Genomic DNA, 41,374 nt, shown 5'->3' with positions numbered 1-41,374 from the left:
GCACCGGCTGCACCACATCCACCCGGCCCCAGGACGGGGTGCCCTCCTCCTGGCGCACGACCGCCGGCAGCGACCAGTCCACGTGCGCGGTCAGTGCTTCGGCGCACTCCTCCATCCGCGCGCGGAACACCTCGGACGACTCCAGCAACTCGGCCGCCATGCCGACCCACTGCGACCCCTGGCCCGGGAACACGAACACGACGCCACCATCGGCGGCCCGGCCGGTCACCGCGCCCGCCACCGAGACGCCCTCGGCCACCGACCGCAGCCCGGCGACCAGCTCCTCCCGGTCCCCGCCCAGCACCACCGCCCGCTGCTCGAACGCCGACCGCGTCCCCGCCAACGAGAAACCCACATCCAACGGGCTCAACCCGGGAGTGCGCACCACGTGCTCGGCCAGTCGTGCTGCCTGTTCACGCAACGCCGCCTCACCGCGGGCCGACACCAGCCACGGCACCGGCCCCTCCAACACGGGACGCCCCGCCCCGGCCGGCTCCACGGGCTCCGGCTCCGGAGCCTGCTCAAGGATGACGTGCGCGTTGGTGCCGCTGATCCCGAACGACGACACACCCGCACGCCGCGGACGACCCGTCTGCGGCCACTCCCTGGCCTCGGTCAGCAGCTCCACCGCGCCCGCCGACCAGTCCACCTCTGGCGTCGGCTCGTCCACGTGCAGCGTCTTCGGCAACACCCCTTGCTGGAGCGCCAGTACGGCCTTGATCACTCCGGAGATACCGGCCGCGGCCTGGGTGTGGCCGATGTTCGACTTCAGGGTGCCGAGCCAGAGGGGCCGGCCGTCGTGTCGCTCCTGACCGTAGGTGGCCAGCAGCGCCTCGGCCTCGATGGGGTCGCCGAGCGTGGTGCCGGTGCCGTGCGCCTCGATCATGTCGATGTCCGCGAGGGTCAGTCCGGCGTTCGCGACCGCCTGCCGGATGACACGCTGCTGCGACGGACCGTTCGGAGCACTGAGACCGTTCGACGCACCGTCCTGGTTCACCGCCGAGCCGCGGATCACGGCCAGCACGGGGTTGCCGTCCCGTCGGGCGTCGGACAGGCGCTGGAGCGCGAGGACGCCCGCGCCCTCGCCCCAGCCGGTGCCGTCCGCGGACGCCGCGAAGGCCTTGCAGCGGCCGTCACCGGCCGATCCTCCGGTCGCCGAGAACTCGGCGAAGATCGACGGGGTGATGAGCACGAGCACGCCGCCGGCCAGGGCCAGGTCGCATTCGCCGGTGCGCAGTGACTTGATCGCGAGGTGCAGGGCGACGAGCGAGGACGAGCAGGCCGTGTCCACGGTGACCGCGGGGCCCTCCAGGCCCAGCACGTAGGAGATACGGCCGGACAGGACGCTGCCGGGGGCGCCGGTCAGGGCGTAACCTCCCGCGCCCTCGGCCGAGTTCATCACCAGGGCGCCGTACTCCTGCGGGGCTCCGCCGACGAACACTCCGGTACGGCTGCCCTTGAGCGAGGCCGGGTCGATGCCGGCGCGCTCCAGGGCTTCCCAGGACGTCTCAAGGAGCAGGCGCTGCTGCGGGTCCATCGCCATCGCCTCGCGCGGCGAGATGCGGAAGAAGGCGGGGTCGAAGTCGCCGGCGTCGTGGAGGAAGGCGCCGGTGCGGGCGGCGGGGACGTCCCAGCTCTCCCATCCGCGGTCGGTGGGGAAGCCCGACATGGCGTCGCGGCCCTCGGCGATGAGCTGCCACAGGCCGTCGGTGTCGCGCACGCCGCCGGGGTAGCGGCAGCCGATGCCCACGATGGCGAGGGGCTCCGACGAGGCCGCACTGAGCCGCTGGTTCTGCTTGCGCAGCCGCTCGTTCTCCAGCAGCGAGGTCCTCAGCGCGTCGACGACCTCCGACATGGAACTGCTCATGCTCAACTCCCACTCACGTGTTTCGTCAATGCGCAAGGACAGGCCTGTTTGCAGGCTATGGGGCGGGGACGGGGGTCCCCGCCCCAGTTCAGCGCCGCGAACACCCCTAACTTCTGGGCCGGTGGCGCAGGTAGGGGCCGGTGCTCAGGAGAGGCCGAACTCGTCGCCGAGCAGGGTGACGAGTTCCTCGGCGCTCACCGCGTCGAGGTCCGTCTCGCCGTCGGTGTCCTCGTCGCCGGTGCGGTCCGCCGTCTCCTCCAGCGCCGCCAGCAGCACCCGCAGCCGGGTCGCCAGCACCCCGCGGTCGTCGGCGCCGGGCTCCGCCGAGCGGACCGCGTTCTCCAGTTCGCGCAGGGCGAGGAGGGCCGGGTCGGTGGTGGTGGCGGTGTCCAGTTCCATGCCGGTCAGCAGACGGGCGGCCAGGGACCGGGTGTTGGGGTGGTCGAACACCAGGGTCGCGGAGAGCCGTACGCCGGTGACGGCGCTGAGGCGGTTGCGGAGGTCGACCGCCATCAGGGAGTCGAAGCCGAGACTCTTGAACGCCTTGGTGACCGGTACGGCGTCCGCCGACGGCAGAGCGAGCACCGAGGCGACCTCGGTGCGGACGAGGTTCTCCAGGGCGCCGATCCGGTCGTCGTGGGACAGGGGGCGCAGCCGGTCGCGGAGCCCGGAGAGGCCGGTGCCGGGCTCGCCGGCGCGGCGTCGGGGCCGGGGCACCAGGGTGCGCAGGGCGGCGGGCAGGGCGGCGCAGTCGGTGGGTGACATGCCTCCGGGTTCGAAGCGGAAGGGCAACAGCACCGGATCGCCGGTGGCGTGGGCCGCGTCGAAGAGGGCCAGCCCGTCGTCGGGGGTGAGCGGCAGCATGCCCGCGCGGGCGATGCGCCGCAGGTCGGCGGCGGCCAGCTGGGCGGTCATGCCGGCGCTGCTCTCCCAGGGTCCCCAGGCGAGCGAGAGCGCGGGCAGGCCGTCGGCCCGCCGTCGCCGGCACAGGGCGTCCAGGTAGGCGTTGGCCGCGGCGTAGGCGGACTGTCCGCCGCCGCCGAGGGTTCCGGCGAGGGAGGAGCAGACGACGAAGGCGCGCAGGCCGAGGGGTGCGGTGAGCTCGTGCAGGTTCACCACGGCGTCGGTTTTCGGCCGCAGCACCCGGTCGACCTGTTCGTCGGTGAGCGAGGCGAGGAGCCCGTCGTCGACGACGCCCGCCGCATGGACGACGGCGGTCAGGGGTGCCGTCGACGGGATCCGGTCGAGCACGGCGGACAGGGCGTCCCGGTCGGCCGTGTCACAGGCGGCGACCTGGACGTCGGCGCCCGACTCGGTCAGTTCCCGGCGGAGTTCGGCCATGCCGGGGGCCTCCTCGCCGCGGCGGCCGAGGAGCAGGAGGTGGCGTACGCCGTGCTCGCGGACGAGGTGCCGGGCGAGCAGTCCGCCGATCATTCCGCCGGCGCCGGTGACGAGGGTGGTGCCGTCGGCCGGCCATGCGCGGTCCGGGGCCGGGTCCTGGACGGTGTGGCGGGCCAGTGCCGGTACGAGGGTGAGGTCGCCGCGGATCGCGAACTGGTCGGCGTCGGCGGTCTCGGTGCGAGCCAGGATCTGGGACCGGGTGAGGTCGTCGGTGGTGGTGTCGGCGTCGAGGTCGACCAGGATCAGCCGGTCGGGGTGTTCGAGCTGCGCGCTGCGGGCCAGGCCCCACACCGCGCTGTGCGCCAGGTCTTCCACCCCTTCTCCCGGTCGCGTCTCGACGGCGCCGCGGGTGCACAGCACGAGGCGGCTCTTGACGAAGTGTTCGTCCTCCACCCAGGTGCGCAGGGTGTCGAGGGCCGTGTGCACGGCTGCGCGGGCCGTGGCCGCGTCGATGCCGGCGGCGGACGGCACACAGGGCAGCAGGACCAGGTCGGGTGCCGGGCCGTCGTCGGCGAGGTACTGGCGCAGGGCGGCGAGGTCCGGATAGTGGTCGACACCGGGTGTCCGGGGGACGTCGGGGCCCACCACGGCCCAGCGGACCGTCGGGGCACCGGCGGCCTCCGGCTGTGCCGCGGGTGTCCAGTCCATGCGGAACAGGGACGACGCGGCGGCCGATGTGCCCAGTTGGGCGCGGGAGACGGTGCGCAGGCTCAGTCCGCCGACGGACACGAGCGGCTGTCCGTCGCCGTCCCAGAGGGTGGCGACGACCTCGTCGGTGCCGGTTCCGGCCGTGAGGCGGATCCGGCAGGTGGTGGCGCCGGGGGCGTGCGCGGCGACGTTCTGCCAGGCGAACGGCAGGAACGGGCCGCTGCCGCGGTCGGCGGAGGGCAGGAAGGCGAGGGCGTGCAGGGCGGCGTCCATCAGGGCGGGGTGGACGCCGAAGGCTCGGGCGTCGTCGGCCGCCTGCGCGGGCAGCGCGATCTCCGCGTAGACCTCCCCGTCCAGCCGCCAGGCCGCGGTCAAGCCCTGGAACACCGGCCCGTAGGCGGTGCCGGCCGCGGTCAGGTCGGCGTAGAACTCGTCGAGGGCGACGGGTTCGGCGCCCTGTGGCGGCCAGGAGGCCGGCGGCCCGGCCGGCTGTGGTGCGGGGCCGGCGACGAGCAGGCCTTCCGCGTGCCGGGTCCATTCGGCGGTGCCGGCGGCGCGTGAGTAGACGGCGACCGGCCTGCGGTCCTCGTCCGTGGCCTCGCCGACGACGACCTGGACCGTGACGCCGCCGCGCTCGGGCAGGATCAGCGGGCTGTGGACGACGAGTTCCTCCAGTTCGCCGGCGTCCAGGCGGCTGCCCGCCCAGAGGGCGAGTTCGAGGAAGCCGGTGCCGGGGAACAGGACGGCGTCCAGGATGCGGTGGTCGGCCAGCCAGGGCTGGGCGGCCAGGGAGAGTTCGCCGGTGAACAGGACATCGCCGCCGGAGGCCGCGCTGACCATGGCGCCCAGCAGGGGATGTCCGGTGTCGTCGAGGCCGGCCGAGGACAGGTCGACGCGGTCGGTGGTGGACTCGGCGGGCCAGTAGGCCGCCCGCTGGAAGGCGTAGGTCGGCAGGTCCGCCCAGCGGGCGCCGGTGCCGTCGAAGACTGCGGCCCAGTCGACGCCGACGCCGTGCACGTGGGCGCGGGCCAGCGCGGTCAGCAGGGTGGCCGGTTCGGAGCCGTCGCGGCCCAGCAGCGAGGTGCACACGCCGGCGGGGGCGGTGTCGAAGCAGTCCTCGGCCATCGTGGTGAGCGTGGCGTCGGGGCCGAGTTCCAGGAAGCCGGTGACGCCCGCGTCGGCGAGGGCGGCGACGCCGTCGGCGAAGCGAACGGTGTGCCGGGCGTGCCGCACCCAGTACCGGGGGTCGGCGATCTCGTCGGCGCCGAGGACGGCTCCGGTGAGGTTGGAGACGACCGGGATGCGGGGCGCGGCGAAGGTCAGCCCGGCCACCAGCTCGCCGAACTCTTCCAGCATCGGTTCCATGAGCGGCGAGTGGAAGGCGTGGCTCACGCCGAGCCGGCCGGTCCGCCGCCCCTGTTCGGCGAAGTACGCGGCGAGCGTGTCGACGGACTCCGCAGTGCCGGAGAACACCACCGAGCGGGGGCCGTTGACGGCCGCGAGGTCCACGGTGCCGGCGTCCTCGCCGAGCACCTCGGTGAGCGCCTGCGTGGCCTGAGCCTCCCCCACCTGGACGGCGAGCATGGCTCCGCCGGACGGCAGGGCCTGCATCAGGCGGCCCCGGGCGACGACGAGCCGGGCTGCGTCGGCGAGGTCCAGGGCGCCCGCCACATGGGCGGCGGCGATCTCGCCGACGGAGTGGCCGAGGACGTAGTCGGGTGTCACGCCCCAGGATTCGAGCAGCCGGAACAGGGCCGTTTCGAGGGCGAACAGCGCCGGCTGGGTGATCGCGGTCCGGTCGAGTTCGGCGGCGTCGGCGGTGAACACCGTGTCGCGCAGCGGCCGTCCGAGCAACGGGTCGAGGTGGGAGCAGGCCTCGTCGAAGGCGCGGGCGAAAGCGGGGAACTCCGCGTACAGTTCGCGCCCCATGCCCGGCCGCTGGGAGCCCTGGCCGGCGAACAACAGGGCGAGGCCGCCCTCGTCCGCCGTGCCGCGCAGCAGTCCGTCGGGGGTCTGGCCGGCCGCGAACTCGGCGAGCCGGGCCAGCGCTTCGTCCCGGTCGGTGACCAGCAGTGCGGCCCGGTGCTCCAGGGCGGCGCGGCGGGTGGCCAGCGCATCGCCGATGTCGGTGACCGAGCCCTCCTGGCCGTCCTGCGGTTGCCGCAGCGCGGTCACGAGTGCCTGGGCCTGGGCGTGCAGGGCCTGTTCGTCGTGCCCGGCCAGCAGCCACGGGGTGACGGGCAGGGGAGCCTGGTCGGCGGGCGCGGGGGCGGGCTCGGTGGCCTGTTCGAGGATGACGTGGGCGTTGGTGCCGCTGACGCCGAAGGAGGACACTCCGGCCCGGCGGGGGCGGCCCGTGCTGGGCCAGGGGCGGGTCTCGGTGAGCAGGTCGACGGCGCCCGCGGACCAGTCGACGTGCGGGGTCGGCTCGTCGATGTGCAGGGTGCGGGGCAGCACGCCGTGCCGCAACGCCTGCACCGTCTTGATGACGCCGCCGATGCCGGCGGCGGCCTGGCTGTGTCCGATGTTGGACTTCAGCGAGCCCAGCAGCAGGGGCTCGTCGGCGTTCCGGTCGCGTCCGTAGGTGGCGAGGATGGCCTGGGCCTCGATCGGGTCGCCGAGGGTGGTGCCGGTGCCGTGTGCCTCGACGGCGTCGACGTCCGCGGCGGTGAGCCCGGAGCGGTCGAGGGCTTCGCGAATGACCCGCTGCTGGGAGGGGCCGTTGGGCGCGGTGAGCCCGTTGGAGGCACCGTCCTGGTTGACGGCGCTGCCGCGCAGCACCGCGAGGACCGGGTGCCCGTTGCGGCGGGCGTCACCGAGCCGTTCGAGGAGAACCATTCCGGTGCCCTCGGCCCAGCCGGTGCCGTTGGCGCCGGCGGCGAAGGCCTTGCAGCGGCCGTCGGGCGACAGGCCGCCCTGCCTGGCGAAGTCGTCGAAGAGGAACGGGCTGGTCATCACGGCGACACCGCCGGCGAGGGCGAGGTCGCAGTCGCCGTCGCGCAGCGCCCGGGCCGCCGTGTGCAGGGCGACCAGCGAGGACGAGCACGCCGTGTCCACCGTGACGGCGGGGCCTTCCAGGCCCAGTACGTAGGACACTCGGCCGGACGCCACGCTGGTGGAGGCGCCGGTCACGCCGTATCCGGCCAGGGCCTGCGAGCCGCGCCGGAACAGGCTGGTGTATCCGGAGGCGGCGGCGCCGACGAAGACGCCGGTGCGGCTGCCGCGCAGGGTGGCGGGGGCGATGCCGGCGCGTTCGAGGGCTTCCCAGGACGTCTCAAGGAGCAGCCGCTGCTGCGGGTCCATGGTGAGGGCCTCGCGGGGGGAGATCCCGAAGAACGCGGCGTCGAACTCCGCGACCCGGTCGATGAATCCGCCCTGCTGCGGCACGGAGTCGTCGGCGGGCGGCGTGTCGTTCCAGCCGCGGTCGGCCGGGAAGCCGGAGATGGCGTCGCGCTCGTTGAGGACGAAGTCCCACAGCTGTTCGGGGGAGCTGATGCCGCCCGGGTAGCGGCAGGCCATGCCGACGATGACGAGGGGTTCGTCGTCGGTGCGGGCGACGGGGGCGGTCGTGGTGCGGGACCTGGCCGGGGTCGCCGCGGGTTCGTCGAGGCCGTCGAGGAGTTCGGCGGCGAGGAAGTCGGCCAGCTCGCCGGGGGTCGGGTGGTCGAAGACCACGGTGACGGGCAGCCGGAAGCCGACGGCGCCGGTGAGCCGGTTGCGGAACTCCACGGCGGTCAGTGAGTCGAAGCCGAGTTCACGGAAAGGCGCGGTCGAGCCGACGGCGTCCGGGTCGGCGTGGCCGAGGACGGTGGCGGCGTGGGAGCGGACCAGCTGGAGCAGGATCCGCATGCGTTCGGTGCCGGTGAGCGGGATCAGCCGCTCCCGCAGGGAACCGCCCTCGGTGTCGGCCGACCGGTGTCCGGCCCGCCGGGCGGGTGTGGGCACCAGTGCCCGCATGATGGGCGGGACGCGGCCGGACGTCCCGGCGAGCGCGGCGGGGTTGAGCTTGGCGGGGACGAGCTGGGCACGGTCGGTGCGGCACGCCAGGTCGAACGCGGCGAGGCCCTCCTCGCTGGTCATCGGCACGATGCCGCCGCGGCTCATGCGCTGCATGTCACGGTCGTCGAGGTGGCCGGACATCTCGCTGCGCTGGTCCCAGAAGCCCCAGGCGAGGGAGAGTCCCGGCAGTCCCTGGGCCCGCCGGTGGGCGGCGAGGGCGTCGAGCATCACGTTGGCGGCCGCGTAGTTGCCCTGGCCGGGGGCGCCCATGGTGCCCGCCATGGAGGAGAACAGCACGAAGGCGCCGAGGCCGAGGTCGCGGGTGAGTTCGTGCAGATGGAGGGCGCCGAGGACCTTGGGCTGCAGGACGGCCAGGGTGCGTTCGGGCGTCAGGGACTCGATGAGGCCGTCGTCCAGTGCCGCCGCGGTGTGCAGTACGGCGGTGAGCGGGCGGTCGGCGGGGATGTCGGCGAGCAGGGCGGCGAGCTGGCCGCGGTCGGTGATGTCGCAGGCCGCGAGGGTGACGTGGGCGCCGGCCTCGGTCAGTTCCGCCTGCAGTTCGGCGGCGCCGGGGGCGTCGGGTCCGCGCCGGCTGGTGAGCAGCAGGCTGGTCACTCCGTACTCGGTGACCAGGTGGCGGGCGAGGAGCGCGCCGAGCATGCCGGTGCCGCCGGTGATCAGCACGGTGCCGTGAGCGGGGAACGGCTCGCCGGGGAGGGTGAGGACGGCCTTGCCGACGAGCGCGGCCTGGCTGAGGGCGCGGAAGGCGGCACGGGCGTCGCGGATGTCCCAGGTGTTCAGGCGCGGGGGCCGCAGGCCACCGGCCTCGAACAGTTCGGTGAGGGTGACCAGCATCTCGTGGATGCGGTCGAGTCCGGCTTCGGGCAGGTCGTACGCCTGGTAAGCGACGCCCGGGTAGGCGGCGGCGACCTGTTCGGGGTCGCGCTTGTCCGTCTTGCCCATCTCCAGGAAGCGTCCGCCGCGGGGCAGCAGCCGCAGGCCCGCGTCGACGAACTCGCCGGCCAGGCAGTCCAGTACGACGTCCATGCCGTGGCCGTCGGTGGACTCCAGGAACCACTGCTCGAAGTCGAGGGTCCGCGAGTTGGCGATGTGCGCGCTGTCCAGGCCGTGGGCGCGCAGGGTGTCCCACTTGCCGGGGCTGGCCGTGGCGTACACCTCGGCGCCGAGGTGGCGGGCGAGTTGCACGGCGGCGCTGCCGACCCCGCCGGCCCCGGCGTGGATGAGCACGTTCTGCCCGGGGCGCAGGCCACCGAGGTCGACCAGTCCGTAGTACGCCGTCATGTAGGCGACGGAGACGGACGCGGCCTCCTCGAAGGTCCAGCCGTCGGGTATGCGGTGGACGGTGCGTTCGTCGGCGACGGTCACCGGGCCGAAGGCCTCGGTGGACAGGCCGAACACCCGGTCGCCGACGCGGTGGTGGGTGACGTCGGCGCCGACCTCGGTGATCAGGCCGGCGACCTCGCCGCCCAGTCCGGTCAGTCCGGGGACCAGGTCGAGGGCGACGACGACGTCCTTGAAGTTGATGCCGGCGGCGTGGACGGCGATCCGTACCTGCCGGGGTTCCAGGGGTGCGAGGAGTTCCGGGCAGGGCACGGCCGCGAGGCCCTCGATCGTGCCCGGCCGGGTGTTCTCCAGCCGCCAGGCGCGCTCACCGGACGGCGGGAGGATGGTCGTGCCGGGGTCCCAACGGGTCAGGCCGGGGATACGCAACATCCCTTCGCGCAGGGCGAGTTGTTCCTCGGTCGAGGCGAGCGCCGTGCCGAGCGCCACCGTGGACTCGTCGGTGGTGTCGAGATCGACGAGGCCGAAGCGGCCGGGGTGTTCGTTCTGTGCCGAGCGCAGCAGGCCCCATACCCCGGCCGCGGCGAGGTCGGTGACGTCCTCGCCGTCCACGGCCGCGACCGCACCGCGGGTGACGACGACGAGCCGGGTGTCGTCGAGCCGGGTGTCGGAGATCCAGTCCTGAAGCAGGGCGACGGTGTCGACCACCGGATCGCCGGTCCGCTCGGCGGTGCCGTCGCCGACGACGGACAGCAGCGCGGTGACGCCGGAGGTGTCCTCGGCGACGAGCGCGGCGAGTTCCGCCACGTCCGCCGCCCGCCCGGTGCCGGGCAGGGCGGCGGCGAGGCCCAGCGGGTCGCCGCCCAGCAGGACGCAGCGCGGTGCGGGCGTCTCCTCGTCGGTCCGCACGGTCCGCCAGTCGAGCCGGAAGAGCGTGTCGGCGCGCACGGCGGTGAGAGCGGACTCGGTCATCCGGCGGACGACGAGGGTGTCGACCGAGACGACGGGGTCCCCCGCCTCGTCCGCGAGCGTCAGCGTGAACTCGCTGTCGCCGCGGCGGGCGAGTCGTACCCGCAGCCGGGCGCAGCCGGTGGCGTGCAGCCGCACCCCGGTCCAGGAGAACGGCATGCCGACGCCGCCGCCGTCGTCGCCGTCCCAGGTGAACATGGCGTGCAGGGCGGCGTCGAAGAGCGCGGGGTGCAGGCCGAAGCGCTCGGCCGTGGAGTGCTGGTCGGCGGGGAGCGCCACCTCGGCGTAGACGTCGCCGTCCAGGTGCCACACCCGGCTCAGGCCGCGGAACTCGGGGCCGTACTGGTAGCCGGCCGCGGCCATGCCGTCGTAGAGGCCGGAGATGTCGACGGCCTCGGCTCCCTCGGGCGGCCAGACCCCGGTGAGCCCCTCGGCGGAGTCTGCGGAGTCTGCGACCAGGACGCCGGAGGCGTGCCGGGTCCAGACCGTGTCGGCGGTGGCGTCGTCGGGGCGGGAGTACACGCTCAGCGTCCGCGCTCCCGTCTCGTCGGCCGCGTCGACATGGGCCTGGACGACGACCGCGCCGGTGCGGGGCACGACGAGCGGTGTGTGCAGGGTCAGTTCCTCGATCCGGCCGCAGCCGACCTGGTCACCGGCGAGCACGGCCAGCTCCACGAAGCCGGTGCCGGGGAAGATCACCCGGTCGGCGACGCCGTGGGCGGCCAGCCAGCTCTGGGTACGCAGGGACAGCCGGCCGGTGAGGACGGCGCCGTCGCCGTCGGCCATCCGGACCAGGGCGCCGAGCAGCGGGTGGTCGACCGAGGACAGGCCGACCGAACCGACGTCACCGGTACGGTCGTCGGCCTCGGTCCAGTACCGGGTGCGCTGGAAGGCGTAGGTGGGCAGCTCCACGGTGCGGGCGCCGGTGCCGGCGAGCACGGCGGGCCAGTCGACGCGGACGCCGCCGAGGTGTGCCTTGGCCAGCGAGGTCAGCATCCGGCCGAGCCCGCCCTCGTCGCGGCGCAGGGACTCCACGACGACGCCGGGTGTCCCGGTGGCGTCGACGGTCTGCTCGACGGCCATGGCCAGTACGGGGTGGGCACTGGATTCGACGAAGGCGGCGTGACCTTCGGCGAGCAGGGCGCGGACGACCGGTTCGAAGAGCACCGGGGCGCGGGTGTTGTCGTACCAGTACTCGGCGTCCATGGTGGCGGTGTCCAGCAGGCCGCCGGTGACCGTCGAGTACATCGGTACCGTGCCCGTGCGCGGCCGCACCGGGGCCAGCAGCTCCAGCAGGCGCTCGCGCAGCGGGTCGACGAGGGGGCAGTGGGTCGGCACGGTGGCGGCCACGATCCGGGCGCGGACCTTGTCGCGGGTGCACTCGGCGACGAACTCGCCCAGCGCGTCCGAGTCGCCGGCCACGGCGACGATCCGGGGGCCGTTGACACCGGCGACGGACAGCCGGTCCGCCCACCTGGTCAGACGTTGGCGCACCTCGTCGGCGGGCAGTGCCACGGACGCCACGGCGCCCTTGCCCACGAGGGTGTCCGCCAGCAGCCGGCTGCGCAGGCAGATGACCCGGGCCGCGTCGGCGAGGCTCAGTCCGCCGGCGACGTGGGCGGCGGCGATCTCGCCCTGCGAACTGCCGACGACGGCGTCGGGCTCCACCCCGTAGGACCGCCACAGGGCCGCCAGCGACACCATGACGGTGAACAGGACGGGCTGGATGACCTCGATGCGTTCCATGGAGGGGGCGCCGGGCTCGTCGCGGAGCACGTCGAGGACCTTCCAGTCCACGAACTCCTCGATCGCCTCGGCACACTCGGCGGCCTTGGCCGCGAACACCGGGGAGCTGTCGAGGAGTTCACGGGCCATACCGGTCCACTGCGAGCCCTGGCCGGGGAAGACGAAGACGACCTTGCCCTCGGCGGGCGTACCGCGCAGCACTCCTTCGGCGGGGCGGTCGGCGGCGAGCGCGTCCAGGGCGTCGAGGAAGCCGTCCCGGTCGGCGGCGAGGACCGCGGCCCGGTGTTCCAGGCCGGTGCGGGTGGTGGCCAGGGAGAGGGCCACGTCGGCGTCGCCGGCCTCGGGCCGGGCCAGCAGGTGCTCGCGCAGGGCGCGGGCCTGGGCACGCAGAGCGGCATCGCCGCGGGCGGAGATCACCCACGGCAGCAGCGGCGGGGCAGCCGCCGTCTCGGGTGCCTCGCCCGGTGTCGGCTCCGGTGCGGGCGCCTCCTCGATGATGACGTGTGCGTTGGTGCCACTGATGCCGAAGGCGGACACCCCGGCCCGGCGCGGGATGTCCGAGGCGGGCCACGGGCGGGCCTCGGCGAGGAGTTCGACGGCGCCCGAGGACCAGTCGACGTTCGGGGTGGGCTCCTCGGCGTGCAGGGTCTTGGGCAGGATGCCGTGCCGCAGCGCCTGCACCGCCTTGATCACACCGCCGACGCCGGCCGCGGCACCGCTGTGGCCGATGTTCGACTTCAGCGAGCCCAGCCACAGGGGCCGGTCGGCGGTCCTGGCCTGGCCGTAGGTGGACAGCAGTGCGTCCGCCTCGATCGGGTCGCCGAGGCTGGTGCCGGTGCCGTGCGCCTCCACCAGGTCCACCTCGGCGGGCGACACGCCCGCGTTGGCCAGTGCCTGACGGATGACCCGCTGCTGGGAGGGCCCGTTGGGCGCGGTCAGGCCGTTGGAGGCACCGTCCTGGTTGACGGCGCTGCCGCGCAGCACCGCCAGCACCCGGTGGCCGTGCCGGCGGGCGTCGGAGAGCCGCTCGACGGCGAGGACACCGACGCCCTCGCTCCAGCCGGCGCCGTCGGCAGCCGCCGAGAACGCCTTTGAGCGGCCGTCGGGTGCCAGCGCGCGCTGCCCGGACAGGGCCACGTGGACCGCGGAGGTGGACAGCGTGGTCGCACCGCCGGCCAGCGCCAGGTCGCACTCGCCGCCCCGCAGCGCCTGGACGGCGAGGTGCAGGGCCACCAGCGAGGACGAGCAGGCGGTGTCCACGGTGACCGCGGGGCCCTCCAGGCCCAGGACGTAGGAGACACGACCGGACAGGACGCTGTTGGAGGTGCCGGTGGCGCCGTAGCTGTCCAGCCCGTCCGCGGAGGCGGCGAGCAGGGTGCCGTAGTCCTGCTGGTTGAGTCCGGCGAACACTCCGGTGCGGCTGCCGCGCAGCGCGTGGATGTCGAGGCCCGCCTGTTCCAGGGCCTCCCAGGAGGTCTCAAGGAGCAGCCGCTGCTGGGGGTCCATGGACTGCGCCTCGCGAGGCGAGATGCCGAAGAAGGCCGCGTCGAAGGAGGCGATGTCGTCGACGAACCCGCCTTCGCGGGCGTAGCAGGTGCCCGGGTGGTCGGGGTCGGGGTGGTAGAGGCCGTCCAGGTCCCAGCCCCGGTCGGTGGGGAAGGGGCCGACGGCGTCCGTCCCCTCCGCCACGAGCCGCCACAGGGCCTCGGGGGAGGTGACCCCGCCGGGGTAACGGCAGGCCATCCCGACGATCGCGATCGGCTCGGTGTCCCGCGCCTCCAGTTCGCTGACCCGCCGACGGGTGCGGTGCAGGTCCGCGCTGACCCGCTTGAGGTAGTCACGCAGCTGCTGCTCGTTGGTCATCGGGATTCAGTCCTCTCCGAGTTCCGCGTTGATGAAGTCGAAAAGCTCTTCATCCGTGGCGGAATCGAGCTTGCTGGTGATGTCGGTGTCCTCGGTGTCGCCGGCGGTGCGCTCGTCGGCGCTCCAGGCGGCGGCGAGGGCGCGCAGCCGGGCCGCGATCTGTTCGCGGTCGGCGGACCTGGCCGGCCCGGCCCCCAGCGCGGCCTCCAGGTGGTCGAGCTGGGTGAGCACGGGCAGCGGTGCCCCGGCGACGGACCGCAGCACCTTGCTCTCCAGGTGCTCGGCGAGGGCCGTCGCCGTGGGGTAGTCGAAGACCAGCGCGGCGGAGAGCTGGACGCCGGTCGCGGCGATCAGCGCATTGCGCAGTTCGACCGCGGTGAGCGAGTCGAAGCCCAGGTCCCGGAAGGGGAGTTTGGGGTCGATGGCGGTGTCGGCCGCGTAGTTGAGCACGGATGCCACATGTCGCTGGATCAGCTCAAGGAGCAGCTTGCGGCGCCCGCTCTCGGACTGCCCGGCCAGTTGCTGCGCGAAGGACTCCCCCGCCGTGTGGCCGCCGGCTGAGGCGGCCCGCCGCAGCGGGGCGCGGACCAGCCCGCGGAACGCGGCGGGCAGGGTCTGCTCTGCCGCCTTCCTGCGCAGGACTGCGGTGTCCAGGCCCATCGGCACCAGGGTCGCCGCGTCGGAGTGCCAGGCGGCGTCGAACAGCGCGAGCCCCTGCTGCGGGGTGAGGGCGACGACGCCGGACTGGGCCAGCCGCCGCCGGTCGACCTCGGACAGCTCGGCGGACATGCCGGCCGTGGTCTGCCACAGGCCCCAGGCGAGCGAGGTGGCCGGCAGGCCGGCCGTCCGCCTGCGGTGCGCGAGCGCGTCCAGGAAGGCGTTGGCCGCCGCGTAGTTGGCCTGTCCGGCGCCGCCGAAGGTGCCGACGCCGGAGGAGAAGAGCACGAAGCGGGACAGGTTCAGGTCGGCGGTCAGCTCGTGCAGATGCTGTGCGGCGTGGACCTTGGGCCGCAGGACGGTGTCGATCCGGTCGGGGGTCAGCGTGGTGAGCACGCCGTCGTCGACGACTCCGGCGATGTGCACGACGTCGGTCACCGGGTGCTCGTCCGGTACGTCGGCCAGGACCGCGGCGAGGGCCGCGCGGTCTGCGGTGTCGCAGGCCGCGAGGACCGCTTCGGCGCCCGACTCGGCCAGTTCCCGGACCAGTTCGGCAGCGCGCGGGTCGTCGGGCCCCTTCCTGCTGAGCAGCAGCAGACGGCGTACGCCATGGGCGCTCACCAGGTGCCGCACGATCTCGGTGCCGATGCCTCCGCTCGCGCCGGTGACCAGCACCGTGCCGTGGTCGGCGGCCGCCGGGCGGGGCTCCGGCCGTTCGGCGACCCGGGCCAGCCGGGGGACGAGCAACTCACCGTTGCGTACGGCGAGTTGCGGCTCGTCCTGGGCTAGGGCGGTGCCCACGGCCGCGGCGAGCAGGCCGGCGTCGGTGTCCCGGCCGCCGAGATCGGCCAGGACGAACCGGCCCGGGTGCTCGGCCTGGGCCGACATGAGCAGACCGCGGGCCGCCGCCTGGGCCGGGTCGACGGGGGTGGCGTCCCCGGTGGACACGGCCGCCCGGGTGACGAGGACGAACCGGGTGTCGGTCAGCCGCAGGTCCGCGAGCAGTTCCCCGACCCGTTCCAGGGTGCGCACAGTTGTGTGCCGTACGGACTCGATCGGGCCGCCTGGTTCGGTGTCCACGGGCACGACGACGAGGTCGCACGGGGCATCGAGGGAGGCGAGATCCGGGTGGGTCCGTACGTCGGCACCGCACTCTTCGAGGGCCCTGGCCAGGGCGTCCCCGGCGCCGCCCACCACGGCCCAGGTCGCGGAGGGGTCGGGGCGGGCGGCCGTCACCGGGGTCCAGACCAGGCGGTGGAGCGCGTCCGGAGTGGCTTCGGCGGCCGGGCGGGCCGCCGGGGGCACGGGCCGTACCCGGACCTCGTCCACCGTGAGCACCGGCTCGTCCTGCGGGTCCGACAGCAGCACCGTGACGGTTTCGGGGCCCGAGCGGGTCAGCCGGGCGCGCAGGGCGGTGGCGCCGGTGGCGTGCCGGGTCACTCCGGCGAAGCGGACGGGCTCCCCGGCCAGTTCGACGATCAGATCGCTCATGGCGGCCAGCAGTTCGGGATGCAGGCCGTGGCGGTCGGCGTCGGCCGCGTCGCTCTCGGTCAGCGCCAGGTCGGCGAACAACTCGTCCTCCCGGCGCCACACCGCGTCGGCTCCGACAGGTTCGGCGTCGGCGGGTGGCCAGTCGGCGGAGCCGGGAGCCGCGTCGGGGGCGGGCCGGGCGGGTGCCCGGCCGAGCGTGCCGGCCGCGACCCGGGTCCAGGAGTCCCCAGCGGCTTGGCCCGGGGCACCCACGTGGAGGGCGAAGTCCCGGTCGCCGTTCTCGTCGGAGGCCGTCACGACCAGTTGCAGCGGTGCCTGCGGGCCGCCGTGCGCCGCCGTGTCGAGGTCGAGCGCGGTGATCCGGTCGCAGTCGAGGCCGTCGCCCGCCCACAGCACCAGGTCCAGGACGTCCCCGCCGGACAGCGGCCGGGCCTCGTGGGTGCCGGGCAGGCTGCCGGTGAACAGGGAGCCGCCCGTCTCGGGCAGCGGTGTGGAGGCGGTGAGCAGCGGGTGCCCGGCGGCCGCCAGCCCCGCGCCGGCCAGTGCCTCGGCGCCCCCGGTGGGCGCGTCGAGCCAGTAGTGCCGGTGCTGGAAGGCGTAGGTGGGCAGGTCGACCCGGCGTGCCCCGGTGCCGCGGAAGAACGCCGGCCAGTCGACGCGTTCGGTCCGTGCGTGCAGCCTGCCGAGCGCCGTGAGCAGGGTTCGTACCTGGTCACGGTCCCGGCGCTGGGTGGCGATGCCGGTGGCGCGGGCGGCGGCCGACTCCTGCGCCATGGCGGTCAGTACGCCGTCGGGGCCCAGCTCCAGGAACGTCGTCACGCCCTCGTCGAGCAGGCTCCGCACCCCGTCCGCGAACCGCACCGGCTGCCGTACCTGCCGAGTCCAGTACGCCGGGTCGCACAGCTGCCCGGGGGTGGCGGTCTCGCCGGTGACGTTGGAGATGACGGGCAGTTCCGGCTCGGCGAAGGAGACGGCGGCCAGTTCGCGCTCGTAGGCGTCGAGCATCGGTTCCATCAGAGGCGAGTGGAAGGCGTGGCTCACGGTGAGCCGCTTCGTGCGCAGCCCGGCCTCGGCGAGCCGTGCGCCCGCGGCCGTGACGGCCTCCTCGGCACCGGACAGCACCGTGGCCGCCGGGCCGTTGACGGCCGCTACGGCGACCTCGGCGAACGCGTCGCCGAGCAGCGCGGCCACGTCCTCCTCGGCCGCGGCGACGGACAGCATCGCGCCGCCCTCGGGCAGTTCCTGCATCAGCCGGGCGCGGGCGGTGACCACTCGGGCGGCGTCGCCGACCGACCAGACCCCGGCCGCGTGCGCGGCGGCGAGTTCGCCGATCGAGTGCCCGAGCACCGCGTCGGGCCGTACGCCCCAGTGCTCCAGCAGCCGGAACAGCGCCACTTCCACGGCGAACAGCGCGGTCTGGGTGTAGAGGGTCTGGTCGATGAGCTCGGCCTCCGGCGTGCCGGGTTCGGCGAAGACGACCGGGCGCAGGGGGCGCGGCAGATGCCGGTCGAGCTCGTCGCACACCTCGTCGAAGGCGGCGGCGAAGGCCGGGAACGCGGCGTACAGCTCGCGGCCCATCCCGGCCCGTTGGGCGCCCTGCCCGGTGAAGAGGAAGGCGAGGCCGCCGTCGGCGCGTTCCTCGGCGACGGCGCCCGTCGACGAGTCGTCCAGGCCGGCCAGGCTCCGCCGCAGCTCGTCCACGTCCGCGGCGACGACGACCGCCGCGCGGTCCAGGACGCTGCGGGTGGTGGCGAGGGAGTGGGCGAGGTCGGTGACGGTGACGGTGTCGCTGTCGAGGAGGGCGGCGAGGCGGGCCGCCTGGTCGGGCAGGGCCTCCCGGGTGCGGGCGGAGAGGACGAGCGGAACGGGTACGCCGGTCCCGGCACGCATCGGATCCGGCTCGTCCGGTGCCTCCTGCGGGGACTCGGCCGGCGCCTCCTCCAGGATGATGTGCGCGTTGGTGCCGCTGATGCCGAACCCGGAGACCGCCGCGCGGCGCGGTTCGTCGTCGCGGGTCCAGGGCCGGGCCTGGACGAGCAGTTCCACCGCGCCGGAGGTCCAGTCGACGTGCGGGCTCGGGGCGTCCACGTGCAGGGTGCGCGGCATCACTTCGTGCCGCATGGCCTGCACCATCTTGATGATGCCGGCCGCACCGGCGGCGGCCTGGCTGTGCCCGATGTTCGACTTGACCGAGCCCAGCCACAGCGGGCGCCCGTCCGGGCGTCCCTGGCCGTAGGTGGCCAGCAGGGCCTGGGCCTCGATCGGGTCGCCGAGCGTGGTGCCCGTGCCGTGCGCCTCGACGACGTCGACGCCGGCCGTGGACAGCCCGGCGTTGACCAGCGCCTGCCGGATGACGCGCTCCTGGGCGGGGCCGTTGGGCGCGGTGAGCCCGTTGGAGGCGCCGTCCTGGTTCACGGCGGAGCCGCGGACCAGCGCCAGCACCGGGTGGCCGTTGCGGCGTGCGTCGGACAGCCGCTCCACCAGCAGCACACCGGCGCCCTCACCGAGGGAGAACCCGTCCGCGGCGGCGGCGAACGGCTTGCAGCGGCCGTCGGCGGCCAGTCCCCGCTGCCGGCTGAAGGCCACGAAGGAGGTGGGATCCGGCATGACGGTGGCACCGCCCGCGACCGCCAGGTCGCACTCGCCGTTGCGCAGCGCCTGCGCCGCCAGGTGCAGCGCCACCAGCGAGGACGAGCAGGCCGTGTCCACGGTGAGCGCGGGGCCCTGGAATCCGAGCGAGTACGAGATCCTGCCGGAGGCGACGTTGGAGGAGGCGCTGACCAGGTAGCCCTCCATGCCGTCCGTGGAGCCGCGCAGCCGGGTGCCGTACGCCTGGTCGGTCATGCCGACGTACACCCCGGTCCGGCTGCCGTGCAGCGACTTCGGGGCGATGCCCGCGCGCTCCAGGGCCTCCCAGGTCGTTTCCAGCAGCAGCCGGTGCTGCGGGTCCATGGCCTGGGCCTCGCGGGGGGAGATGCCGAAGAAGCCGGGGTCGAACTGGGCGGCGTCGTGCAGGAACCCGCCGTGGTTGACGTAGCTGGAACCCTGCTGATCGGGGTCGCTGTCGAGGAGGCGGTCGAGCGGCCAGCCCCGGTCGCCGGGGAACGGGGCGATCATGTCCGCCTCGTCGCGGACGGCCTGCCACAGCTCCTCGGCGGAGGTGATGCCGCCGGGGTAGCGGCAGGCCATGGCCACGATGGCGACCGGTTCGTCCTGATCGACCTGGACGACGACCTGTTCGGGCGTCTCGGCGGGCTTCTCGCCGTCCACGCTGCGGGACAGGAACTCTGCCAACGCGTCGATGGTCGGGTGGTCGAAGACCATGGTGGCCGGCAGCCGGACCCCGGCCACCGTGCTCAGACGGTCCCTCAGCTCGACCGCGGTCAGCGAGTCGAATCCGAGGTCGCGCAGGGCGCGGGTGGGGTCCACGGACTGTGCGTCGCCGTGGCCGAGCACCGCGGCGACGTGTTCGCGCACCAGATCACGCAGTGCCGTCGCCCGCTTGCCACCGGTCAGTCCGGCGAGCCGACGGGCCAGCGCGGACTGGCCGCCGGACGCGGCGGGTGCCGCGTCGAGCGTCTCGGTGCGTGCCTCGGGCAGCTCGTCCAGCAGACGGCTGGGGCGGCGAAGGGTGAACTGCGGTACGAAGCGGCTCCAGTCGACGTCCACGAGAAGGAGCGATTCCTCCCCTTCGGCGAGTACCCGGGCGAGCCCGCTGATCGCGAGGTCCGGGTCGACGAGGGGCAGACCCATGCGGGCCAGGGTGGCGCCGACGACCGGGTCGTCGATCATTCCGCCGCCGCCCCACGGGGCCCAGGCCACCGACACGGTGCGGACGCCGGTCGCGTGCCGGGCTTCCGCGCGGGCATCGAGGACGGCGTTGGCCGCCGCGTAGATTCCGTGGTCGCCGGCGCCCCACGAGGCGCTGATGGAGGAGAAGTAGACGACTACGTCGAGTTGGCCGGGGTCGAGCGCGGCCTCAAGGTTCTCGATGCCGGCCACCTTGCCGGCCATGGCCAGGTCCATGTCGTCGAGGTGGGCGTCGACGAGCGGTCCGAGTCCGCCTGCGCCGGCGGTGTGGATCACGGCGCCGATCCGGTCGCCGTCCCGCTGGATCCCGGCGACCAGGGCGGCCGCCTCGGCGGGCACGGCGAGGTCGCAGGAGAGCACGCTCACCCTGGCGCCGATTTCCGTCAGCTCGTCGACGAGGTCGTCCACTCCGGGGGCGGACGCGCCACGGCGGCTGGTGAGCACGATGTGCTCGGCGCCCTCGCGGGCCAGCCAGCGGGCGACGCGCCCGCCGAGCGCGCCGGTGCCGCCGGTCACCAGCACGGTGCCGCGGGGGGTCCAGCCCTCGCCGGCCGCGCTGCCGGGGGCGATGCGTACCAGCCTGCGGCCGAAGGTTCCGGAGGGACGCAGCGCCACCTGGTCCTCGCCGTCCAAACCGGCGAGGACGGACACGAGCCGCTGCGTCGTGCGGTCGTCGAAGGTGTCGGGGAGGTCGACGAGGCCTCCCCAGGTCTGCGGTGACTCCACGGCCGCGATCCGGCCCAGCGCCCACACGGCCGCCTGGAGCGGGCTCGCCGGGCCGTCGCTGTCGTCGGCGGTGGCGACCGCGCCGCGAGTGAGACACCACAGCGGCGCCTCGACTCCCGCAGCGAGGAGTGCTTGCAGCACCACGACGGTGAGGGCGGTGCCGAGGGGGACGACCGGCCGTTCCGGATGCGCGGAGGCATCGGTACCGGTCAGCGAGACCACTGCGGCCGGGACGGCTCCGCCGAGCGCGTCCCGGATCGCGGCCGCCAGGGTCTGCGGGTCGTCGCCGCTGCCCACGGTGACCACCGCGGTGTTCTGCGCCGCCTCGGTGACCGCGCGCATCGCGGCGACGACCACCGGGTCGTCCTCGGCGCCGGCGGGCCGTACCAGCAGCCAGGTGCCGGGCAGTTCGGCACCGGACCGTTCCGGCAGTTGCTTCCAGACGATGCGGTAGCGCCAGGAGTCGAGCACGCTCTGTTCCCTGCGGCCGCGCCGCCAGGCCGAAAGCGCGGGCACCAGGTCGCGCAGCGGCTGGTCGTCGGTGAGGTTCAGCGTGCCGGCCAGGGCGGGCAGGTCCTGCTGTTCCACGGCCCGCCAGAAGCCCTCGTCCACCGGATCCGAGGCGGCCGGACGGTTCGGCGGCCAGTAGCGGTCGCGCTGGAAGGCGTACGTGGGCAGCGGCACCGGCGGGGCCGGGTGGCCGGTGAAGGCGGCCGTCCAGTCCACCGCGACGCCGTGCACCCACAGTTCGGCGAGCGAGGCACGCATCCGCGTGAGTCCGCCTTGGTTGCGGCGCAGCGTCCCGGTCACCACTGGCTCCGTGCCGACGGCCTCGCCGATCTCGCTGATCCCGGCACCGAGGACCGGGTGCGGGCTGACCTCGACGAAGACGTGGTAACCCTGCTCGATCAGCGCGCTGACGGACTGGTCGAGCAGTACGGGCTCGCGCAGGTTGCGGTACCAGTACCCGGCGTCCAGTTCGGTGGTGTCCTGCCACTGGGCGGTGACGGTGGAGAAGAACGGGATGTCCGACGGCCGCGGCTCGATACCGGCGAGCACGCTGCGGATCTCGTCCTCGATCCGGGCCACCTGCGCCGAGTGCGAGGCGTAGTCCACCTCGATACGACGGGCCCTGACGTCCTGCTGACCGGCGTGCGCCAGGAGTTCGTCCAGTGCCTCCGGCTCACCGGAGACGACCACCGCGGACGGCCCGTTCACGGCGGCCACCGACAGCCTGCCCTCCCAGCGCGGCAGCCACCGTTCGGCCTCGGCCAGGGGTACGGCGACCGATACCATCCCACCGTCGCCCGCCAGCGCGCCGAGCGCCTTGGCGCGCAGCGCGACCACCCGGGCGGCGTCGTCCAGGGACAGTGCCCCGGCCACGCAGGCCGCGGCGATCTCACCCTGGGAGTGCCCGATGACCGCGGCGGGCCGCACTCCGTGCGAGCGCCACAGGGCGGCCAGCGACACCATGACCGCGAACAGCGCCGGCTGGACGATGTCCACCCGGTCCAGCGCGGTGCCCTCGCGCACCGCTGCGGTGAGGGAGACGTCGGTGTACGGCGCCAGTGCGCGTTCGCACTCGGCCCACCGGGCGGCGAAGACCGGGGAGGTGTCGAGGAGTTCGGCCGCCATGCCGGGCCACTGCCCACCCTGCCCCGGGAAGACGAGGACGGGGCCCCGGCCGAGCGGCCGTACGGCGCCGGTCACCACGGACTGGGCGGGCTCGCCTTCGGCCACCGCGCCCAGTCCGGCGAGGAGTTCGGCCGGCTCGCCGCCCAGGACGACGGCCCGGTGTTCGAGGGCCGCACGGGAGGTGAGCAGGGCGTGCCCGACTCGGCCGACCGGTATCTCGCTGTCGGCCAGGTGGGCGGCGAGGCGTGCGGCCTGCCCGCGCAGGGCGTCGGCGGAGCGGCCGGACAGCACCCACGGCACGGCGTCGCCGTCCGCACGGTGGTCGCCGCCCGGGTCCTCCGTGACGAGGGGGCCCTGTTCGAGGATGACGTGCGCGTTGGTGCCGCTGACACCGAACGAGGACACCGCGGCCCGGCGCGGCCGGTCGCTCCCGGGCCAGTCGCGGTTCTCGGTCAGGAGCTGGACCGCGCCCGCCGACCAGTCCACTTCGGGGGTCGGCTCGTCGACATGCAGGGTCCGGGGCAGCACCCCGTGCCGCATGGCCTGCACCATCTTGATCACGCCGCCGACGCCGGCCGCGGCCGCGGTGTGGCCGATGTTCGACTTCAGCGACCCGAGCCACAGCGGCCGGTCCGCGTTGCGGTCCTGCCCGTACGTGGCCAGTACCGCCTGGGCCTCGATGGGGTCCCCGAGCGCGGTGCCGGTGCCGTGCGCCTCCACGATGTCCACGTCCGCCGTGGCCAGGCCCGCGTGGGCGAGGGCTTGCCGGATGACCCGCTGCTGGGCGCCTCCGTTGGGCGCGGCCAGCCCGTTCGAGGCGCCGTCGGAGTTGACGGCAGTGCCGCGGACCGTGGCCAGCACGATGTGTCCGTTGCGCCGCGCGTCGGAGAGCCGCTCGACGAGCAGTACGCCGACGCCCTCGGCCCAGTTGGTTCCGTCGGCGCTCGCGGCGAACGCCTTGCAGCGGCCGTCCGCGGCCAGCCCGTCCTGCTTTCCGAAGTCCAGGAACGCGGCGGGTGTCGGGATGACGGCGACACCGGACACGAGCGCGAGGTCGCACTCGCCCTGGTGCAGCGCGCCGACGGCCGAGTGCAGGGCCACCAGCGAGGAGGAGCAGGCGGTGTCGATCGTCATCGCGGGACCCTGGAGGCCCAGCGAGTAGGCGATCCGGCCGGAGACGACGCTGGTCGCCGTCCCGGTCATCAGGTATCCGTCCGCCTCCGGCGCCCCGGCCAGCAGGGCACCGTAGTCGGAGGCCGCGGCGCCCGCGAACACTCCGGTGCGGCTGCCGCGCAGTGACGACGGGTCGATGCCCGCGTTCTCCAGGGCTTCCCAGGACACCTCCAGCAGGAGCCGCTGCTGCGGGTCCATGGCCAGCGCCTCGCGCGGGGAGATCCCGAAGAACGACGCGTCGAACTCGGCCGCGTCCGGCAGGAAACCGGCCCGCAGCGCCAACCCGGGAGCGGCCCGCCGCAGGGCGGCCAGGTCCCAGCCGCGGTCGGCGGGGAAGTCGTCGACGCCGTCGCGCCCGGAGTGGACCAGGTCCCACAGTCCTTCGGGATCGCGCACGCCGCCGGGATACCGGCAGGCCATGCCGACGATGACCACCGGGTCATCGACGTGCGCCGCATCGCGCGCGACCCCGGCCTCGTCGGGCCGTCGTCCGGTCAGCTCGGCCAGCAGATGGGCGACGACCTCGTCCGGCGTCGGATGGTCGAAGACCAGCGTGGCCGGCAGCCGCAGCCCGGTCTCGGCGGCGACCCGGTCGCGGAACCGCACCGCGGTCAGCGACTCGAACCCGGCGTCGCGGAACGGGCGCAGCGGGTCGATGGCGGCGCCGGACGCATGGCCCAGTGCGGCCGCAGCCTCGGCGAGCACCACCTCGCGCAGCCGGTGTTCGAGGTCGGCGGTGTCCGCGGCGGCGACGGCGGAGCCGGGCCCCGCAGGCGCCGCGGGCTCGGGCAGCGCCCGGACCTCGGGCAGGTCGGCGATGAGCGGCCGGGGGCCCCGCCCGGTGAGCACCGGGTGGGCCGCCGTCCAGTCGATGTCGGCGACGGCGAACACGGCCGCGTCGGCGTCGAGGGTCCGGCGGAGCGCGGACAGCGCGAGCTCCGGCGGCATCGGCAGCAGGCCGGGCACCGCCGGGCCCGCTGTGGCTCCGGCCCACGGGCCCCAGCCGACGCAGGTGCCGCGCCGGCCCTCGGCGACCCTGCGCTCGGCGGCGGCCTCCAGGGCCGCGTGCACGACGGTGTGCGTGATGTCCTCGGTGCCGCCCCAGGTGCCGGAGAGCGAGGACAACAGCACGAAGGCGTCCAGGTCCTGGTCCGCGTACAGCTCGGTCAGCCGTTCCACGGTGCTCAGCCGTTCGCCGACGGCGTGCGCCAGGACGGCCGGGTCGGCCTCGGTGACCGCACCGGCCGGGTCGATGTTGTCGAGGTGCACGACGGCGGTGACCGGTGTCGTGGAGGCAGGCGGCTCGGCGTTGGCGGCGTCCCACGGCGTGAGTGTGCAGCTGCCGCCCGCGCCGTCGATCACATCGGCGCCGGGCACGGGTGTGCCGGGCCGGTGGGCCAGGACAACGTGGCGTTCGCCGTCGCCGCTCAGCAGTCGCAGCAGATCGGCGGTGACGGCGGCGATGTCGCCGGTGACCAGGACGGTGCCGTCGGGGCGCCATGCGTGGCCGGGCAGGACGGGCGGCGCGGGCAGCAGCCGGCGGGCGTAGACCCCGCCGGGGCGTACGGCCAGTTCGTCGTCGTCCCCGGGTGCGGCGAGGACGGCCGCGAGCCGTCGCAGCGTGCGCGGGTCCAGGTCCACCGGCAGGTCGAGTACCCCTCCCCTGGTGTCCAGGGCACGGCCGAGGCCCCACAGCGTCGCCTGTGCCGCTCCCGTCAGGGCCTCCCCGCCCACCGAGACGGCCGCCCGGGTCGCGCACCACAGCGGCGCGCTCACACCGGCGTCGGCGAGGGCGTTGCGCAGGGTCAGTGCGGCTGCCACGGCTGGGCCGCCGGTCTGCGCGGGCAGGGTGAGGACACCGTCCAGGGGGTGTCCGGCGGGCAGCGCCACCGCGATTCGTTCCGTCAGGGCCGCGTGGTCCGCGGGCCCGTCCGGCAGCAGGATCGTGCGCGGTCCGAGCGCCTCGGCGACCCGTGCGCCGTCGGTGCCCTCGGGGGCGACGACAAGCCAGATGCCGGCCGGTCGCGCGTCGGTGTCCGTGCCGGTGAGCGGGGTCCAGCCGACGCGGTGGAGCAGTCGGTCCGTCTCGTCGGCGGGCCTCGGGCCCGGGGAGCCGGAGGCTGTGGCGGGCAGCCAGTAGCGCTCCCGCTGGAAGGCGTAGGTGGGCAGATCGGTGCGGTGGCCGCCGCGGGCGGCGAGCAGCGCGGCCCAGTCGAGCGTGATGCCCCGCACATGCAGCTCGGCCAGCGCGGTCAGCAGGGTGTCCGGCTCGGACCGCTCCCGCTGGAGGGCGGGGACGAGTGCCACGTCCAGGCCGAGGTCGAGGAAGGTGTCACGGGCCATCGCGGTCAGCACGCCGCCGGGGCCGAGTTCGAGACAGGCGGTGACGCCCTGGGCACCGAGGTACCCGACGCCGTCCGCGAACCGCACTGCGTGCCGTACCTGTCGCACCCAGTACCCGGGGTCGCGCAACTGGTCCGCGGTCGCCGCTTCCCCGGTGAGGTTCGAGACCACCGGCAGGGTGGGCTCACCGAACTCCACCCCTGCCAGTTCCCGTTCGAAGTCGGCCAGCATCGGCTCCATCAGCGCGGAGTGGAAGCCGCGCCGTACGGCGAGCCGCTTGGTCCGCAGCCCGGCCCCGCCGAGCAGTTCGTCCGCGGCGGCGATGGCGGTCCCGGTGCCGGACAGGACGACCGAGGCCGGCCCGTTCACGGCGGCGACGGCCACCTCGCCGAGGTCGCCGAGGAGTTCGGCGATCCGCTCCTCGCCGGCGGCCACCGAGAGCATCGCCCCGTCCTCGGGCAGCGCCTGCATGAGCCGCGCCCGGGCGGCCACCACCCGGGCGGCGTCGGGCAGCGACCAGACGCCGGCCACGTGCGCCGCGACGAGCTCGCCGATCGAGTGCCCGAGCAGCAGGTCGGGCCGGACGCCCCAGTGCTCCAGCAGCCGGAAGAGCGCCACCTCCAGCGCGAACAGACCGGTCTGGGTGAACAGTGTGTGGTCGATCAACTCCGCGTCGGGGGAACCCGGTTCGGCGAACACCACCGGCTTCAGCGGGCGCGGCAGATGGTCGTCGAACTCCGCGCACACCTCGTCGAAGGCAGCGGCGAACACCGGGAACGCGGCGTACAGTTCCCGGCCCGTTCCGGCCCGCTGCGAACCCTGCCCCGTGAACAGGAAGGCGACCGGCCCGGTCGGCGCGGTACGGCCCCGAACGACACGGGGATGCGCCTGCCCCGCCTCGATCGCCGCCAGACCGGCGAGCAGTTCCTCCCGGTCCGCACCGAGCACGACCGCCCGATGGGTCAGTCGGGCCCGGCCCGCGGCGAGGGACCAGGCGATGTCCAGCGGCCGTGGCCCGGCGGCGGCGTCGTCGGCGTACCGGTGCAGCCGCCGGGCCTGGCCGCGCAGGGCCTCCTCGCTCGCGGCCGACACCAGCCAGGGGACGGGGGCGGCCGGAGAGGGGTCCGCGGCCGGCTCGGGGGCGGGGTCGGCGCCGTCGGCGGCCGGGGCCTGTTCGAGGACGACATGGGCGTTGGTGCCGCTGATCCCGAAGGAGGAGACGGCTGCGCGGCGCGGGCGGCCGGTGTTCGGCCAGTCCTGCTCCTGTGTCAGCAGCCGTACGGCGCCTGCCGACCAGTCGACCTGGGGCGTCGGTTCGTCCACGTGCAGAGTGCGCGGCAGCAGTCCGTGCCGCATCGCCAGCACCATCTTGATCACTCCGGCCACGCCGGCCGCGGCCTGGGTGTGGCCGATGTTGGACTTGACCGAGCCGAGCCACAGCGGCTCCGCGTCGGCCCGGTCCTGCCCGTAGGTGGCCAGCAGTGCCTGCGCCTCGATGGGGTCACCGAGGCGGGTGCCGGTGCCGTGAGCCTCGACCGCGTCGACCTGGCCCACGCTGAGCTGTGCGTCGGCGAGCGCCTTGCGGATGACGCGGCGCTGGGCGGGCCCGTTGGGGGCGGTCAGGCCGTTGGAGGCGCCGTCCTGGTTGACGGCGGTGCCCCGGATCGTGGCCAGGACGGGCAGGCCCTGTTCGCGAGCGGTGGACAGGCGTTGCAGGAGGAGGACGCCGACGCCCTCGCCCCAGCCGGTGCCGTCCGCCGCCGCGGCGAAGGCCTTGCAGCGGCCGTCACCGGCCATGCCGCCCTGCTCGGCCATCTCGGCGAACAGTTGGGACTCCGCCATCACCGCGGCGCCGCCGACGAGCGCGAAGGAGCACTCGCCGGAGCGCAGCGCCCGGACCGCGAGGTGCAGGGCGACCAGGGAGGAGGAGCAGGCGGTGTCGATGGTGATCGCGGGCCCCTGCAGGCCGAGCGAGTAGGCGATCCGGCCGGAGGCGACGCTGCTGGTGGTGCCGGTCAGTACCAGGCCCTTGACCTCGTCGAGCAGTTCGGCGTCGCGCGGGCCGTACTTCTGGTCGGCCATGCCGACGAACACGCCGCCGTCCGCGCCGCGCACCGCCGTGGGGTCGAGGCCGGCCCGTTCCAGGGTCTCCCAGGAGGTCTCAAGGAGCAGCCGCTGCTGGGGGTCCATCGCCAGCGCCTCGCGCGGGGAGATGCCGAACAGGCCGGCATCGAAGGCGGCCGCGTCGCCGAGGAAGCCGCCGGCCCGCCGGAAGTCCCCGCGCAGGTGGTCGGTGCGCCAGCCGCGGTCGGTGGGGAAGCCGGAGATCGTGTCGGTGCCCGTGTGCACGCACTCCCACAGGTCCTCCGGGGAATCGATGCCCCCGGGGAAGCGGCAGCCCATGGAGACCACGGCGATCGGTTCGGCGGCGCCCGCCTCCAGTTCCTGCAGCCGCTGCCGGGTCCGCTTCAGGTCCGCGGTGACCCGCTTGAGGTAGTCGACGAGCTTGTCGTCATCCGCCACTGCACTCAACTCCGTATGTGTCCTAGGCAAGATCGCCGAATTCGCTGTCGATGAACGCGAGCACTTCCGCCGCGGAGGCCGTTTCGAGGGAGGACTCCTCACCGCCGTCCCGGGGCGAGCCGGCCTCGACCCGCCGCAGGATCCGGCGCAGTCGTGCGACGACTTCGCCGTGTGCTTCGGTGTCGGGCCCGATCGCCTCGACGCCGGCCTCAAGCCGTTCGAGTTCGCCCATGACCTGGAGCACCGGGTCGTGCTCCGCGGGGGCGGCGAGTTCCAGCAGGTGCTCGGTGAGCGCCGCCGGGGTGGGGTGGTCGAAGACCAGGGTCGCGGGGACCGCCAGGGCGGTGGCCGTCCGCAGGTGGTTGCGGAGTTCGACCGCGGTGAGCGAGTCGAAGCCCAGCGCCTTGAACGCCTGGTCGGGTTCGATGTCGTCGGCCGAGCCGTGGCCCAGTACGGCCGCGGTGTGCTCGCGCACCAGGTCAAGAACGAGCCGGTGGCTCTCGGTCGGGGACAGTCCGGCCAGCCGGTCCGCGAGCGCGGCCCGCTCCCCGGAGCCGGACGCCGTGCCCGGCGTGCCGGTGGCCGCCGTCCGCCGGACCCGGACGAGTTCCCGCAGTACGGCCGGGACCGGCTGGTCGGCGTACCGGGTGCGGAGTCCGGCCAGGTCGAGCCGGGCCGGGGTGAGGGCCGGGAGTCCGGTGAGCCGGCCGGTGTCGAACAGGGCGAGGCCGGTTTCCGTGCTGAGCGGGGCGACCCCGGCCCGGCTCATCCGCTGCCGGTCGCGTTCCTGGAGCCGGCCGGTCATGCCGCTGGCCTCGCCCCACAGTCCCCAGGCGAGGCTGGTCGCGGGCAGTCCCCGGGCGTGCCGGTACTCGGCGAGGGCGTCCAGGAAGGCGTTGGCGGCGGCGTAGTTGCCCTGTCCTGCCGCGCCGAGCGTGGCCGATGCGGAGGAGAACAGGACGAACATCCGGGGCGCGAGGTGCTCGGTGAGCCGGTGCAGGTTCCACGCGCCGCGCACCTTGGGGCGCAGTACGGCCGTGAGCCGGCCCCGGTCCAGTGCCGGGACGACTCCGTCGTCGGTGACGCCCGCGGCGTGCACGACACCGGCCAGCCGGTGCTCGGCGGTGAGGGAGTCCAGCAGCCGCCGTACGGCGTCCTCGTCCCCGGTGTCACAGGCCTCGACCCGGATCGTGGCGCCCAGTTCACCGACCTCGGCGCGCAGTTGGTCCACTTCGGGCGTCGTTGTGCCACGCCGGCCCGCGAGGGTGACGTGGCGCAGGCCGTGCTCGGTGACGAGGTGCCGGGCCAGCAGGGTGCCCAGGGTGCCGGTGCCGCCGGTGATGAGGACGGTCTCGCCGGGCCCGAAGGAGACGGCGGGGACGGTCAGCACCGCCTTGCCGGTGATCGCCGCCTGGCTCAGCGCGCGGAACGCGGCGGTGGCGTCCCTGACGTCCCATGTGGTGACGGGCAGCGGAGTCAGCTCGCCCGACTCGAAGAGCGGGACGAGACGGGCGAGGATCTCGGCGATGCGGTCCGGGCCGGCCTCGCCCAGGTCGAAGGCCCGGTAGCGCACGCCGGGATGGTCCGCGGCGATCCGCTCGGGGTCGCGCGGATCGGTCTTGCCCATCTCGACGAACCGGCCGCCGCGCGGCATCGAACGCAGCGAGGCGTCCACGAACTCGCCCGCGAGCGAGTTCAGTACGACGTCCACGCCGGCGCCGCCGGTCGCCGCCCGCACGGAGTCCGCGAAGTCCAGGGTCCGCGAGGAGGCGATGTGTGCCCGGTCGAGGCCGCCCGCGAGCAGGGTGCCCCACTTGGGTTCGGAGGCGGTGCCGAACACCTCGGCACCGAGGTGCCGGGCCAGCTGGACGGCGGCCATGCCGACGCCACCGGCCGCGGCGTGCACGAGCACCGACTCGCCCGCGGCCAGCCCCGCCAGGTCCACCAGTCCGTAGTAGGCGGTCAGGAAGGCGACCGGCGTGGCCGCGGCCGTCTCGTACGTCCAGCCGTCGGGTATCCGCGCCAGCACCCGCCGGTCGGCCACCGCGACGGGCCCGAACGCGCCCGGGACCATGCCCATCACCCGGTCCCCGGGGACCAGGCCGGTGACGCCGGGCCCGGTCTCCAGGACGACGCCGGCGCACTCGGTGCCGAGATCCGCGTCGCCGGGGTACATGTCCAGGGCGATCAGGACGTCCCGGAAGTTCATTCCGGCGGCGCGGACGGCGATCCGCACCATGCCGTCGGCGAGCGGCTCCGCGACCGCGGGGCACGGCACCAGGGCGAGGTTGTCCAGCGTGCCCGGGCCGGTGCTCTCCAGCCGCCAGGGGGCGGACCCGGAGGGCACGGCCAGGGTCGGTCCGGTGTCGGGGCGGGTGAGCCGACGGGCGTACAACATGCCCTGTCGTACGGCCACTTCGGGTTCGGCGTGGTGCAGGGCCGCGGCGATGTGGGCGGGGTCCGGTGCGGCGTCGTCGAAGTCGACCAGGGTGATCCGGTCGGGGTTCTCGGTCTGCGCCGAGCGGACCAGTCCGGCCACCGCAGAGTGGGCGAGGCCGAGGGGCTCCCCGGAGCCGGTGGCCGCCGCGTACTGCGTGCCGATCACCAGGTGGCAGTCGGCGAGCCGGTCGTCGCCCAGCCACTGCTGGAGCAGGTCGAGGGCCCACTCGGCGCCGACCCGGGCCGCTTCCGCGGGGTCGTCGGCGGTGTCCTGCGGGCAGCGGGCGAGCACCGTTCCATCCGGCGCCTCCTTGCCGTCCGCCACGGCCGCGGCGTACGCCTCCAGGTCCGGGTGGTGCCGCCAGGCGCCCGGCACCGGTTCGCCGACCAGAACGCAGGTGGCGAGGTCCGGTGCCGTCTCGCCGGTGCCTTCGAGCGGCACCCAGCGGGTGGTGAACAGCGCGTCGTCGAGGACCGGCGCACCCTCGCGCAACCGCTCCGGCGAGAGCGGGCGCAGGACCAGCGAACCGATGGAGACCACCGGCCGCCCGGCCGCGTCGGCGGCGTCCAGGGTGACGGTGCCGTCCTCGGCCAGGACCAGGCGGACGCGCAGCAGATCCGCGCCGACCGCGTGCACCCGCACCTCGCCCCAGGAGAACGGCAGCCGGGCCGAGCCGGGCTCGTCCGTGGCCCGTGCGGCGGGCCCCATCGCGTGCAGTGCGGCGTCCAGCAGGCCCGGGTGGATGCCGAATCCGTCGGTCTGCTCGGCGGGCAGGCTCACCTCGGCGAAGATCTCGTCGCCGCGCCGCCAGGCCGCCCGCAGGCCCTGGAAGACCGGCCCGTAGGCGAAACCGGCGTCGACGAGTCCTTCGTAGAAGCCGTCCATGGCGACGGGCTCGGCTCCCTCGACCGGCCAGGTGCCGAAGTCCGTGGGTGCCGAAGGTGTGCCGGAGTCCTCGGTCGGGGCCAGCAGTCCCTCCGCGTGCCGGGTCCAGCGCGTGTCCTCGTCGTCCGGCTGTGCGTACACGGCGATCGGACGGCACCCGGTGTCGTCGGGCGCACCGAGTACCAGCCGCAGCCGCACCGCGGCGTTCTCGGCCAGCGCCAGCGGCGTGGCCAGGGTCAGTTCGCGCAGCGTGCCGTAGCCGACGCGGTCGCCCGCCCAGCAGGCGAGGTCCACGAACGCGGTGCCCGGTACGAGCACGGTGCCGAGCACCATGTGGTCGCCCAGCCAGGGATGCGTCGCCAGGGAGAGCCTGCCGGTGCACAGCACCTCGTCGCCCTCGGGCGAGGGCACCCACGCCGTGAGCAGCGGGTGACCGGCCTCGGCCAGCCCGGCCGCCGCCAGATCTCCGGCGTCCGCGACCCGCTGCGGCCAGAAGCGCCGCCGCTGGAAGGCGTAGGTGGGCAGCTCGACCCGGCGTGCACCGGTACCGGCGAACGACGCCGACCAGTCGACGGCGGCACCCTCCGCCCATACACTCCCCAGCGCCCTCAACAGCGAGACCCGCTCCGGGTGTTCAGCCCGCAGGACGGGCACGCAGACAGCGCGGATGCCGCTGTGGTCGAGGGTCTCCTCGGCCATCGCGGTCAGCGTGCCGCCCGGCCCCAGCTCCAGGAACTTGTCCACACCCCGGCCCAGCACAGCCGTGACACCGTCGGCGAACCGGACCGCCTCACGGACATGCCGCACCCAGTACTCCCGGGTCGTCAGCTCCTCACCCGCGATCCGGCCGGTCAGATTGGAGATCAGCGGTATCCGCGGCACACGGAACTCCACCGAACCCAGCACCCCGGCGAACTCCGCCAGCATCGGCTCCATCCGCACCGAATGGAACGCATGACTGACCGTCAACCGCTTGGTCCGCCGGCCTTCCTCCGCGAAGCCCTGCGCAAGCGCGACGACCGGTTCCTCATCGCCGGAGAGCACCAGCGACCGCGGACCATTCACCGCCGCCACCGACACACCCGCCGGCAACTCCGGCAGTTCCTCCTCCGTCGCCTGCACGGCGAGCATCGCACCGCCGGTGGGCAGCGCCTGCATCAGCCGGCCACGCGCCGCCACGATCCGGCACGCATCCTCCAGCGACCACACCCCGGCCACATACGCCGCGGCCAGCTCACCGATCGAATGCCCCAGCAGCACATCCGCCCGCACACCCCACGAACCCACCAGCTCGAACAGCGCCACCTCCAACGCGAACAGACCCGCCTGCGTGAACACCGTGCGGTCCAGGCCGGCGCCATCGAACACGACGTCGCGCAGCGCCCCGGGCAGCAACCCGTCGAACCCGGCGCACAACTCGTCGAAGGCAGCCGCGAACACCGGGTAGGCCTCGTACAACTCCCGGCCCATACCGGCACGCTGAGAACCCTGCCCGGAGAACAGGAACGCCGTCCCGCCCTCGCTGACCGGACCACGTCCGCCCAGCGACTCCAACTGACCCAGGAAATCCGCCTGTTCGCGCCCGACGAGCACCGCCCGGTGCTCCAGCCCCGCACGAGAGGCAGCAAGCGAGAAACCCACATCAACCGGCCGGAGGTCAGTGGCACGCACATGCTCGGCCAGCCGCCGCGCCTGCTCCCCCAACGCCTCCGCCGACCGCGCGGAGACCACCCACGGCACCAGCCCGGGGACTTCACCCGGAGCAGCAGGCTCCTCGGCCTCCGGCGCCTGCTCCAGAATCACGTGCGCATTGGTGCCGCTGATCCCGAACGCCGACACGCCCACTCGCCGCGGACGGCCCGCACCCGGCCACTCCCGCGCCTCGGTCAGCAACTCCACCGCACCCGCCGACCAGTCCACCTCGGACGTCGGCTCATCCACATGCAACGTCTGCGGCAGCACACCGTGCCCGAGGGCCAGCACGGACTTGATCACACCGGCCGCACCCGCGGCCGCCTGCGTATGACCGATGTTGGACTTCACCGACCCCAGCCACAGCGGCCGGTCCCCCGCACGCTCCTGGCCGTAGGTGGCCAGCAGGGCCTGCGCCTCGATCGGGTCGCCCAGCACCGTGCCCGTACCGTGCGCCTCCACCAGGTCGACGTCTGCGAGTGTCAGGCCCGCGTTGGCGACCGCCTGTCGGATCACGCGCTGCTGCGAAGGGCCGTTCGGCGCGCTCAACCCGTTCGACGCACCGTCGGAGTTCACCGCCGAGCCCCGCACCACCGCCAGCACCTGGTGGCCACGCCGCCGTGCCTCCGAAAGGCGTGTCAGCACGAGGACGCCGACGCCCTCGCCCCAGCCCGTGCCGTCGGCACCGGCCGCGAACGCCTTGCAGCGGCCGTCGGGTGCCAGACCGCCCTGGCGAGCGAAGGCGTCGAAGGCGTCCGGGGTGGCCATCACGGCGACGCCGCCGACGAGGGCCAGGTCGCACTCGCCGCCCCGCAGCGCCTGCGCCGCCAGGTGCAGGGCCACCAGGGACGACGAGCACGCCGTGTCCACCGTCAGCGCCGGACCCTCCAGGCCCAGGGCGTAGGCGATCCGGCCGGACAGCACGCTGCCGACCGCACCCGTGAGGGCGTAGTCCTGGCCTCCGTCCAGGGAGGTGAGGAGGGTGGCGTAGTCGTGTGAGCCGGCGCCGACGAAGACGCCGGTGCGGCTGCCGCGCAGGGACAGGGCATCCGTGCCCGCCCGCTCCAGCGCCTCCCAGGAGGTCTCAAGGAGCAGCCGCTGCTGCGGATCCATCGCCAGCGCCTCACGCGGCGAGATCCCGAAGAACGCCGCGTCGAACTCCGCCGCGTCCGGGAGGAATCCTCCCGTCTGGGAGAACGGGGCGTCGGGCGCGATGTCCCAGCCGCGGTCGGCGGGGAAGTCCCCGATGCCGTCCTTGCCCGCGGCGATCAGGTCCCAGAGCTTCTCGGGCGTGGTCGCCCCGCCGGGGTAGCGGCAGGCCATGGCGACCACGACGACCGGGTCGTCGGTGACGGGCGCGGGCGCCGCGGCGGCGGACACGGCCGGGGCGTCCTCCCCGAACAGCAGGGTGCGCAACCGTCCGGCGGTCGCGACGGGCGTGGGGTGGTCGAAGACGAGGGTGGCGGGCAGGCGCAGGCCGGTCACGGCGGTGAGCCGGTTGCGCAGTTCGACGGCGGTCAGCGAGTCGAATCCCAGGTCCTTGAAGGGCTTCGACGGCGTGATGGCCTCGGCGCCGGTGTGGCCGAGGGCGGCTGCCGCCGCGGCCCTGACCAGGTCCAGCAGTTCCCGGTCGCGTTCGGCGGCAGGCAGCCGGGACAGCCGTCCGGACAGGTCGGACAGGTCGGCGGCCGGTTCCGCGGTGGTGGTGCGGGCCGCCTCGGGGATGTCGTCGAGCAGCGGGCGCGGGCGGGCCGCGGTGTAGGCCGCGGCGAAGCGTTCCCAGTCCATGTCGGTGACGGTCAGGGCGGCTTCGTCGTGGTCGAGGGCCTGCTGGAGCGCGTCGATCGCCCGGTCCGGGTCCATCGAGCGCACCCCGCCGCGGGCGAGTTCGCGCGCCAGGTCGTCGTCGACCATGCCGCCACCGGCCCAGCTGCCCCACGCCACCGACGTGGCGGCGAGTCCGCGGCGGCGCCGGTCGGCGGCGAGCGCGTCGACGTAGGCGTTGGCGGCGGCGTACGCGCCCTGGCCCGCGCTGCCCCAGACGGCCGCGCCGGAGGAGAAGAGGACGAAGGCGTCGAGGTCGCGTCCGGCGAGCAGTTCGTCGAGGTTGCGGGCGCCGGCGGCCTTGGCCGCGCACAGGTCCGCCACCTCGGCCAGGGTGGTCTCGGCCAACAGGGCGTTGCGGCTGATGCCCGCGGTGTGCACCACGGCGGTGACCGGGAACCGGTCGGGCACCTCGGCGAGCGCGGCGGCGAGCTGGTCGCGGTCGGCCACGTCACAGGCGGCGATGGTCACCTCGGTGCCCAACGCGCTGAGTTCCTCGGCCAGTTCGGGAGCGCCGTCGGCGGCCGGGCCGCTCCTGCTGGTCAGCAGCAGGTGTCCGGCGCCCGCGTGGGCGAGCCGGCGGGCGACCCGGGCACCGAGCGCGCCGGTGCCGCCGGTGACGACGACGGTGCCGTCGGGCCGGGGGCGCCAGGGGCGCCGTACGGCGGACCGGTCCAGGGGGGCACGGACCAGCCTGCGCACTTGGAGGCCGGCGGGGCGCAGGGCGTACTCCTGCTCGTCCGCGTCGGCGGTGAGCGCGGCCCGCAGGAGGCCTGCGGCGCGGTCGTCGGGTTCGGCGGGCAGATCGACCAGACCGCCGAAGCGCTCGGGGGTCTCCAGGCCCAGCACCCGGGCCAGTCCCCACAGATGGGCCTGGTCGGGGGCGGAAACCTGGTCGGAGCGGCCGGTGCCCACGGCGCCCTGGGTGAGGCACCAGAGGGGCGCGTCGATGCCTGCCTCCCGCAGCGCGGTCAGCAGGGCGAGGGTGTCCGCGATGCCCACCGGTACGGCGGGGTGCTCCGGATGCGGCCGGTCGGCGAGTCCCAGCAGGGACACCACGCCGGTCCAGGCGTTGTCCTCGGACGTGCGCGGCCGGGCCCGGACGTCCGCCGGGGTCACGACAGTGGTGGTGTCCTCACCGAGCGCCGTACGCGCCCACCGGGCGACGGGCCCGTCGGGTTCGTCGGTCACCAGCAGCCAGTCGCCGGTCAGGGCGGCCGGGACGGTAGGGGCCACCGGCGTCCAGGTGACGCGGTAGCGCCAGCTGTCGACCAGCGCGGAGTCCTTCTGCCTGCGGCGCCAGCCGGACAGGGCGGGCACGAACTCGGTCAGCGACCGGCCGTCGGGGAGGGCGAGTTCGGCCGCCACGGCGTCCAGGTCGCCGCGGTCCACGGCCTGCCACAGCGGGGTGTCCTCCTCGACGCCACCACTGGTCCCGGCGGGCGTCCCGACCGGCTCGGGCCAGAAGCGGCTGCGCTGGAAGGGGTAGGTCGGCAGCTCGACCGGGCGGGTGCCGGTGCTGCCGAGCACCGCACGCCAGTCCGCGGGCGCGCCCCGTACGAACGCCTCGGCCAGCGAGAGCAGGAATCGCTCGGGTCCGCCGTCGTCCCGGCGCAGGCTGCCCACGGCGGCGGCGACGGTGCCGGTCGCGTCGATGGCGTCCTGCACGGCGGGGACGAGTACCGGGTGCGGGCTCATCTCCAGGAACACGTCGTGGCCCTGGGCGAGGAGCTCCTCGGTGACCGGCCCGAACAGCACGGGCTGCCGGAGGTTGCGGTACCAGTACGCGGCGTCCAGGTCCGCGGTGTCGAGCCGGGCGCCGGTCGTCGTGGAGTGGAAGGGGATCCGGCCCGAGCGCGGTGCGACCCCGGCCGCCAGCTCGGTCAGCCTCGACTCGATGCGCTCCACCTGAGCGGAGTGGGAGGCGTAGTCGACGGGGATACGACGGGCGCGCACGCCCGCCGCCTCGCACTCGGCGAGCAGTTCGGCGAGCGCCTCCGGCTCACCGGCGACGACAGTGGAGTGGCGGCTGTTGTTCGCCGCGACGGAGATCCTGCCGTCCCAGCGCCGGATGCGTTCCTGCGTGTCGGCCGGGGACAGCCCCACCGACATCATGCCGCCCTGCCCGGACAGCTCGTCGGCGATCAGCCTGCTGCGCAGCGTCACCAGCGCGGCGCCGTCCTCCAGGGTCAGCCCGCCCGCGACGCACGCGGCGGCGATCTCGCCCTGCGAGTGCCCGACCACGGCGGCCGGTTCGACCCCGCAGGAGCGCCACAGGCCGGCCAGCGACACGCTGACCGCCCAGGAGGCGGGCTGGAGCACGTCCACCCGGTCCAGGCCGGGCGCGCCGTCCGTCTCGTGGATCACCTCGGTCAGGGACCAGTCGGTCAGGGGGGCCAGCACCTCGGCGCAGCGGTCCATCCACTGCGCGAACACCGGCGACGACTCCCACAGCCGGGCGGCCATGCCGGGCCACTGGGCGCCCTGGCCCGGGAAGACGAAGACGACCCGGCCCCGGGTGTCGGCGGTGCCGCGCACCACGCGCGCGTCCGTCTCCCCACGGGTGAGCGCGGCGAGCGCGGCCTCGCGGTCGGCGGGCCCGTCGGCGAGCAGGACCGCACGCTCGGGCCACAGCGTCCGCGTCGTCACGAGGGACCGGCCGACGTCGGCGGGTGCCGCCTCGGGCAGCCGTACGAGCAGTTGGTCCGCCCGGGCGGCCAGGGCCGGGGCCGACTGGGCGCTCAACACCCAGGGCAGCACGGGGGAGTTCAGCGCAGGAGGCTGCTCGGCTGTCACCACGTCGAGCACGGGGGCCTGTTCCAGGATCACATGCGCGTTGGTCCCGCTGACGCCGAAGGCGGACACGCCCGCCCGGCGCGGCCGGTCCACGTCCGGCCACGGCCTGGTCCCGGTCAGCAGTTCCACCGCTCCCTGGGACCAGTCGACCTCGGGAGTCGGCTCGGGGGCGTGCAGCGTTCGCGGCAGCTGCCCGTGCCCCATCGCGAACAGCATCTTCAGTACGCCGGCCATGCCGGCCGCGGCCTGGGTGTGCCCGATGTTCGACTTCACCGACCCGAGCCACAGCGGCCGGTCGGCGGGCCGGTCCTGGCCGTAGGTCGCGAGCAGCGCCTCCGCCTCGATCGGGTCGCCGAGCCGGGTGCCCGTGCCGTGCGCCTCCACCGCGTCCACGTCGGACGGCAGGCAGCCCGCGTCGGCCAGCGCCTGTCGGATGACGCGCTGCTGCGACGGGCCGTTCGGTGCGCTCAGACCGTTGGACGCGCCGTCCTGGTTGACCGCGGTGCCGCGGATCACGCCGAGTACGTCGTGTCCCAGGCGTCGGGCGTCGGAAAGCCGCTCCAGCAGGACGGTGCCGACGCCCTCACCCCAGCCGGTGCCGTCCGCGTCCGGGCCGAACGCCTTGCAGCGGCCGTCCATGGCGAGGCCGCGCTGCCGGGAGAACTCCGGGAAGATCTCCGGCCCGGACATCACGGTCACACCGGCCGCGAGCGCCATGTCGCACTCGCCCGCGCCCAGCGCCTGCACCGCGAGATGCAGGGCCACCAGTGAGGAGGAACAGGCGGTGTCCACGGTCATCGCGGGGCCTTCGAGCCCGAGGGCGTAGGCGATGCGGCCGGAGAGCACGCTGGACGCCGTACCGGTCAGCACATGCCCTTCGACCTCCGAGGAGCCCAGCAGGGTGGAGTAGCTCTGGCCGTTGGAGCCGACGAAGACGCCGGTACGGCTGCCGGCGAGCGAGGCCGGCACGATGCCCGCCCGCTCCAGGGCCTCCCAGGAGGTCTCCAGGAGCAGCCGCTGCTGCGGATCCATCGCCAGCGCCTCACGCGGCGAGATCCCGAAGAACGCCGCGTCGAAGTCCGCCACGTCCGTGAGGAATCCGCCTTCGCGCACGTAACTGGTGCCGGAGTTGGCGGGATCCGGGTGGTAGAGGCGGTCGAGGTCCCAGCCGCGGTCCTCGGGGAAGGGGCCGATGGCGTCCCCGCCGTCGAGGACGAATCGCCAGAGCTCCTCCGGGGTCCTGACACCGCCGGGGAACCGGCAGGCGGCCGACACGATCACGACCGGATCGTCCTGGGTGCGCACGGCTGTCGTCCGCTGCTCCCCGGCACTCCCGGTCCGGGTGCCTTCCACCACGGCCGTCAGGTGCTCGACGAGCCTGCCAGGAGTGGGATGGTCGAAGATCAGGCCGGGCGGCAGCCGCCTGCCGGTGGCCGCGGCGAGCCGGTTGCGGAACTCCACGCCGATCAGCGAGTCGAAGCCGAGCGCACGGAAGGTGCGGTCCTCCGGTACCCGGTCCGCACTCGGCAGGCCCAGTACGGCGGCCACCTCGGTGGCCACCAACTCGCCCAGTGCTCCGCGCAGTTCATCGCCACCCAGCCCGCCGAGCCGGTCCGACGCGGGCGCCGTGCCGCGTTCGGGCTCGTGTCGGCGGGCCCGGCGCACCTCGGGGACACCGGTGAGCAGCGGGCTCGGCCTGCCCGGGCCGAAGCCCGCGGCGAACCGCTCCCAGTCGACGTCGGCGACGGTCACCTCGGCCTCGCCGTCGGCGACCACTCGCCCGAGGGCGGCCAGGGCGGCGGCCGGTTCAAGGGGCACCAGCCCGGTCCGCGCAAGCCGCTCCCGGGCCACGTCGGTGTCGGCGGCCATGCCGGCACCGGCCCAGGAGCCCCAGGCCACGGCCGTCGCGGGCAGGCCGAGCCGGGCCCGGTGGACGGCAAGGGCGTCCAGGTAGGCGTTGGCGGCCGCGTAGTTGCCCTGCCCGGCCAGCCCGACCGAGCCCGCGAAGGACGAGAACAGGACGAACACCGACACGTCCAGGTCCCGGGTGAGTTCGTGCAGGTTCCACGCCCCGGTCACCTTGGGCCCGGCGACCGCGGCGAACCGGTCGGGCGTGAGCGCGTCCAGCACTCCGTCGTCCAGGATGCCCGCGGCGTGTACGACGCCGGTCAGCGGCCGGTCGGCGGGCAGCCCCGCGATCAGCCCCGCCAGCGCGTCCCGGTCGGTCACGTCGCAGGCGGCGACGGTCGCCTCGATGCCCGATTCCCTGAGGCGCGCGGTCAGTTCCACGGCCCCCTCGGCGTCGGGTCCGCGCCGGCTGGTGAGCAGCACATGCCCCGCGCCCGCCCCGGCCAGCCACTGAGCGAGGTGCGCACCCAGCGCCCCGGTCCCGCCGGTCACCAGCACGGTGCCTTCGGCGGGGAGGCGGACGGCGGTGCCGTCGGCGGAGGGCGCCGCTGCCGCCGTGTCGTCGGTACGCGGGCGCGCTACGGCCCGGCACAGCCGTCGGGCGAACAGTCCGGCGGCCCGCACGGCCATCTGGTCCTCGCCCGCCGCACCCGTCAGACCGGCGCACAGACGCTTCAGCGCCAGGTCGTCCAGTACGGCGGGCAGATCGACGAGACCGCCCCACCGCTCCGGGTGCTCCAGTGCCGCCACCCTGCCCATGCCCCAGACCTGGGCCTGCGCCGGTGCGGGCAGCGGCTCGGAAGGACTCACCGACACCGCGCCCCGAGTCAGACACCACAACCGTCCGGCCCCGCCGACGTCGGTCAACGCCTGCAGCAGCACGGCGGTGGCCGCGGCACCCGCTGACGGCCCGCCGTCGAGCGCGAGCAGCGACACCACTCCCCCGGCGTCCTCGCCGAGCGCGGCCCGCAGCAGGTCCGCGAATTCGGCACGGTCGGGTGCGGCGGTGTCGACCTCGACCGTCACGGGCCGCGCACCGTGGTCCCGGAGTGCGGCGGTCACCTCTCGTACGAGATCGTCGTGCTCCCCGGCCACGGGCACGACGACGGCCCAACCGCCGCCCAGCGAGGGACGGGAGCCGTCCGGCACGGAGGCCCACTCGACGCGGTACCGCAGCGGATCCGCGGGGGACGCGGACGACGGCGCGGTCGGCTCCAGCCAGTAACGGCGGCGTTGGAAGGCATAGGTGGGCAGCTCGACCCGGCGGGCTCCGTGCGGAGCGAAGAAGGCGGCCCAGTCCACGGTCGCTCCGGCGGCGTACAGACGACCGACGGCGCTCACGGCGGTCCGGTCCTCCGGCTGGTCTCCCCGGAGCACGGGGACGACGCTCACTCCGTGCTCTCGGCCCTGCTCGGCGAGGGTGTCGTGGGCGAGCGAGGTCAGGGTGCCGTTCGGGCCGAGTTCGAGGTAGTGCCGTACGCCCGCGCCATGGGCGGCACTGACGCCGTCGGCGAACCGGACCGCCTCACGGACGTGCCGCACCCAGTACTCCGGGGTCGTCAGCTCCTCACCCGCGATCCGGCCGGTCAGATTGGACACCACCGCGATCCGCGGCGCACGGAACTCCACCGAACCCAGTACTCCGGCGAACTCCGCCAGCATCGGCTCCATCCGCG

The 41,374-nt window shown here is 74.6% G+C and carries 4 protein-coding genes; all 4 read right to left on the bottom strand.

Features of this window, described 5'->3' with window-relative positions; translation table 11 throughout:
- On the bottom strand, positions 1 to 1,867 hold a 1,867-nt coding region (locus POF73_RS41455; RefSeq protein ID WP_272124582.1), incomplete at its 3' end, for a type I polyketide synthase.
- Positions 1,868 to 2,011: 144 nt separating this feature from the next.
- A complete protein-coding gene (locus POF73_RS41450) occupies positions 2,012 to 13,795 on the bottom strand; it encodes a type I polyketide synthase (protein ID WP_272124581.1) in 11,784 nt (3,927 codons plus the stop codon).
- A gap of 6 nt (positions 13,796 to 13,801) precedes the next feature.
- Complete coding sequence (locus tag POF73_RS41445) at positions 13,802 to 28,183, bottom strand: type I polyketide synthase (protein WP_443049738.1); 14,382 nt, start codon at positions 28,181 to 28,183, stop codon at positions 13,802 to 13,804.
- A complete protein-coding gene (locus tag POF73_RS41440) occupies positions 28,176 to 41,360 on the bottom strand; it encodes a type I polyketide synthase (RefSeq protein ID WP_272124579.1) in 13,185 nt (4,394 codons plus the stop codon). Before POF73_RS41440 ends, POF73_RS41445 begins: the two co-directional genes overlap by 8 nt.
- Positions 41,361 to 41,374 lie beyond the last annotated feature (14 nt).

This window comes from Streptomyces sp. HD (assembly GCF_028369295.1).
GTDB lineage: Bacteria > Actinomycetota > Actinomycetes > Streptomycetales > Streptomycetaceae > Streptomyces.
This window is presented reverse-complemented; position numbering and strand designations above follow the sequence as displayed.

Coding starts and splice junctions, on each gene's coding strand:
- POF73_RS41450 (WP_272124581.1), bottom strand. CDS start 13,795: ATGACCAACGAGCAGCAGCTGCGTGACTACCTCAAGCGGGTCAGCGCG.
- POF73_RS41440 (WP_272124579.1), bottom strand. CDS start 41,360: ATGCTGGCGGAGTTCGCCGGAGTACTGGGTTCGGTGGAGTTCCGTGCG.